The sequence below is a fragment of the Pseudomonas sp. TUM25319 genome, from assembly GCF_056388475.1.
In genome coordinates this window covers 6450001-6506578 of record NZ_CM150751.1, presented here as the reverse complement: position 1 = coordinate 6506578, position 56578 = coordinate 6450001, and the positions used below count along the sequence as shown (strand labels likewise).

Annotated in this window: 49 protein-coding genes and 1 pseudogene (1 of these 50 cut by a window edge); 23 read left to right on the top strand and 27 right to left on the bottom strand. The window is 63.0% G+C overall.

Annotation, left to right across the window (positions count from 1 at the left end; translation table 11 throughout):
• From AC05QJ_RS29540 to rpsU, 4 genes are all read right to left on the bottom strand, one after another.
• Positions 1–3612 carry the 5' portion of a bifunctional diguanylate cyclase/phosphodiesterase gene (locus AC05QJ_RS29540; protein WP_476744697.1) on the bottom strand. It extends 132 nt beyond the left edge of the window, so only the first 3612 of its 3744 coding nucleotides appear in the window; the start codon lies at positions 3610–3612; the stop codon falls past the left edge of the window.
• A gap of 138 nt (positions 3613–3750) precedes the next feature.
• Positions 3751–5601, bottom strand: a complete 1851-nt coding sequence (rpoD, locus tag AC05QJ_RS29535; RefSeq protein WP_476744696.1) for an RNA polymerase sigma factor RpoD — start codon at positions 5599–5601, stop codon at positions 3751–3753.
• A 67-nt stretch (positions 5602–5668) separates the two neighbouring features.
• Positions 5669–7654, bottom strand: a complete 1986-nt coding sequence (gene dnaG, locus AC05QJ_RS29530) for a DNA primase (RefSeq protein ID WP_476744695.1) — start codon at positions 7652–7654, stop codon at positions 5669–5671.
• 328 nt (positions 7655–7982) lie between these two features.
• Positions 7983–8198, bottom strand: coding sequence for a 30S ribosomal protein S21 (rpsU, locus tag AC05QJ_RS29525; RefSeq protein ID WP_002551877.1), 216 nt, complete (start codon positions 8196–8198; stop codon positions 7983–7985).
• Between the two features lie 201 nt (positions 8199–8399).
• On the opposite strand from rpsU, the gene tsaD reads away from it, so the two are divergent.
• Complete coding sequence (gene tsaD / locus AC05QJ_RS29520) at positions 8400–9425, top strand: tRNA (adenosine(37)-N6)-threonylcarbamoyltransferase complex transferase subunit TsaD (RefSeq protein WP_476744694.1); 1026 nt, start codon at positions 8400–8402, stop codon at positions 9423–9425.
• 26 nt (positions 9426–9451) lie between these two features.
• Here the strand turns inward: tsaD and plsY are convergent, their stop codons facing one another.
• Complete coding sequence (gene plsY, locus AC05QJ_RS29515; protein WP_476744693.1) at positions 9452–10021, bottom strand: glycerol-3-phosphate 1-O-acyltransferase PlsY; 570 nt, start codon at positions 10019–10021, stop codon at positions 9452–9454.
• A gap of 75 nt (positions 10022–10096) precedes the next feature.
• On the opposite strand from plsY, the gene folB reads away from it, so the two are divergent.
• Both folB and folK read left to right on the top strand, forming a co-directional pair.
• The gene (gene folB, locus AC05QJ_RS29510; protein WP_476744692.1) at positions 10097–10450 is read left to right on the top strand and encodes a dihydroneopterin aldolase; all 354 of its coding nucleotides are present in this window, start codon (positions 10097–10099) and stop codon (positions 10448–10450) included.
• Positions 10441–10956 (top strand): 2-amino-4-hydroxy-6-hydroxymethyldihydropteridine diphosphokinase, encoded by a 516-nt coding sequence (folK, locus tag AC05QJ_RS29505; RefSeq protein WP_476744691.1) that lies wholly within the window; start codon positions 10441–10443, stop codon positions 10954–10956. The genes folB and folK overlap by 10 nt, the downstream gene beginning before the upstream one ends.
• Positions 10957–11061: 105 nt before the next feature.
• Here the strand turns inward: folK and AC05QJ_RS29500 are convergent, their stop codons facing one another.
• The 11 genes from AC05QJ_RS29500 to AC05QJ_RS29450 form a co-directional block, all read right to left on the bottom strand.
• Positions 11062–12291, bottom strand: coding sequence for a multifunctional CCA addition/repair protein (locus AC05QJ_RS29500; RefSeq protein WP_476744690.1), 1230 nt, complete (start codon positions 12289–12291; stop codon positions 11062–11064).
• 60 nt (positions 12292–12351) lie between these two features.
• On the bottom strand, positions 12352–13914 hold the full coding sequence (locus tag AC05QJ_RS29495; RefSeq protein ID WP_476744689.1) for a SpoVR family protein: 1563 nt from the start codon (positions 13912–13914) through the stop codon (positions 12352–12354).
• Complete coding sequence (locus tag AC05QJ_RS29490; protein ID WP_476744688.1) at positions 13911–15182, bottom strand: YeaH/YhbH family protein; 1272 nt, start codon at positions 15180–15182, stop codon at positions 13911–13913. The genes AC05QJ_RS29495 and AC05QJ_RS29490 overlap by 4 nt, the downstream gene beginning before the upstream one ends.
• Before the next feature lie 136 nt (positions 15183–15318).
• Positions 15319–17241, bottom strand: coding sequence for a PrkA family serine protein kinase (locus AC05QJ_RS29485; protein WP_316920362.1), 1923 nt, complete (start codon positions 17239–17241; stop codon positions 15319–15321).
• A gap of 282 nt (positions 17242–17523) precedes the next feature.
• Positions 17524–17853, bottom strand: coding sequence for a thiosulfate sulfurtransferase GlpE (glpE, locus tag AC05QJ_RS29480; protein WP_476744687.1), 330 nt, complete (start codon positions 17851–17853; stop codon positions 17524–17526).
• 33 nt (positions 17854–17886) lie between these two features.
• Positions 17887–18735 carry a symmetrical bis(5'-nucleosyl)-tetraphosphatase gene (locus AC05QJ_RS29475; protein WP_476744686.1) on the bottom strand — a complete coding sequence of 283 codons (849 nt, stop codon included), beginning with the start codon at positions 18733–18735 and terminating at the stop codon, positions 17887–17889.
• Positions 18735–19115, bottom strand: a complete 381-nt coding sequence (apaG, locus tag AC05QJ_RS29470; protein ID WP_476744685.1) for a Co2+/Mg2+ efflux protein ApaG — start codon at positions 19113–19115, stop codon at positions 18735–18737. Before apaG ends, AC05QJ_RS29475 begins: the two co-directional genes overlap by 1 nt.
• Before the next feature lie 94 nt (positions 19116–19209).
• The gene (gene rsmA / locus AC05QJ_RS29465; RefSeq protein ID WP_476744684.1) at positions 19210–20016 is read right to left on the bottom strand and encodes a 16S rRNA (adenine(1518)-N(6)/adenine(1519)-N(6))-dimethyltransferase RsmA; all 807 of its coding nucleotides are present in this window, start codon (positions 20014–20016) and stop codon (positions 19210–19212) included.
• Complete coding sequence (gene pdxA, locus AC05QJ_RS29460; protein ID WP_476744683.1) at positions 20013–21002, bottom strand: 4-hydroxythreonine-4-phosphate dehydrogenase PdxA; 990 nt, start codon at positions 21000–21002, stop codon at positions 20013–20015. The genes rsmA and pdxA overlap by 4 nt, the downstream gene beginning before the upstream one ends.
• On the bottom strand, positions 20999–22315 hold the full coding sequence (gene surA, locus AC05QJ_RS29455; protein ID WP_476744682.1) for a peptidylprolyl isomerase SurA: 1317 nt from the start codon (positions 22313–22315) through the stop codon (positions 20999–21001). Before surA ends, pdxA begins: the two co-directional genes overlap by 4 nt.
• A complete protein-coding gene (locus AC05QJ_RS29450) occupies positions 22296–25145 on the bottom strand; it encodes an LPS-assembly protein LptD (RefSeq protein ID WP_476744681.1) in 2850 nt (949 codons plus the stop codon). Before AC05QJ_RS29450 ends, surA begins: the two co-directional genes overlap by 20 nt.
• Before the next feature lie 130 nt (positions 25146–25275).
• Between AC05QJ_RS29450 and AC05QJ_RS29445 the strand changes: the two genes are divergently transcribed.
• The 3 genes from AC05QJ_RS29445 to AC05QJ_RS29435 are packed head-to-tail and all read left to right on the top strand — an operon-like array spanning position 25276 to position 27732.
• Entirely contained in the window at positions 25276–26301 is a 1026-nt protein-coding gene (locus tag AC05QJ_RS29445) for an aminoglycoside phosphotransferase family protein (RefSeq protein ID WP_476744680.1), read from the top strand.
• On the top strand, positions 26298–26969 hold the full coding sequence (gene murU, locus AC05QJ_RS29440; protein ID WP_476744679.1) for an N-acetylmuramate alpha-1-phosphate uridylyltransferase MurU: 672 nt from the start codon (positions 26298–26300) through the stop codon (positions 26967–26969). The genes AC05QJ_RS29445 and murU overlap by 4 nt, the downstream gene beginning before the upstream one ends.
• Before the next feature lies 1 nt (position 26970).
• The gene (locus AC05QJ_RS29435; RefSeq protein WP_476748032.1) at positions 26971–27732 is read left to right on the top strand and encodes a DnaJ domain-containing protein; all 762 of its coding nucleotides are present in this window, start codon (positions 26971–26973) and stop codon (positions 27730–27732) included.
• On the opposite strand, the gene AC05QJ_RS29430 is transcribed toward AC05QJ_RS29435, so the two are convergent.
• Entirely contained in the window at positions 27729–28727 is a 999-nt protein-coding gene (locus tag AC05QJ_RS29430) for an alpha/beta hydrolase family protein (RefSeq protein ID WP_476744678.1), read from the bottom strand. The two genes, AC05QJ_RS29435 and AC05QJ_RS29430, sit on opposite strands and share 4 nt — an antisense overlap.
• Positions 28728–28822: 95 nt before the next feature.
• Between AC05QJ_RS29430 and AC05QJ_RS29425 the strand changes: the two genes are divergently transcribed.
• The 9 genes and pseudogenes from AC05QJ_RS29425 to trpE all read left to right on the top strand — a co-directional run bounded on the left by AC05QJ_RS29425 (position 28823) and on the right by trpE (position 39652).
• Positions 28823–31207, top strand: coding sequence for a PAS domain-containing sensor histidine kinase (locus tag AC05QJ_RS29425; protein ID WP_476744677.1), 2385 nt, complete (start codon positions 28823–28825; stop codon positions 31205–31207).
• A gap of 15 nt (positions 31208–31222) precedes the next feature.
• Positions 31223–31852 (top strand): response regulator, encoded by a 630-nt coding sequence (locus AC05QJ_RS29420; RefSeq protein ID WP_476744676.1) that lies wholly within the window; start codon positions 31223–31225, stop codon positions 31850–31852.
• A gap of 214 nt (positions 31853–32066) precedes the next feature.
• Positions 32067–33191 (top strand): ABC transporter ATP-binding protein, encoded by a 1125-nt coding sequence (locus tag AC05QJ_RS29415; RefSeq protein ID WP_476744675.1) that lies wholly within the window; start codon positions 32067–32069, stop codon positions 33189–33191.
• 40 nt (positions 33192–33231) lie between these two features.
• Positions 33232–34266 (top strand): ABC transporter substrate-binding protein, encoded by a 1035-nt coding sequence (locus tag AC05QJ_RS29410; protein ID WP_476744674.1) that lies wholly within the window; start codon positions 33232–33234, stop codon positions 34264–34266.
• 66 nt (positions 34267–34332) lie between these two features.
• Positions 34333–35580 carry an ABC transporter permease gene (locus tag AC05QJ_RS29405; protein ID WP_476744673.1) on the top strand — a complete coding sequence of 416 codons (1248 nt, stop codon included), beginning with the start codon at positions 34333–34335 and terminating at the stop codon, positions 35578–35580.
• 11 nt (positions 35581–35591) lie between these two features.
• Positions 35592–36419, top strand: coding sequence for an ABC transporter permease (locus AC05QJ_RS29400; RefSeq protein WP_476744672.1), 828 nt, complete (start codon positions 35592–35594; stop codon positions 36417–36419).
• Between the two features lie 194 nt (positions 36420–36613).
• The gene (gene rpe / locus AC05QJ_RS29395; protein WP_476744671.1) at positions 36614–37288 is read left to right on the top strand and encodes a ribulose-phosphate 3-epimerase; all 675 of its coding nucleotides are present in this window, start codon (positions 36614–36616) and stop codon (positions 37286–37288) included.
• Positions 37285–38101 (top strand): annotated as a pseudogene (locus tag AC05QJ_RS29390) (phosphoglycolate phosphatase). The gene rpe and the pseudogene AC05QJ_RS29390 overlap by 4 nt, the downstream one beginning before the upstream one ends.
• A gap of 72 nt (positions 38102–38173) precedes the next feature.
• Positions 38174–39652, top strand: coding sequence for an anthranilate synthase component I (gene trpE, locus AC05QJ_RS29385; RefSeq protein ID WP_476744670.1), 1479 nt, complete (start codon positions 38174–38176; stop codon positions 39650–39652).
• Between the two features lie 83 nt (positions 39653–39735).
• Here the strand turns inward: trpE and estP are convergent, their stop codons facing one another.
• Positions 39736–41643 carry an esterase EstP gene (gene estP / locus AC05QJ_RS29380; protein ID WP_476744669.1) on the bottom strand — a complete coding sequence of 636 codons (1908 nt, stop codon included), beginning with the start codon at positions 41641–41643 and terminating at the stop codon, positions 39736–39738.
• Positions 41644–41997: 354 nt separating this feature from the next.
• Between estP and AC05QJ_RS29375 the strand changes: the two genes are divergently transcribed.
• The 4 genes from AC05QJ_RS29375 to AC05QJ_RS29360 are packed head-to-tail and all read left to right on the top strand — an operon-like array spanning position 41998 to position 45204.
• Complete coding sequence (locus AC05QJ_RS29375) at positions 41998–42591, top strand: aminodeoxychorismate/anthranilate synthase component II (RefSeq protein ID WP_476744668.1); 594 nt, start codon at positions 41998–42000, stop codon at positions 42589–42591.
• A gap of 9 nt (positions 42592–42600) precedes the next feature.
• Positions 42601–43650 (top strand): anthranilate phosphoribosyltransferase, encoded by a 1050-nt coding sequence (gene trpD / locus AC05QJ_RS29370; protein WP_476744667.1) that lies wholly within the window; start codon positions 42601–42603, stop codon positions 43648–43650.
• Positions 43647–44450 (top strand): indole-3-glycerol phosphate synthase TrpC, encoded by an 804-nt coding sequence (trpC, locus tag AC05QJ_RS29365; protein ID WP_476744666.1) that lies wholly within the window; start codon positions 43647–43649, stop codon positions 44448–44450. Before trpD ends, trpC begins: the two co-directional genes overlap by 4 nt.
• 49 nt (positions 44451–44499) lie before the next feature.
• Positions 44500–45204, top strand: a complete 705-nt coding sequence (locus AC05QJ_RS29360) for a lipoate--protein ligase family protein (protein WP_476744665.1) — start codon at positions 44500–44502, stop codon at positions 45202–45204.
• Here AC05QJ_RS29360 and crp read toward each other — a convergent pair.
• Positions 45201–45845: a cAMP-activated global transcriptional regulator CRP gene (crp, locus tag AC05QJ_RS29355; RefSeq protein WP_476744664.1), complete on the bottom strand. Its 645-nt coding sequence runs from the start codon at positions 45843–45845 to the stop codon at positions 45201–45203. The genes AC05QJ_RS29360 and crp overlap by 4 nt on opposite strands.
• Before the next feature lie 190 nt (positions 45846–46035).
• Here crp and AC05QJ_RS29350 point away from each other — a divergent pair, with 190 nt between their 5' ends.
• A complete protein-coding gene (locus AC05QJ_RS29350; RefSeq protein ID WP_262131203.1) occupies positions 46036–46458 on the top strand; it encodes an OsmC family protein in 423 nt (140 codons plus the stop codon).
• A 40-nt stretch (positions 46459–46498) separates the two neighbouring features.
• Here AC05QJ_RS29350 and AC05QJ_RS29345 read toward each other — a convergent pair whose 3' ends face one another.
• From AC05QJ_RS29345 to hemJ, 6 genes are all read right to left on the bottom strand, one after another.
• Positions 46499–47539 carry a DUF2157 domain-containing protein gene (locus AC05QJ_RS29345; RefSeq protein ID WP_476744663.1) on the bottom strand — a complete coding sequence of 347 codons (1041 nt, stop codon included), beginning with the start codon at positions 47537–47539 and terminating at the stop codon, positions 46499–46501.
• Positions 47540–47545: 6 nt separating this feature from the next.
• The gene (coq7, locus tag AC05QJ_RS29340; RefSeq protein WP_476744662.1) at positions 47546–48193 is read right to left on the bottom strand and encodes a 2-polyprenyl-3-methyl-6-methoxy-1,4-benzoquinone monooxygenase; all 648 of its coding nucleotides are present in this window, start codon (positions 48191–48193) and stop codon (positions 47546–47548) included.
• Between the two features lie 65 nt (positions 48194–48258).
• Positions 48259–48597 carry a histidine triad nucleotide-binding protein gene (locus tag AC05QJ_RS29335; RefSeq protein ID WP_476744661.1) on the bottom strand — a complete coding sequence of 113 codons (339 nt, stop codon included), beginning with the start codon at positions 48595–48597 and terminating at the stop codon, positions 48259–48261.
• 73 nt (positions 48598–48670) lie between these two features.
• Positions 48671–49444: an SDR family NAD(P)-dependent oxidoreductase gene (locus AC05QJ_RS29330; RefSeq protein ID WP_476744660.1), complete on the bottom strand. Its 774-nt coding sequence runs from the start codon at positions 49442–49444 to the stop codon at positions 48671–48673.
• 60 nt (positions 49445–49504) lie between these two features.
• Positions 49505–50461: an NAD(P)H-dependent flavin oxidoreductase gene (locus AC05QJ_RS29325; RefSeq protein ID WP_476744659.1), complete on the bottom strand. Its 957-nt coding sequence runs from the start codon at positions 50459–50461 to the stop codon at positions 49505–49507.
• A 30-nt stretch (positions 50462–50491) separates the two neighbouring features.
• Positions 50492–50917, bottom strand: a complete 426-nt coding sequence (hemJ, locus tag AC05QJ_RS29320) for a protoporphyrinogen oxidase HemJ (RefSeq protein WP_476744658.1) — start codon at positions 50915–50917, stop codon at positions 50492–50494.
• Positions 50918–51057: 140 nt separating this feature from the next.
• Here hemJ and argC point away from each other — a divergent pair, with 140 nt between their 5' ends.
• Positions 51058–52092: an N-acetyl-gamma-glutamyl-phosphate reductase gene (gene argC, locus AC05QJ_RS29315; protein ID WP_476744657.1), complete on the top strand. Its 1035-nt coding sequence runs from the start codon at positions 51058–51060 to the stop codon at positions 52090–52092.
• Positions 52093–52234: 142 nt separating this feature from the next.
• On the top strand, positions 52235–52585 hold the full coding sequence (gene erpA, locus AC05QJ_RS29310) for an iron-sulfur cluster insertion protein ErpA (RefSeq protein ID WP_476744656.1): 351 nt from the start codon (positions 52235–52237) through the stop codon (positions 52583–52585).
• Positions 52586–52643: 58 nt separating this feature from the next.
• On the opposite strand, the gene AC05QJ_RS29305 is transcribed toward erpA, so the two are convergent.
• Together AC05QJ_RS29305 and AC05QJ_RS29300 are read right to left on the bottom strand one after the other, a co-directional pair.
• The gene (locus AC05QJ_RS29305) at positions 52644–53735 is read right to left on the bottom strand and encodes an anhydro-N-acetylmuramic acid kinase (RefSeq protein ID WP_476744655.1); all 1092 of its coding nucleotides are present in this window, start codon (positions 53733–53735) and stop codon (positions 52644–52646) included.
• Positions 53736–53738: 3 nt separating this feature from the next.
• Positions 53739–55166 (bottom strand): OapA family protein, encoded by a 1428-nt coding sequence (locus tag AC05QJ_RS29300; RefSeq protein WP_476744654.1) that lies wholly within the window; start codon positions 55164–55166, stop codon positions 53739–53741.
• Positions 55167–55376: 210 nt separating this feature from the next.
• Here AC05QJ_RS29300 and tyrS point away from each other — a divergent pair, with 210 nt between their 5' ends.
• Entirely contained in the window at positions 55377–56576 is a 1200-nt protein-coding gene (gene tyrS, locus AC05QJ_RS29295; protein WP_476744653.1) for a tyrosine--tRNA ligase, read from the top strand.
• The last annotated feature ends 2 nt before the right edge of the window (positions 56577–56578 follow it).

Genomic DNA, 56578 nt, shown 5'->3' with positions numbered 1-56578 from the left:
GGCGAGGAATTGTTGCTGGGCCGGGGTCTCCACGCCCTCGGCGATGATGGTCAGTTGCATGCTGCGGCCCAGGGCGATGATGGCACGGGCGATGGCGGCGTCGTGGGGATCGTCGGGCAGGCCGCGGATGAAGGATTGGTCGATCTTGAGGATGTCCAGCGGCAAACGCTTGAGGTAGCTCAGGGACGAGTAGCCGGTGCCAAAGTCGTCGATGGCCAGTTGCACGCCCAGGCGCTTGAGCTGGTGCAGGATGGCCAGGCCTTCTTCGGCCTGGCTCATGATGAAGTTCTCGGTGATCTCCAGTTGCAGGTCGCCCGCCTTGAGCTGGTAGGTCTTGAGCAACTGTTCGATGCGCCGTACCAGCCCCGGCTGGCGCAGTTGGGCGCCGGCAAGGTTGACCGACAGTGGTCCGAAAGCCTGGTAATGACGTTTCCATTCCTGCATTTGCTTGCAGGCGCGCTCCAGCACCCAGTCGCCGAGGGGAAGGATCATGCCGTTCTCTTCCGCGAGCGGGATGAAGCGCTCGGGCGGTACGTCGCCGAAGGTCGGGTGGCTCCAGCGGATCAGGGCTTCGGCGCCGACCAGGGTGTGGGTCTTGAGGCTCAGCTTGGGCTGGAAATACAGGCTCAGTTCATCGCGTTCGATTGCCCGGCGCAGTTCCTGTTCAAGGGCGATGCGCTCGCTGGCCTGGGCGGTGAGGTCACGGGTGTAGGCTTCGACGCGGTTGCGGCCCTTGGCTTTGGAGCGGTACATCGCGGCGTCGGCATTGCGGATCAGCGAGGCGACATCGGTACCGTCCTGTGGATAAAGGCTGATGCCGATGCTGGCGCTGGAGAAGAACTCGTGATCGCCGGCCTGGAACGGCGCGCTGAAGCAGGCCAGCACTTTGTGCGCGATGTGCTCGGCATCGCTGGCCTGGTGCAGACCCGGCAGGAGAATGATGAATTCGTCGCCTCCCAGTCGGGCCACGGTGTCGATGTCTCGCACCTGTTCCTTGAGGCGATGGGCGATGGCCTTGAGCAGCAGGTCGCCGACCGGATGGCCGAGGCTGTCGTTGATGTGCTTGAAGCGGTCCAGGTCGAGGAACAGCACGGCGCCCTGGCGGCTGGATGCCTGCGGGCAATGCAGCGCGGCCTGCAGGCGGTTTTCGAACAGGGTGCGGTTGGGCAGGCCGGTCAGCGGGTCATGATGGGCCTGGTAGTCGAGCTTGGCCTGGGCGTGCTTGAGGCTGGAGATGTCGGCGAACACCGCGACGAAGTGTGTGGTGCCCAGTTCCGGATTGCGCACGGCGCTGATGGTCAGCCAGCCGGGATAGAGTTCGCCGTTCTTGCGCCGGTTGAGGATCTCGCCCTGCCAGTGGCCTTCGGCGCTCAACTGATGCCACATGGCGGCGTAGAAGGCGCTGTCGTGCTGGCCGGAGGCGAGCAGGCGCGGTGTCTGGCCAAGTACTTCGGCTTCGCCGTAACCGGTGATTTCAGTAAAGGCACGGTTGACCGCGCTGATGCGTTGTTCGGTATCGGTGATCAGTACGCCTTCGGCCGTGTTCTCGAAGACGGTCGCCGCCAATTGCAGTTTTTCCTGCATCTGGTGGCGGTCGGTGATGTCGCGGGCGATGGTCAGCATGCAGTCGATGCCGCCAATGGGCAGCGGTCGGGACGACAGTTCGCAGAGGCGGATCTGGCCATCGGCGCGGCGCAGGTTGCAGGTGAAGTCGCGAACGAAACCGTCCCGTTGCAGCAGCTCCACCATTTGCCGGCGTTCGTTGAGATCGACCCAGATGCCCAGGTCGATGGCGGTATGGTCCAGGGACGAGTGCATGTCGAAGCCGGTCAGGCGGCAGAAACCCTCGTTGACCTCCAGCAGCAAGCCATCGCTCTGACGCGACAGCAGCATGCCGTCGGGCGAGGCGTGGAAGGCCTTGGCGAATTTTTCTTCGGAAATCTGCAGTTGCTGCTGGGTTTCCTTGAGCTGGCTGATGTCGCGCACCGCCACGACCAGCGCAGGCGTGCTCTCCAGGTCGAAAGACTCCGCCGAAATCAGTCCTGTGAACAACTGGCCGTTGCTGCGGCGGAAGGTCATTTCCAGGTTGCGCACGCTGCCCCGTTGCAGGCGCTCCAGCAGACCGGGGCCGATGCCGTCGATTCCCCAGATGTTCAGTTCGGTGGCGGTGCGGCCGATCACCTCGGACGGGCTGAGGCCGATCTGTTCCTCGAAGGTCTCGTTCACTTCCATCAGGCAACCGTCGCTGAGGCGGGCGATGACCAGGATGTCCGGGCATTGATGGAACACCGAGGCGAACTTCTGTTCCGACAGACGCAGTGCCTGTTCGGTGTGCTTGGCTTCGCTGATGTCGATCATGATGCCGCGCATCACCGGCCTGTGGCCGTGCTCGATCAGGCTGACGATGTCGCGGATCCAGATGGTCCGGCCATCGGCGCGAATCACTCGGTAGTCCAGGCTGTGATCGCGGCCGGCGGCGGTTTCGGCGTCGCAGTAGGCCTGGGCCCAGAGCGCGTCCTCGGGGTGCAGGATGGTGCGCCAGAAACCGGGAATCAGCCACTGGCTCAGGGGATAGCCCAGCAGGTCTTCGGCATGGGGCGAAACATAGTTGTAGGTGAAATCGTTGGCATCGGCTTCCCAGGCGATGGCCGACAGGCTTTCTACCAGGCCGCGGTAGTGGTATTCGCTGCTGCGCAATTCCTGCTCAAGCGCGATACGCCGGGAAATCTCCGAACTGAGCCGGCGATTGACGCGGATGACTGCGCCCAGGATCGCCGCCATGAACAACAGGCCTGGCAGGCCGTAGATCAGCAGGTCCTGCCAGAAGTCGCGGTGGTCCATCACATTGCCGACCCAGCGCTGCTGGATGGCGCTGACTTCTTCCGGCGCGATGTCGGCGATGGCTTTGTCGAGGATGCCCACCAGGATCTTCTCGTCCTGTGGCACGCCCATGGCCAACTGGTAGCGGTATGGCGTTTCGCCGCTGACGTAGAGACCCTCCAGTTTCAGCTCACGCAGGCTCCAGACGCTGGAGGCGAGATCACCGACCACGGCGTCCACCTCGTCGGTGGCCAGTGCCTGCAGCGCCGAACTGACGTTGGGCATGGCGACGAGGTTGAGGTCGGGGTGGTGGCTGCGCAGCAGTTCGTGGGGGGCGTAATCGGCGACCACGGCGATCTTCAGGCCGTACAGGTCCTTGATCCCTCTGGGCTGCGCTCCGCCCTCGTGGGACAGGATGACGATGGGGAAATCGAGATAGGGGCGGGTGAACGACAGATAGGCCTGGCGCTCCGGCGTGGACATCACGCCGGGCAGCAGGTCGAGTTGATGCTGGCGGGCCTGTTCCAGCACTTGCGACCACGCCAGGGGCTCGCCCAGGACGAACTCGATTCCCAGGCGCTCCTGAATGGCATGGATGTAATCGGCGGCCAGTCCCTGGTAACGGCCTTCCTGGTCACGGTATTCGAACGGCAACCACGAAGCATCAACGCCCAGGCGCAGAGTGTGATGCGCGCTGAGCCATGCCTGTTCCTCATCGGTCAGGGTCAAGGCGCCGGCCGTAGCACTCCAGGGCAACAGGAGCGACAGCAGGAGGGCCGGCATTCTCGGCATATCGGCCTCGTCGATCTGATGGATAGATTCGAGTGTAGACGGGCATTTTGCCTACAGGGCCGCGTTCGACAGCAGGTTTTGCCGGGACTGGAAAAGAAAAACCCCGGCATGTGCCGGGGTTCGTCTTGATTGCCTGTCTTACTCGTCGAGGAACGAGCGCAGATGCTCGCTTCGCGTCGGGTGACGCAGCTTGCGCAGCGCCTTGGCTTCGATCTGACGGATCCGCTCGCGGGTCACGTCGAACTGCTTGCCGACTTCTTCGAGGGTGTGATCGGTGTTCATGTCGATACCGAAACGCATGCGCAGCACCTTGGCTTCGCGTGCGGTCAGGCCCGAGAGCACGTCACGGGTAGCTTCCTTGAGGCTTTCGACGGTAGCGACATCGATTGGCGACTGCATGGTCGAGTCTTCGATGAAGTCACCCAGATGCGAATCTTCGTCGTCGCCGATCGGCGTTTCCATAGAGATCGGCTCTTTGGCGATCTTCAGAACCTTGCGGATCTTGTCCTCAGGCATCTCCATGCGTTCGCCCAGCTCTTCCGGCGTCGGTTCGCGACCCATTTCCTGCAGCATCTGCCGGGAAATACGGTTGAGCTTGTTGATCGTCTCGATCATGTGCACCGGGATACGGATGGTGCGGGCCTGGTCGGCGATCGAGCGAGTGATCGCCTGACGGATCCACCAGGTGGCATAGGTCGAGAACTTGTAGCCGCGACGGTATTCGAACTTGTCCACCGCCTTCATCAGGCCGATGTTGCCTTCTTGGATCAGGTCGAGGAATTGCAGGCCGCGGTTGGTGTACTTCTTGGCGATCGAGATCACCAGACGCAGGTTGGCCTCGACCATTTCTTTCTTGGCACGACGAGCCTTGGCTTCACCGATCGACATGCGACGGTTGATGTCCTTGATCTCGGCGATGGTCAGGCCGGTTTCGGTCTCGAGGTCTACCAGTTTCTGCTGGCAGCGCACGATGTCTGCGTCAAGGCGACCCAGGGCTTCGGCCCACTTGGTGCTGCGCTTGGCGAGGTCGCCGCTCCAGGTCAGGTCGACTTCGTTGCTCGGGAACAGACGCAGGAAGTCGGCGCGAGGCATGCGGGCGTCACGGACGCACAGTTGCATGATGGCGCGTTCCTGGGCGCGCAGGCGATCCAGGGCGCCGCGAACGCGCTCGACCAGGACTTCGAACTGCTTGGGAACCAGCTTGATCGGCATGAACAGCTCGGCCAGGGCCAGCAGCTCGGCTACGCCTTGCTTGCTGTCGCGACCATGCTTCTTGAGGATCTTGGACGTGGCTTCCAGTTGTTCGGCGACGGCGCCGAAACGCTGGCGAGCGACTTCCGGATCGGGACCGCTTTCGGCCTCTTCCTCTTCCTCGGCGTTTTCGTCCTTTTCCTCGTCTTCGTCGTCGCTCTCGACGGCGGCGGCAGACTTGGTATCGACGGGCGGCGGCATTTCGGTCGGCGCCGCGATGCTGTCGTCCGGATCGATGTAGCCGCTCAGGACGTCGGACAGGCGACCGCCTTCGACGGTGACGCGGTCGTATTCTCCGAGGATGTATTCGACGGTACCGGGGAAGTGGGCGATGGCGCTCATCACTTCACGGATGCCTTCCTCGATCCGCTTGGCGATTTCGATCTCGCCTTCGCGGGTCAGGAGCTCGACGGTACCCATTTCGCGCATGTACATGCGCACCGGGTCGGTGGTGCGACCGATGTCGGTTTCCACGGCCGCCAGCGCAGCCGCGGCTTCTTCGGCCGCGGCTTCGTCGGTGTCGGCTTCGGCCAACAAAAGGGCATCCGCATCCGGAGCACTCTCGAATACGTTGATCCCCATGTCGTTGATCATGCGGATGATGTCTTCCACCTGTTCCGGATCTGAAATATCCTCTGGCAGGTGGTCGTTGACCTCCGCGTAAGTCAGGTAGCCCTGCTCACGACCGCGGGTGATCAACTCTTTGATGCGAGACTGCTGTTGCGCTTTTCCGGACATAACACCCTATCCACTGAAGGTCTTGGCGGGCAAAAAACAAGCCGAGGATTATACCCGAGCATGGACCTCACGCGCCAGTTGAGGTCGGGGTTTGTGCGGGAACATTGCGATTGAGAAGGTCACGCAACTGGTTTTTTTCCTCTGCGCTCAATTCGCTTTGACGTGCTTTTCGCAGCAGATGTTCCAGGCTGCGCTCGCGTTGGCGAGCGGACAAGCTAGTTATAGTGTCGAAAAACTGTTGTTCAAGGTTGTCGGCGTCAATCAGCCATTCCTTTTCCGCCAGCGCCCGCAGTAGACGACCTTGCTCGGTACCATGCCAGCGGGCGATCAACTGTAATGAGCGTAGCTCAGGATTCTTCTGCAGGGCTTCGAGCAGCGCCACCAGCAGTTGCGCGTAAAGATGCTCTTCAGCGGCGAAGTGGCTGGTTTCCTCGACTTTCCTGGCCAGTTGCGGGTGATGCAACAACGTACGCAAGGCCGTGATGGTCGGCGGCTCGACCGAGGTCGGTACCCGCGGTGGATGGAATTCCTGGCGCTTGCCGTTGCGATCCCACGACTTGCCTTTCTTGTCCCAGGGTTTGTCTTCCCACTTCTTTTTCTGCTGCTGCCCGCCGGGGTTGGGCGTCCATTGCTGCTGCGGCTGGAAATGTTCCGGCTGGTGAAAGTCGCTGTAGTCCGGGGTGTAGTCGGGAATGCCGTCGTAGTCGATGCCAGGATCGTAGGCGGGCGGCGAGGACTCTCGCGGCGCGCTCTGGGCCAGTTGTTCGACCTGCTGGTTGTCGAGCCCGGTGATTTCCTTCAGGCGGTTGCGCATCAGGGCGCGCAGGTTGGCCCCGGGTACCTTGTCGATCAGCGGCGCGGCGAGGGTGGCCATATGGGCCTTGCCTTCCAGCGAGCGCGGGTCTGCTTCTTCGGTCAGTTGCTGGAAGAAATAATCGGCCAGTGGCTGGGCGTGCTGGTTGATCCGGGCGCGGAAGGCATCGGTGCCTTCGGCACGGACCAGGCTGTCCGGGTCTTCGCCTTCGGGCAGGAACAGGAAGCGCGCCTTGCGGCCATCCTGCAGGCTCGACAGGGTGGCTTCCAGTGCGCGCCAGGCCGCGTTGCGGCCGGCCTGGTCGCCGTCGAAGCAGAACAGCACGCTGGGCACGACCCGGAACAGACGCTTGAGGTGCTCTTCGCTGGTCGCCGTGCCCAGGGTCGCCACCGCGTTGCGCAGGCCCTGCTGGGCCAGGGCGATGACGTCCATGTAGCCTTCGACGACGATGATTTCGTCGAGGTTGCGGTTGAACTTGCGCGCCTCGTACAGCCCGTACAGTTCCTGGCCCTTGTGGAACACAGGCGTTTCCGGAGAGTTGAGGTACTTGGGCTTGTCGTCGCCCAGCACGCGCCCGCCAAAGGCGATCACCCGGCCGCGGCTGTCGCGGATCGGGAACATCACCCGGTCGCGGAAGCGGTCGTAGCGCTTGCCGCTCTCGGCGTTCTCGATGAGCAGTCCGGCGTCGATCATGGCCTTCTGCTGCAGGGTGTCGCTGCCCAGGTGCTTGAACAGGTTGTCCCAGCCGGGCGGGGCGAAGCCGAGACCGAAGTCGCGGGCGATCTCCCCGGACAGGCCGCGCCCCTTGAGGTAATCCACCGCAGCCTTGCGGGTCGGATGGCTTTTCAGGGCCTGGCGGTAGAACTCGGCGGCGGCCGTAAGCAGCGGATAGAGCGGCGAGTCGGTGGGCTGGCGCGGCTTGTGCCCGCGACCGCTTTCCTCCCGAGGGACCTCCATGCCTGCGGCTTTGGCCAGTTCCTCGACGGCCTGGGGAAAGTCCAGGTTGTCGTGGTCCATGATGAAGCCGAGGGCATTGCCGCCGGCGCCGCAGCCGAAGCAGTAATAGAACTGCTTGTCGGGGCTGACGCTGAAGGAGGGCGTCTTTTCCTTGTGGAAGGGGCAGCAGGCAGTGAGGTTCTTGCCGGCCTTTTTCAGCTGGACGCGGGAGCTCACCACATCGACGATGTCGGTGCGGTTGAGAAGGTCGTCAATGAAGCTTTGGGGAATCAGCCCGGCCATGGCTCTCTCGTCATCAGGCGATAACAAAGTCTATCGCTAATGCTGCGGGAACGGCGGTGCATTCGAACGGGGTGTCGAATGGCATGACGCAAAAAACGGAATTGGAAGAGTGTGCTCGTCTGCAGCCGGTAAGGGCTCGTCAGGGTGACGTGCACGGCTGGCGTTGTGGGCCAGTTCTGACGATTTAGGCAGGTTGCCCGCACTGTAAAACAGCCTGGGCCTCTCTGGCGTCGCGACGAAAGTCGCTGACCGGAGAAAACAGCAGCTTCAGGTGCCAACAGCCCGGCTCGAGGCCGGGCTAGGCAGAAGCTTGCGACAGACGTCTGTATTAGTACAGACGAACGGCGCGGCGCTGTTCGCGCTGAACTTTCTTGGCGTGACGCTTAACAGCAGCAGCTGCCTTGCGCTTACGCTCGGAAGTTGGCTTCTCGTAAAATTCGCGGCTACGAACTTCAGCCAGTACACCGGCTTTTTCGCAGGAGCGCTTGAAACGACGCAGAGCTACGTCGAAGGGTTCGTTCTCTTTAACTTTGACGGCTGGCATCCAGAGCTACCTTCATTCATTACCGGGGTCAACGAACTCGTGGCAGAAATGTGCGCTGGAGTACGTCGGTTTTTAAGGGTTGCGGATGTTAACCCTTAGCCAGCCGGAATGCAAAGCCTCTGATCGAAAACCGCTGGTCGGCATCGGGAGCGGGGACTATCATGCGCGCCTTCGAATTCAGCCTCGACAAGGCAAACACCCATGCTAGTACTGGGATTGGAAACATCCTGCGATGAAACCGGCGTCGCGCTCTACGACAGCGAGCGTGGCCTGTTGGCCGACGCGCTATTCAGCCAGATCGACCTGCACCGCGTCTACGGCGGCGTAGTGCCTGAACTGGCCTCCCGCGATCACGTCAAGCGCATGCTGCCGCTGATCCGCCAGGTGCTGGACGAGGCTGGCTGTGCTGCCAGCGAAATCGACGCCATCGCCTACACCGCCGGTCCCGGCCTGGTGGGCGCGCTGCTGGTCGGAGCGTCCTGCGCTCAGGCCCTGGCCTTCGCCTGGGGCATCCCGGCCCTGGGTGTACACCATATGGAAGGTCACCTGCTGGCGCCGATGCTTGAAGAGCAGCCTCCGGAGTTTCCGTTCGTCGCCTTGTTGGTGTCCGGTGGCCATACGCAACTGGTGCGGGTCGACGGTATCGGTCGCTACGAACTGCTCGGCGAGTCGCTGGACGATGCGGCGGGCGAGGCGTTCGACAAGACCGCCAAGCTGATCGGCCTGAAGTACCCCGGCGGCCCTGAAATCGCCCGTCTGGCGACCCAGGGCGTACCGGGCCGCTTCACTTTCCCGCGGCCGATGACCGATCGCCCGGGCCTGGACTTCAGCTTCAGTGGCCTGAAAACCTTCGCCCTCAACACCTGGCAGCAGTGCAAAAGTGCTGGGGACGACGGCGAGCAGACTCGTTGCGACATCTCGCTGGCCTTCCAGCAGGCCGTGGTGGAGACTCTCACCATCAAGTGCCGACGGGCGCTCAAGCAGACGGGGCTCAAGCGCCTGGTGATCGCCGGTGGCGTGAGCGCCAACAAGGCACTGCGCGCGTCGCTCGAAGAAATGACCGCCGGTCTCAAGGGCAATGTCTACTACGCGCGCCCGCAGTTCTGTACCGACAACGGCGCGATGATCGCCTATGCCGGTTGCCAGCGCCTGAAGGCCGGCCAGCACGAAAGCCTGGCGATCAGCGTGCAGGCACGCTGGCCGATGGAGCAGTTGCAGGCGATCTGAAACTGAGCGCTGCTCGGGTTCAGGGTTCAGAAGTGTCGTTCACGGCCGGCGAACAGGTCGCGCAGATTGCCACGATGCCGCCAGACGATCAGTAGCGTCAGCAGGCTCATCGGCAGCAGGGCTTCCGGCTCGCGCCAGGCCAGCAGTGGCAGGGTCAGGGGCGTTGCGATCAGCGCGGCCAGCGAGCTGGTGCGAGTGAGGTAGAAGGTCAGCAGCCAACTGCCGATGGCCAGCAGGGCGGCCGGCAGATAGAGGCCGAGCAGCATGCCCGCGGCGGTGGCGACGCCCTTGCCGCCCCTGAAGCGGAAGTAGAGCGGGAACAGGTGGCCAATGACCGCCCAGAGCCCGATCCAGGCTTGCTGCTGCTGGTCCAGACCAGCAGCATGGGCCAGCAAGACCGGCAACAACCCCTTGCACAGGTCGCCCAGCAGGGTCAGGATCGCCAGCTTGCGCCCTGCCAGGCGCAACATATTGGTGGCACCGGCATTGCCTGAGCCGCTCATGCGCGGATCGGGGCTGCCGTTCAGGCGGCTGAGGACGATGGCGAAGGACAGCGAGCCGAGCAGGTAGGCGAACAACGCCAGAAACCAAAACATGCTAACTATTCCGGGGCGAGGACGTCCCGATTCTAACGGCGCAAGGCGCCCTTGTCGTGCTGTGGAGAGAAGTGCTTGGACAGAGTGTTCATCGAGGGGCTGGAAGTCGATACCGTGATCGGTGCCTATGACTGGGAGCGCGGCATCCGCCAGTGCCTGCGGCTGGACCTGCGATTCGCCTGGGACAACCGCCTGGCGGCGGCGGATGACGACCTGACCCTCGCCCTGGACTATGCCAGTGTTTCGTCGCGAATCCAGGCGTTCGCCGAGCAGGCGCAGTTCCAGTTGGTCGAGACCTTCGCCGAGCGTCTGGCGGCGGTTCTGATGGACGAATTCGGCATTCCCTGGCTGCACCTCAAGCTGACCAAGCCCGGCGCCGTACCTGCGGCCTCGGGCGTTGGTGTGGAGATCGAGCGCGGATGCCTCTGATACCGGTTTATCTTGGGCTCGGCAGCAATGTCGAGCGCGAGCGGCACCTGAACGCCGGGCTCGACGCTCTGGCTGGCTTTCTTCAGCAGATGCAATGCTCGGCCGTGTTCGAAAGCCAGGCCGTCGGCATCAAGAGCGGCCCGTTCTTCAATCTGGTCGTGACCGGCCTGACCGATCTGCCGTTGATCGAGCTGGATCGCCGGCTCAAGTTCATCGAGGCGGACAACGGTCGCTATGCCCCGGATCGCAAGGGCTTGCCGCTGGATATCGACGTGCTGATGTACGGCGACCTGCATGGCAACTTCGACGGGCTGATCCTGCCCCGTGCGGAAATCCTCAAGAACGCCTTCGTGCTCTGGCCGTTGTCGCTGATCGCGCCTGAGTTGATACACCCGGGCGTGGGCAAGAGCATGGCGCAGTTGTGGAAGGACGCACGGATCGATCAGGTGCTGGCGCCGGTTCCCTTTCTCTGGCATGACCGGCAGTTGACGCCTCAAGGGCTCTGATCGTCGCGTGCGCTTTGCTGCGACAGGGTATTCGGGGGTTTCTGATGCGGATGATAAGGCTTGTCATTCGAGGACAGGAACGGCACTTGCCCGTTCCTGCAGGCTTCAACTGGCAGCACTTTCCTTGTAGTCCTTGAGCGCATTCAGGCGAGCTTTCTTCAGTGCTTCACCCAGTGCCTGTCCGGCGTAGCCCTGTTCCACCAGTGGTTGCACCGCCACGTTCCTGGCTGCTTCGGCGGCTCCGCGCAGGTACCCGGCCTGTGGATAAGCACGATCCTCCAGTCCAAGCCGGCCTCGCGCATCCATCTCGCAGGCCATGACGAACTCCTCGAAACGCTGGGGGCGCCGATACACGTCGAACCGCTGCAGCAGTTCCAGCAGCGTGGACGGTTTCAGCTCCAGTGCCCGGTGACCGTGGGTGTGGAACTCGCCGACCAGCAACGCCAGTTCCTGACAGTCCCGAGGCGCCTTGAAACGCTGGTTGACCGCTTCGATCAGTTTCAGGCCGCGGTGCTCGTGGGCTATATGCCTTGGCCACTGCGATTCCGGCGTGGTGCCTTTGCCCAGGTCGTGCAGCAGACAGGCCCAGCGTACCGTGAGTGGCTGCTGGTGCCGTGCGGCCTGTTCCAGTACGGAGAGGGTGTGGGCGCCGGTGTCGATTTCCGGATGATGGGCGGGGGGCTGCGGGACGCCGAAGAGGGCATCGACTTCCGGCATCAGTTGCTCGAGGGCACCACAGTCCCGGAGCACTTGGATGAACACCTGTGGGGCGTCTTCCATCAGCGCTCTGGAAATCTCTTTCCAGCTGCGTTCGGCGGTGAGCGCTTTCAGCTCACCGGACTCGCTCAGTTGGCGCATCAGCGCCAGGGTGTCGGGGGCAACCTGAAAACCCAGGCCGGCAAAGCGCGCGGCAAAGCGGGCAACTCTCAGCACGCGCAAGGGATCTTCGGCGAACGCCGGGGAAACATGGCGCAGCAGGCGGGCGTCGAGGTCATTCTTGCCGTGGTAGGGATCGGTCAGGTTGCCTTCGCTGTCCTCGGCCATGGCGTTGATGGTGAGATCGCGGCGGATCAGGTCCTGTTCGAGGGTCACGTCGGGGCTGGCGTGGAAGGTGAAACCGCCGTAGCCAACACCGCTTTTACGCTCGGTGCGGGCCAGGGCGTATTCCTCGCCGGTCTTCGGGTGCAGGAACACCGGGAAATCACTGCCCACTGGACGAAAGCCCTCGGCCTGCATCTGTTCGACCGTGGCACCGACCACCACCCAGTCATTGTCGGTGACCGGCCTGCCGAGCAGGCGGTCGCGCACGGCGCCGCCGACTTTGTAGATCTGCATGAAAAACCTCCGTAGATGCCCCACAGGATAACCTGTGTGACATCACGGAGGCGGGTTGGATTACAGGTGAACGACCGCGAGATCGAGGCGGCCGTGGTCGCCATCGCCGTGTTCACCCCGTGGCGGGACGTGGTGGGTTTTCATGATCTGGTCGCCCTGCAGGGTTTCCAGGTGGATGTCGAAGCCCCACAGGCGGTGCAGGTGCTTGAGCACTTCCTCGGTGGACTCACCCAGGGGTTTGCGGTCGTGCTGCTGGTGGCGAAGGGTGAGGGAGCGGTCGCCGCGGCGGTCGATGCTCCAGATCTGCACGTTGGGCTCGCGGTTGCCGAGGTTGTACTGCGCCGCGAGGGTTTCGCGGATGGTCCGGTAGCCGCTTTCGTCGTGGATGGCCGGGACCAGCAGGTCATCGCGCTGATCGTCATCAAGGATGCTGAACAGCTTGAGGTCGCGCATGACCTTGGGCGAGAGGTACTGCAGGATGAAGCTCTCGTCCTTGAAGCTGCTCATGGCGAACTTGATGGCGGACAGCCAGTCGCTACCGGCAATTTCCGGGAACCAGCGACGGTCTTCTTCGGTCGGGTGCTCGCACATGCGGCGGATGTCGGTGTACATGGCGAACCCGAGGGCGTAGGGGTTGATGCCGTTGTAGTAGGGGCTGTCGAAGCCGGGCTGGAACACCACGCTGGTGTGGGACTGCAGGAATTCCAGCATGAAGCCGTCAGTGACCAGGCCTTCGTCGTACAGGTCGTTCATCAGGGTGTAGTGCCAGAACGTGGCCCAGCCTTCGTTCATCACCTGGGTCTGGCGCTGCGGATAGAAGTACTGGGCGATCTTGCGCACGATCCGCACGATCTCGCGTTGCCACGGCTCCAGCAGCGGGGCGTGCTTCTCGATGAAGTAGAGGATGTTTTCCTGGGGTTCGGCCGGGAAGCGCGCGGTGTCTTTCTCGCTGGCCTTGTCGGCGCTTTTCGGGATGGTCCGCCACAGGTCGTTGATCTGCCGCTGCATATGCTCTTCGCGGTCTTTCTGCCGGCGCCGCTCCTCCTCGGCGGATATCGGGTAAGGGCGTTTGTAGCGGTCGACGCCGTAGTTCATCAGGGCATGGCAGGAGTCGAGCAGGTCTTCAACCGCGTCGATGCCGTGGCGTTCCTCGCACTGGGTGATGTACTGCTTGGCGAACACCAGATAGTCGATGATCGAGCTGGCGTCGGTCCAGGTGCGGAACAGGTAGTTGCCCTTGAAGAAACTGTTGTGGCCATAGCAGGCGTGGGCCACCACCAGCGCCTGCATGCAGATGGTGTTCTCCTCCATCAGGTAGGCGATGCAGGGGTCGGAGTTGATGACGATCTCGTAGGCCAGGCCCATCTGGCCGCGGCTGTAGGACTTTTCAGTGCTGAGGAAGTGCTTGCCGTAGGACCAGTGGTGATAACCCAGCGGCATCCCCACCGAGGCATAGGCATCCATCATCTGCTCGGCAGTGATCACTTCGATCTGGTTGGGGTAGGTATCCAGGGCGTAGCGCTCGGCCAGACGGCTGATTTCGCGGTCATAGGCCTGAATGAGCTCGAACGTCCACTCGGATCCGGTGGAAATGGGATGGCGTTTCTGCTCTCTGGCGGTCATGTCACTAACCTGCGCTGGAAGAGTTCACGGAAGACCGGATAGATATCGCCGGCCGACACCAACTGTTGTTGCGCGAATGTGTCGGCGAAGGCTTCGCCGATACGCTCGTATTCGTACCACAGGGCCTGGTGTTCGCGGGGGGTGATCTCAACGTAAGTGTAGTACTGCACGAACGGCATGATCTGCTTGCTGAGAATCTCGCGGCAGATGGGCGAGTCGTCGTTCCAGTTGTCGCCATCCGAGGCCTGGGCGGCGTAGATGTTCCATTCGTTGGCCGGATAGCGTTCGGCCATGATTTCCTGCATCAGTTTCAGAGCGCTGGAGACGATGGTGCCGCCAGTCTCGCGGGAATAGAAAAACTCCTCTTCGTCCACTTCGCGGGCGCTGGTGTGGTGGCGAATGAACACCACTTCGATGCGGTCGTAGTTTCGCTTCAGGAACAGGTACAGCAGGATGAAGAAGCGTTTGGCGATGTCCTTGGTGGCCTGGGTCATGGAGCCGGAAACGTCCATCAGGCAGAACATCACCGCCTTGGAGCTGGGGTTGGGATGCTTCACCAGCAGGTTGTACTTGAGGTCGAAGGTGTCGAGGAAAGGAATGCGGTTGATGCGCGCGCTCAGGCGTTCGATTTCCTGCTCGATTGCCTGGATATCGCCGAAGTTGTCTGGCTCTTCCCGTTTCAGCCGGGCCAGTTCCTCTCGCGCCTCGCGCAGTAGCGCGCGACTGCTGCCGGAAAGAGCGATGCGGCGGGCATGGGCCGAACGCAGGGTGCGGATGATGTTGATCCGCGACGGGTTGCCTTCGTTGCTGATCCCGGCGCGTACGGTCTTGAAGGTGTCGGTGCCGGTCAGGTGACGCTTGACCAGGTTGGGCAGTTCGAGGTCTTCGAACATGAATTCGAGGAATTCTTCCTGGGTGATCTGGAAGACGAACTCGTCCATGCCTTCGCCGGAGTTGCCGGCCTTGCCGCGGCCGCCGCCGCCTCCGCCACCCTGTGGGCGCGGGATGTGCTCGCCGGCGGTGAATTCCTTGTTGCCTGGGTGAACAACGGTCTGCTTGCCGCCACGACCGTGGTGCAGCACCGGCTCGTCGATATCGCGTCCGGGGATGCTGATCTGCTCGCCATGTTCCATATCGGTGATGGAACGGCGGCTTACGGCTTCCTCGACGGCTTTCTTGATGTGGTCACGGTAGCGCCGCAGGAAGCGCTGGCGGTTGACCGTGCTCTTGTTCTTGCCGTTCAGGCGTCGGTCGATTACGTAGCTCATGGGCCCCTCCGGTAATACAGCTGCAAGCTTCAAGCTACGAGCTGCAAGTAAAAGCGTTCGCCAGTGTCGCCGGTCGTGCGGCGTGCCGGAGCACACCGCCGACGGCTTGTGACTTGTGGCTTATGGCTTGTCGCTTTTACTGAGATTTCCTGACCCGCAGGTACCATTCGGAGAGCAGGCGGACCTGTTTGTCCGTGTAGCCACGCTCCACCATCCGCGTAACGAAGTCGTTGTGTTTCTGTTGGTCCTCTTTGCTGGCTTTGGCGTTGAAGCTGATGACTGGCAGCAGGTCTTCGGTGTTGGAGAACATTTTCTTCTCGATGACCACCCGCAGTTTCTCGTAACTGAGCCAGGTCGGATTCTTGCCGTTGTTGTTGGCACGGGCACGCAACACGAAGTTGACGATCTCGTTGCGGAAGTCCTTCGGATTGCTGATGCCGGCCGGTTTCTCGATTTTCTCCAGTTCCTCGTTGAGGGCGATGCGGTTGAGGATCTCGCCGGTTTCCGGATCGCGGTATTCCTGGTCCTGAATCCAGAAGTCCGCATACAGCACGTAGCGGTCGAAGATGTTCTGGCCGTATTCGCTGTAGGACTCCAGGTAGGCGGTCTGGATTTCCTTGCCGATGAACTCGATGTAGCGCGGTGCCAGGTATTCCTTCAGGTAGCGCAGGTAGCGTTCACGGACTTCGGCCGGGAACTGTTCCTGCTCGATCTGTTGTTCCAGCACGTACAGCAGGTGCACCGGGTTGGCGGCCACTTCGTGCGGATCGAAGTTGAACACCTTGGACAGGATCTTGAAGGCGAAGCGGGTCGACAGGCCGTTCATGCCCTCGTCCACGCCGGCGGCGTCGCGGTATTCCTGGATCGACTTGGCCTTGGGATCGGTGTCTTTCAGGTTTTCACCGTCATACACCCGCATTTTCGAGTAGATGTTCGAGTTTTCCGGCTCTTTCAGCCGCGACAGCACGGTGAACTGGGCCAGCATCTTGAGGGTGTCGGGCGCGCAGTGGGCCTTGGCCAGCGAGCTGTTGAACAGAAGCTTGTCGTAGATCTTGATCTCGTCGCTGACGCGCAGGCAGTACGGCACTTTGACGATGTAGATCCGGTCGATGAACGCTTCGTTGTTCTTGTTGTTGCGGAAGCTGTGCCATTCCGATTCGTTGGAGTGGGCCAGCAGGATGCCGGAGTAGGGAATCGCGCCCAGGCCTTCGGTACTGTTGTAGTTGCCTTCCTGGGTCGCGGTCAGCAGCGGGTGCAGGACCTTGATCGGAGCCTTGAACATCTCGACGAATTCCATCAGGCCCTGGTTGGCCCGGCACAGTGCGCCCGAGTAGCTGTAGGCGTCTGCGTCGTTCTGCGGGAATTCCTCGAGCTTGCGGATATCCACCTTGCCCACGAGGGCGGAGATGTCCTGGTTGTTTTCATCGCCCGGTTCGGTCTTGGCCACCGCGATCTGATTGAGGATCGACGGGTACAGCTTGACCACCTTGAACTGGCTGATGTCGCCACCGAACTCGGCCAGGCGTTTGGTCGCCCAGGGCGACATGATGGTATTGAGGTAGCGGCGTGGAATGCCGAAATCCTCTTCGAGGATGGCGCCATCCTCGGCGGCATTGAACAGCCCGAGCGGCGACTCGAACACCGGCGAGCCCTTGATGGCGTAGAAGGGCACCTTCTCCATCAGTTGCTTGAGTTTTTCCGCCAGGGACGATTTACCGCCACCCACCGGGCCGAGCAGATACAGTATCTGTTTCTTCTCTTCCAGGCCCTGAGCCGCGTGGCGGAAGTAGGAGACGATCTGGTCGATGCATTCTTCCATGCCATGGAAGTCCGCGAAGGCCGGATAGCGCCGGATCACCTTGTTGGAGAAGATCCGCGACAACCTCGAGTTGTTGGAGGTGTCGACCAGTTCCGGCTCGCCGATGGCCATGAGCAGGCGCTCGGCCGCCGAGGCGTAGGCACTGCGGTCGTTCTTGCAGAGCTCCAGGTACTCCTGTAACGAGAGCTCTTCCTGGCGGGTGGACTCGAAGCGTTGTTGGAAGTGGCTAAAAATACTCATGACGTCACCTCGCTCGATACGTGGAGCCGACGCCGGATCAGTCAGCTGATGCTGGCATGCAATCGCGATGAACGATTGCTGTATACCCCCCAGAACACCCTGAAAACGCTACCGATGACCCGCACGCCGGTGTACCGGCTCTCCCCTTTTTTGGATGGCCTGGGCTTAAGGATAGTTCGTTCTCGGGGAGGTCAAGGGCGGATGACCGATTAGTTCGCCATGACCGTTCGTCTGGTCAGGCGCGAGCCCACGCGGGACGCGGGCTGCGGGGAGGGAAAAAAATTATTCGGCGGTTCCCTGGGCGATTTCGGCGGGGTAAGTACCGCGCCACAGCTCGAAGCCGCCGTCCAGGCTATAGACGTCCGAGAAGCCCTGGCCGGTCAGGTAGGCTGCGGCGCTCTGGCTGGAATTGCCGTGGTAGCAGACCACCACGGTCGGGGCGTCGAGGTCGGCACCGCGGATGAAGTCGGCGACCGAATGGTTGTCCAGGTGGCGGGAGCCGGCGATGTGGCCAGCGGCGTAGGTTTGCGGGTCGCGAATGTCGACCACGACGGCACCTTGCTCGCGCAGTGCCTGAGCCTGATCCGGAGAGATGCGTTTGAATTCGCTCATATGGGAAATTTCCTTCAGCAGTGACGGGCCATTCTAGCTGTTTGTGGGCGCTTGCGCGGGGCTGCCGTCGGCCTTGCAGTCGCAACGGTGCAGCTCGCCGCTGTCAACGTTCATCAGCGTCATGGCGCCGCCCCACACGCAGCCGGTGTCCAGGGCGAACACGCCGGGCGCGTTGCAGCGACCTTCCAGGGCCGCCCAGTGGCCGAAGATGATCTTCACATGACGTGAACGGCGGTCCTTGTGTGCGAACCAGGGCTTGTAGCCGGGCAGGGCGGTGTCGGCACCTTCCTTGCCCTTGAGGTCGAGCTTGCCCTCGGCGGTGCAGAAGCGCATGCGGGTGAAGTAGTTGGTGATGACCCGCAGGCGGGTGACGCCGGTCAGGTCCTTGTTCCACTTGGCCGGTTCGTTGCCGTACATGCCGTCCAGATAGGGCTTGAGGCGGGTGTCGTCGCGCAGCACCTCCTCGACCTCGGCCGCCAGGGCCAGCGCTTTGCCCAGGGTCCACTGTGGAGGGATGCCGGCGTGGACCAGTACGGTGCCACGGGGCTCGTCGAAATGCAGCAGCTTCTGCCGGCGCAGCCAGTCCATCAGGTCGGGAGCGTCGGGAGCGTCGAGGATTTCCCGCAGGGTGTCGCTTTTCTTCAGTCGCTCGACGTTGTGCCAGGCCGCCAGCAGGTGCAGGTCGTGGTTGCCCAAAACGCACACCAGCGAGTCGCGCATGCCATACAGGAAGCGAAGGGTTTCCAGGGACTGGGGGCCACGGTTGACCAGGTCGCCCACCAGCCAGAGCCGGTCAGTGGCCGGGTTGAAGTGGACCCGTTCCAGCAGGCACTTGAGCGGTTCGAGGCAGCCCTGCAGGTCGCCGACGGCGTATGTCGCCATCAGTGCAGGGCTCCGGGGACAGCCAGGCGGAAAGGGGCGATGACAGCGTCGAAGCGGACACCGTCTTCGGCGAACATCTGATAGCTGCCCTGCATGGTGCCGACCTTGCAGGAGATCACCGCACCGCTGCTGTAGGTGTAGCTCTGGCCAGGTGCCAGCAGTGGCTGTTGCCCAACCACGCCCTCGCCACGGATCTCTTCTTCCTTCCCGTTGCCATGGGTAATGATCCAGTGGCGGGATATCAGCTTGGCGGTACGGGTTCCGTTGTTGGTCACCGTGATGGTATAGGCGAACGCGTACCGCTCGTTACCGGTGTCGGACTGTTCGGGGAGAAAGCGGGTCTCGACGCTGACGTCGATCTGGTAGCGCGGTTCGGACATGCAGGGAGCCTTCAAGACAAACGAGTGTTGCGGTGGAGTCAGTCTAGGCCATCGGTAGGGGCGCCGGCCAGCCTTGGTGGGCTGGCCTCAGGTGTCACCCGGCCGGGGATTGATCGGCCAGCTTGTCCGCCAGGCGAACGAAAGCGGCCAGGTCGAGCTGTTCGGGACGCAGGCTGCCATCCACGCCGGCCGCTTCGATGGCTTCACTGCTGAGCAGGGCCTTCAGGGTGTTGCGCAAGGTTTTGCGCCGCTGGTTGAAGGCTTCGCGGACGATGCGTTCGAGCAGGCGATGGTCCTTGGCCGGGTGTGGCAATACGTCGTGAGGAACCAGGCGGACAATCGCCGAATCGACCTTGGGCGGCGGATTGAACGCGCCGGGCCCGACATTGAACAGGTGTTCCACGCGGCAGTGGTACTGCACCATGATCGACAGTCGTCCCCAGTCACCGCCGCCGGGACCAGCGGCCAGCCGCTCGACCACCTCTTTCTGCAGCATGAAATGCATGTCACGGATCAGTTCGGCGTTGTCCAGCAGATGGAAAATCAGCGGGGTGGAGATGTTGTAGGGCAGGTTGCCAACCACGCGCAGCGACCGTGGTGCCGCGCCCAGGCTGGTGAAGTCGAACTTGAGTGCATCGCCCTGATGCAGGCGGAAGTTGCTGCGATCGGCGAACTGACGGTTGAGGATCGGCACCAGGTCCTTGTCCAGCTCGACCACGTCCAGTTGCGCGCCGCTGCCCAGTACGCCCTCGGTCAGGGCGCCCTGGCCGGGGCCGATCTCGAGGATATGTTCGCCGGCCTTGGCGTTGATCGCGCGCAGGATGCGGTCGATCACGCCTGCGTCGTGCAGGAAGTTCTGACCGAAGCGCTTGCGCGCCCGGTGTTGGTATTGCTCGGTCATAGTCGGGTCTCGGCCATCTGGTAGGCGGTTTCCAGGGCGACCTGCAGACTGCCGGTGTCGACCTTGCCGGTGCCGGCGAGGTCCAGGGCGGTGCCGTGATCCACAGAGGTGCGGATGATCGGCAGGCCCAGGGTGACATTCAGCGCGGCGCCGAAGCCTTTGAACTTCAGCACGGGCAGGCCCTGGTCGTGGTACATCGCCAGCACCGCGTCGCAGTGCTCCAGATATTTGGGGGTAAACAGGGTGTCGGCTGGCAGTGGACCGCGCAGGTCCATGCCTTCGCCACGCAGGCGTTCCAGTGTGGGCTCGATGATGTCGATTTCTTCGCGGCCCAGGTGCCCGCCTTCGCCAGCGTGCGGATTGAGCCCGCAGACCAGGATGCGTGGCGCGGCGATACCGAATTTCTGTTGCAGGTCGGCATGCAGGATCCGCGTCACTCGCTCCAGGCGCTCGACGGTAATGGCATCGGCCACGTCGCGCAGAGGCAGGTGCGTAGTCACCAGGGCGACGCGCAGGCCGCGGGTGGCGAGCATCATCACCACCTGTGCGGTGTGGGTCAGTTCGGCGAGAAATTCGGTGTGTCCGGAGAAGGCAATGCCGCTTTCGTTGATCACGCCCTTGTGCACGGGAGCGGTGATCATGCCGGCGAATTGCCCGTCGAGGCAGCCCTTGCCCGCACGGGTCAGGGTTTCCAGTACGAAGGCGGCGTTGGCCTTGTCCAGTTGCCCGGCTACCACTGGCCTGGCCAATGGCGTATCCCAGACATAAAGGCTGCCGGCAGGGGCGGGCTGGTCGGGGAAGGTCTCGGGGCTGACGGCCAGCAGCTCGACCGCCACGCCCAGTTGCGTGGCCCGCTCGGCGAGCAGGTCACGGCTGGTAATGGCGATCAGGGGGTGAGGCTGGGCTTGCGAGGCGAGCAGCAGGCACAGGTCGGGACCTATGCCGGCCGGCTCGCCGGGCGTGAGGGCGAAGCGTTGAGGTTTCACTGCGCGGCCTGTTCGGCGCCAGGCAGCTTGATCTCGACGTAGGCTTCATCGCGGATCTGACGCAGCCAGGTTTGCAGCTCTTCGTCGTACTTGCGATTGCGCAGTACGGTCATGGCTTGTTGCTCGCGGGCCTGGGCGGTGCTGTCGGTGGCACGACGGCCAAGGACTTCCAGGACGTGCCAGCCGTACTGGGTCTGGAACGGCTTGGACACGACGCCTTGTTGAGCGTGGGCCATGACGTCGCGGAACTCCGGAACCAGCGCGTTCGGGTCGATCCAGTTGAGGTCGCCGCCGTTGAGCGCCGAACCCGGGTCTTCCGAGAAGCTTTTCGCCAGTTCGGCGAAGTCTTCGCCCGCCTGGATGCGATCATACAGGCGCTGGGCCAGAACCTTGGTCTCGGCTTCGCTGCGGATCTCGCTTGGCTTGATCAGGATGTGGCGCACATGGACTTCGTCACGCAGTTGGGTCTGGCCGCCGCGCTTTTCCTGCAGTTTGAGGATGATGAAGCCGCCTGGGGTGCGTACAGGTTCGGTGACATCGCCAACCGACATATTGCTGAGCATCTGGTCGAACGGAGGTGGCAACTGCGCCGCCTTGCGCCAGCCCATCTCGCCGCCTTCGAGCGCGGTTTCGCTCGCCGAACGGGCGATTGCCAGTTGGGCGAAGTCGGCGCCTTGCTTGAGTTGCTGGTAGATCTCGCCAGCCTGGCGGGCCGCGGCCTGGATAGCGGTGGAGCTGGCGCTTTCCGGGGTCGGGATCAGGATGTTGGCCAGGCGATATTCTTCCGAAAGCTGCATCTTGCCCAGGTCGGAAGCGAGGAAGTTCTTCACTTCCTGCTCGGAGACCTGGATGCGCTCGGCAACCCGGCGTTGGCGGACGCGGCTGATGACCATCTCGCGACGAACCTGCTCGCGGGCATCGTCGAACGACAGGCCGTCATGGGCCAGGGCTGCACGGAACTGCTCAAGGCTCATGTTGTTGCGCTGAGCGATGGTGCCGATGGCCTGGTTCAGCTCTTCGTCGGTGATGCGGATGCCGGAACGTTCGCCGATCTGCAGTTGCAGGTTTTCGACGATCAGGCGCTCCAGCACCTGTTGGTCGAGCACGCTGGTGGGAGGCACCGCCCCGCCACGCTTGGCGATGGTCTGCTGCACCTCGTGGACGCGCTGGTCCAGCTGGCTTTGCATGACCACGTCGTTGTCGACGATGGCGACGATCTTGTCCAGGGTCTGCACCGCGGCGTGCGCGGTGCTGCTCAGCAGTACGGCGCCCAGCATCAGCGGGCGCAGACAATCAATAAGCTTGGTCTTCACGTGTACGGTAACCTTGAATGCCTGTGTCGAGGAACGACTCGACCTTGTTGCCCACCACGCCACCGAGGCCTTTCAGCACGATCTGCAGGAAGACGCCGTGGTCGCCTTTTTCGTTTTGCGGAGTAGCCTGGCTGAAGTCTTCGTAATCCACCCAGTAGCGGCTGATCAGACGCAGTTTCCAACAGCAGTTGTCGTACTCGAAACCACCGAAGGCTTCCAGCGTGCGGTTGCGGTTGTAGTCGTGCTGCCAGCGTGCGATCGCGGTCCACTGCGGAACGATCGGCCACATGACCGAGAAGTCATGTTGTTGGATCTTGTAGTAGTCCTTGACGTAGTTCGGATCGCCTGGTGAACCATAGTCGCCGCCGCCCACTTGCCATTGGCCCGTGGTGCTGTTGTACGAAATGGTGTCGTTGCGATAGCGATAGCCGAGGTTGACGACTTTGTTGACGTTGTCTTCCGGCTGGTAATGGAACATCGCGCTACCCGAGCGAGTGCTGTGGGTTTTCGGATCCCAGTTGTAGTCGGAGTTGAAGCGCCAGTCGCGGTTGAAACGGAACTCGTATTCCAGCGCATAAGGCGACACATCGGACTGCGAGTCGGTGCGGGTGCGGTAGTCGATACCTGGCAACTGGACCTTGCGATCCTTGAAGTACAGGGCCTGGCCAACGCTCAAGCGCTGGCGCTCGAAACCGTTTTCCTCGATCCAGCGGTTGGTCACGCCCAGCGACAGCTTGTTCTCGTCACCGATGCGGTCGCCGCCGGCGAAGCGGTTGTCGCGGAACAGCGAGGCGTAGTTGAACGTCGACTCTCCGGTATCGAACAGGGGAATATCGGACTGGTCTTTATAAGGAACGTACAGGTAGTACAGGCGCGGCTCGAGGGTCTGGTTGTAGTTCTTGCCGAACCATTGGGTGGCGCGGTCGAAGTACAGCCCGCTGTCTACGCTGAATATCGGTACGTTACGGGTTTGAGTGCCCTTGAAGTCGCCCTGCAGGCGCAGTGTTTCTGCGTTCGAGCCTGCAACGTCGCTCTTGCCCTTGCCATCCAGGTCGAGGTCGTAGTGCGTCGTCACGTACTTCAGGGATGGCGTCAGGTAGCCGTAGTTGGTGGTCAGCGGCAGGCTGATTTTGGGCGCCGCAGTGAGGCGGGTGCCGTTCGCCCGGGCGATGCCGAAGATATTCTCGTCGAGGCGGCGGCCTCCGATCACATTATTCAGACTGTCGGTGACGACGCCGGCAGACGTGTCGGGGTTGCCGTCCTTGTCGAATACCAAGTCGTCCTTCAGGCTGCGCTCGAACCGCACGGCTTCCGTTTCATAGGAGAAATCGAAGCCGGCAGGGTGGTAAGGCAGCATGCCGTTGAAGGTCACCTGCGGAAGCTTGTCGTACGGCGTGATCTGCGAAATGGTGGCCAGCTCATACGCCTGAACGTTCAGGGCGGCAGCATAGGAGTCGCCGCGATACGTCAGTCGGCCCTGCTGGTTCAGGAAGTCGCGGCTTTCGACGCCAATCTGATCCGACTCCAGGTCCTGGAAGTAGAACGGGTCGCTGATGTCGGTGTAGTCGACTTCGGTCATCAGGCGCTCGTCGAGGCCGCCCTTGTGCTGCCAGTTGACCATCCAGCGCTGGTCTTTGTAGTCGGTCTGCAGCTTGCGCTCATCGTCCTGATCATTCAACCACGCACCACCGAACTGCCCTTCGCTCGACTTGGTCAGGTAGCGGAATTCGCCTTCCATCAACAAGCCGCGCTTGGCCATGTAGCGTGGATACAGCGTGGCGTCGTAGTTCGGCGCGAGGTTGAAGTAGTACGGCGTGACCAGCATGAAGCCGGTGTCGCTGCTGGTGCTGAAGGACGGTGGCAGGAAGCCGGACTGGCGACGGTCGTCGATCGGGAAGTAGATGTACGGGGTGTACATCACCGGAATGTCCTTGACCCGCAGGGTGACGTTGGTCGCCGTGCCGAAACCGGTGGCCGGGTTCAGGGTGATGTTGTTGCCCTTCAGCGTCCAGGCGTTGCTGTTCGGCTCACAGGTGGTATAGGTACCGTCCTTGAGGCGAATGATGGCGTTTTCAGAGCGCTTGGCGTAGAGAGCGTTGCCGCGGATGCGCGACTTGTGCATCACGTATTCGGCGTTGTCGACCTGGGCTTCGCCAGTGTCCAGCTGGATCTCGGCGCGGTCGCCGACGACCAGCGAACCGTTGTCGCGAATCTTCACGTTGCCGCTCAGTTCGCCGCGGTTCTCGGCCTGGTACAGGTTGGCCTCGTCGGCTTCGACCTGCATGCTGCCCTGACGCATGACCACGTCACCGGCGAGGGTGGCGATCTGCTGTTCCTGCTGGTAGCGCGAAACCTTGGCGCCAAGGAAGGTCGGCGACTCGTCCTTGGGCGTGGTGTCGTTCATGCCCGGACGCACGGGTTCGATATAGGCGCCGGAGCAGTACGGGCCGGTTTCGGCGAGTTGCGCGGCGGTCAGTTGCTCGCGAGGTACCCAGTCGAGGTGGCTGTAGTCGGCACTGCGCGACTTCAGGCCACGGCCCTTGCTGTCGGTGACCAGCGTAGTGCGGGCGCCTTTCTCTTCGGGCGCACCGGCCACGGCCTCTCCGGAAGCGTCGGGCGAGCTGGTCGCCGCGCCTTCGTGAACGGGACGAGGAGGCAACTGTGCGGCGTTGGCCTTGGGCTTGCAGTCCCAGCCGCCGGAAGCGGACACTTGGCAGTCGAACTGCTCGGCGGCCACCACGTACGACGTGGCCAGGGGTTGCAATGCCAGCAAACCGCCGGTGACCAGCAACGGGAATTTTTTACGAAACGCGGGGGATTTCAATGCCATCTTATTAGTCCGGGCTTCCTGCGTGCCATCTGCCCGCGTGTGGGGCCGCACGCCTCTCGATGGTCTGAAAAAGATGCTGGATAATAAAGCATGACCCGCTTGACGGCTAGGGCCGTCGGAGACCCTTGTAATGCCCGATCACGATGTACGCCTGCAACACCTCAACGTATGGCTCGATGAACAACTGGCAATCCTGTTCCAGACACAGGGTTGGGGTCCGGTTCCTGCAGGCAGCCTGACGGCCGCCAGCAGCGACGCCAGTTTCCGCCGCTATTTCCGCTGGCAGGGCGATGGCCGCAGTTTCATTGTCATGGATGCGCCGCCGCCTCAGGAAAACTGCCGCCCCTTCGTCGACATCGCTCGTCTGCTGGCGCGTGCCGGGGTCAACGTGCCGGTGATTCATGGCGAAGACCTAGAGCGCGGGTTCCTGTTGTTGAGCGACTTGGGCAACCAGACGTACCTGGATGTCATCGATGCCGGGAATGCCGACCAGTTGTTCAGCGACGCCATCGACGCATTGCTGGCATTCCAGCGACTGCCCATGGACGCGCCGCTGCCGAGTTATGACGTGGCCCTGTTGCGCCGCGAGCTGGAGCTTTTCCCCGAGTGGTACGTGGGGCGTGAGCTCAAGGCCAGCTTCGATGAACAGCAGGCCGCCGCGTGGCAGCGCGTCAGCAGCCTGCTGATCGATAGCGCCCTGGCCCAGCCGAAGGTGCTGGTGCACCGCGACTACATGCCGCGCAATCTGATGCGCAGCGAGCCGAACCCCGGTGTACTGGACTTCCAGGATGCGGTCTACGGCCCGGTGACCTATGACATCACCTGCCTGTTCAAGGACGCCTTCCTCAGTTGGCCGCAAGAGAAGGTCGCCGGCTGGTTGCGTGACTACTGGCAGCGCGCCCGGGACGAGGGCATTGCGGTGCAGGAAGACTTCGAGGACTTCCACCGCGCCAGCGACCTGATGGGCGTGCAGCGCCATCTCAAGGTCATCGGTATCTTCGCCCGTATCTGTCACCGTGATGGCAAGCCGCGCTATCTGACCGACGTGCCGCGTTTCTTTGCCTATATAGATGAAGTCATTTCCCGTCGGCCCGAGCTGGCTGAACTGGGCACCCTGATCGCCAGCCTGAAAGTGGCGGCGGAGGCCGGTCAATGAAGGCGATGATTCTCGCCGCCGGCAAGGGCGAGCGGATGCGTCCGCTGACCTTGCACACACCCAAGCCACTGGTTCCGGTGGCGGGTGTGCCGCTGATCGAATACCACTTGCGGGCACTGGCTGCCGCTGGCGTTACCGACGTGGTGATCAACCACGCCTGGCTTGGCCAGCAGATCGAGGACCATCTGGGCGACGGCTCGCGCTGGGGCTTGAGCATCCGCTTCTCGCCTGAAGGCGAGCCGCTGGAAACCGGCGGCGGAATCTTCAAGGCGCTGCCGCTGCTGGGGGAAGATCCTTTCCTGCTGGTCAACGGCGATATCTGGACCGACTACGACTTCTCCCGCTTGCGCCAGCCGCTGCGGGGCCGGGCACACCTGGTGCTGGTCGATAACCCCGGCCACCATGGTGCCGGTGATTTTCGCCTGGACGACGGGCAGGTCGAGGACGGCAATGGCGCTGGCGACACCCTGACCTACAGCGGCATCGCCGTGATCGACCCGGCATTGTTCGCCGGTTGCCAGGCGGGTGCGTTCAAACTGGCGCCGCTGTTGCGCCAGGCCATGGCCTGTGGCCAGGTCAGTGGCGAGCATTTCCGCGGGCACTGGGTCGATGTCGGCACCCTGGAACGCCTTGCCGAAGTCGAGCGCCTGCTCGCCGAGCGCCGCTGACATGTTGTGGCCGAGCACAGTGATTGGTGTCGGAGCCGGCTTCGCCCTTGCCAGCATCCCAGGTGCATTGCTGGGGGCGCTGCTGGGTCAGGCGATGGACCGCCGTTTGCAACTGCACACCTGGGGACAATTGCGGGAAAAGCTGGGCGGGCGCCCGGAGCTGCGGGACGCCGAGGTGCTGTTCGTGCTGCTGGGCCGTCTGGCGAAAAGCGGCGGTCGGGTTGTGGAAGGGCATATCCTCCAGGCCCGTCAGGAAATGCAGCGCCTGGAAATGGACGATGCCGCGCGAAAGCGCGCCATCACTGCCTTCAACCTCGGCAAAGCCGGACGTGAGCGGGTCGACGGACACCTGCGGCGCTTGAAGGAGCAGCCTCACGCGGCCGAAGGCATTCTGCGGGCTTGCTGCCGGATGGCCTGGGCCGATGGCCGGGCGGGACGCGAGGAAAAAGAGTTGCTGGTGGAATGGGGGCAGCAACTGGGGTGGTCAGCGGCCAAGGTGAAAGCCCTGGCCGCTGACTACGAGCCGCGCAAGGCGGCCCTGGAGGGGGCTGGCAGCTATACCGAGGCATTGCGCGTGCTCGGCGTGACGGACACCACCGAGCCGGTACAGATCAAGCAGGCCTATCGGCGGTTGCTCAGTCGCCATCACCCCGACAAGCTGCAAGGCAGTGGCGCCAGCCCGTCGAAAGTGCGTGAGGCGACCGAGCGTACCCGTGAGTTGCATCAGGCCTATGGGATCGTGCGCAAGCGCCGCGATTTCTAATTCGTCTCGCTCGGACTGAGCCACCCACGGATACGCCTGAACAACTGCTCCTGCTCTGCGGAGCGGTTGCCGGGCATCGCCGTCAGCGCGACCTGCCGGTAGTTGCTGTCTTTCAGGCGCTTGCTGGCCTGCAAGCGTTGCCGCGCCGCCTGGCGTGCCGGCTCCAGGTCGCTGTAATAGAAGTCGGCGGTCGGCACTTTCAGTGACGGTGTCAGGCTTTCCAGGCTGTGCTCGGCCCTGGCGGGCGTCTGCGCTGCCACCAGTACCAGTTTCTGTACCGCCGCCGGCTGGCGTTCGCTCAGGTAACGTGTGGCCCAGTAGGCGCCGCTGCCGTTGCCGAGCACCACGATGCTGCGCGCATTCTGCTGCTGGGCATAGGCCACGGCGGCATCGAGCCGGGCGAAGATGCGCTCGGCGTCGCTGTTGTCGCTGCCCGCGCCGCCAGCGGCGGCCTCGGGTGCATCAGGCGCTTCCGTTTCTGGCGCGGTGGCCTGGGCGATATTGGCGTTGGCATCGGCCGGGGTGTCCTTGCTCGGTGCGGTCTTGCCGGTTTCTGCTGCTTCCTTGGCGGGAGCGGGGCTTTCGGCGCGGGCGACCGGGCTGTCGGTAAGCAGATCGGGCAGCGCCAGGCTCAGGGTGCCCCACTCGACATCGGGGAATTTGCGCCGCAGCGGGCCGACTGTCTTAGGCCAGTCGGCGGTTTCCCCTGCGCCTGCGAGGATCACCACCACGCCGTGGGGCGAAGGGCTATTGGCCGGCTTCCATAGCGCCAGGAAGCTGTCGCTGCCGGCCTGCAGGGTCTGCTGTTCTTCCCTGGGCACCTGGCGCTCCAGGGCCAGGGCGTCTTCCTGGCTGCGCTCCACCAGTGGCTGACGCTGCGTGGCGGCGTTGTCTTTCCCGGCTTCTGGCGCTTTGCCATCCTCGGCATGCGCGCTACAGGGTAGTATCAAGGTCAGGCATAACGCCGGAAGCGTCGTGCGATAGAGTGAGAGCATTGATCGATCCAGGCCAGAATGATTACCGGCAGCCTAATGGTATTTTTCCGCGACGGCCATGTCGGGTCGCCGTCCTTCTATTGACGAGATTCAAGATGATTCGTTTGCGCCGTCTTTGGGTTATCGGCTGTTTTTGCTGGCCCTTGATCGTCTGGGCTGCGCCTCCGGCAGCCACGGTGCAACTGGAACCGGCGCAACAACAGTGGCTGGAGCAGCACCGCAGCCTGCGGGTCGGCATGGTGTTGCAGGCACCGTTTGCCCAGTTCGACCGGCGCTTGCAGCAGTTGTCCGGGGTCAATGTCGAGTTGATGAACATGCTCGCGCGCAACCTCGGTCTGGACCTGACCTGGCGCAACTTTGCCGACCAGGCCGAACTCGAGCGCGCCCTTGCGGGGGGCGAAGTGGATCTGGCTCCAGGCCTGACCCAGACGCCCGCCGGCCTGCGCCTTTGGCTGTTCAGCGACCCTTACATGCGCGTGCCGCAACTGATCGTCGGGCCGCGCAGCGGGGCGGTGGCGGTGGACCTGGAAAAAATCGGCGACGTCGAACGGGTCGCGGTGCGCATGCCCAGCGCGGTCGCCGATTACCTGCGTGCCACCTATTCCAACCTCAATCTGCAAGGCGTGCCCGGCGAGCGTCAGGCCCTGCAGTTGCTGGTCAGCGAACAGGCGCGCTATGCGGTGGTGGATGAGGCGCAACTGAGCCGGCTGTCCCGCGAGAGTGAGTTCAGCGAGCTGGCGGTGGTGGGCGACATTGGTTTTCCGCAACTGCTGCGAGTCGCTTCGCGGCGTGACTGGCCGCTGTTGGCCGATGTGCTTGAGCGCGGTCTGCAGGCGATCCCGCCCAAGGACCTGGAGCAGTTGCACAGCCGCTGGCTACAGCCCAAATACCCGCGCCTGAGCGAGTCTCCCGGTTTCTGGCAGAACCTGGCGTTGCTGTTCGCCGCCCTGTTTTTCAGTGGCGTGGCGATCATCATCTGGCAGCGCCGACAGCAGCATTTCCTCGAGCACAGCCTGTTGGCTGCGCGGGAAGATATCGCCCAGCGCCTGTCCCGCGAGGAGGCGCTGCGCCTGAGTCAGTTTTCCCTCGACCAGAGCACGGTCGGCATTCTCTGGGTGCACTGGGACAGCCATGTGCGCTATGCCAACCACGCCATCGAAACGATGCTGGGCTATGCACCGGGCGCCATGGCCGAGCGGCCGCTGATCGATTTCGACCCTGAATTGCACATGGACCGCTGGCTCGACCTGTGGAAGCGGGCACGGGCCAGCGACGAAAGTGCACAGCGCTTCGAAACCCGCTGGCGCCGGGCCGATGGCAGCCTGCTGCCGGTGGACATGTCGCTGAGTTTCCTGCGCTTTCGCGATGCCGAGTACCTGGTGGTATTCCTCACCGACGTGACCGAGCGCCGCCGCGCCGAAGCTGCCCAGCGCGAGAGCGAGGCGCGGCTCAAGGGCATCGCTGCCAACGTGCCGGGGCTGGTGTTCCGTCTGGAGCGTGATCCGGGTATCGACGAGCTGGAGTTTCCTTACATCAGCGAGGGCAGCGAGGCGCTGGTCGGTTATGCGCCGGCGGAAATCCAGCACCCGGAGATGGGCCTGCGCAATCTGGTGCACAGTGCCGACCGGACCGATTATCACCGGGTCCAGGACCATGCCTTGGCCACTGACAGCGACTGGTCCTGGCAGGGCCGTATCCTGACGCGCCAGGGCGAGCAACGCTGGGCCGACATCAAGGCCAGCGCCCGGACCCTCGGCGACGGGCGCGTGGTGTGGGACGGTATCGTCTGGGACATTACTCAGAGCAAGCAGGCCCAGCTGGAGCTGGCCAGTTCCCAGGAGCAACTGCGGGAACTGGCCGCGCACCTGGAAAGCGTGCGGGAGGAAGAAAAGGCCAGGATCGCCCGGGAGGTGCACGATGAGCTGGGGCAGATGCTGACGGTCTTGAAGCTGGAAACCTCGATGTGCGAACTTGCCTACGCCGATCTGGACCCCGGTCTGACCGAACGTCTGGGCAGCATGAAGCGATTGATCGCACAGTTGTTCCAGCTGGTTCGCGATGTGGCCACGGCCTTGCGCCCGCCGATCCTCGATGCCGGCATCGCGTCGGCCATCGAATGGCAGGCTCGCCGGTTCGAGGCGCGCACGCAGATCCCGTGCCTGGTGCAGGTGCCGGAAAACCTGCCGCCGCTGAGCGATGCCAAGGCCACCAGCCTGTTCCGGGTGCTGCAGGAGGCGCTGACCAACGTCATGCGCCACGCCCAGGCCCATACTGTGGAGATCAACCTGACCCTGGAAGGTCCGATGTTGTGCCTGAGCATCAGCGACGACGGGCTGGGTTTCGCCCAGGACGACAGCCGTCCCAGTTCCTTCGGGCTGGTCGGCATGCGCGAGCGGGTGCTGATGCTTGGCGGCGACATGCAGTTAGAAAGCGAGCCGGGCGAGGGCACCAGCCTGAGCGTGCGCATTCCTCTGGATTGAGACAGGAGTGAAACAGTGATTCGAGTATTGGTGGCCGAAGACCACACCATCGTGCGCGAGGGCATCAAGCAGCTCATCGGCCTGGCCAAAGATATGCAGGTGGTGGGCGAGGCGGGCAATGGCGAGCAGTTGCTCGATGCACTGCGCCACACCGAGTGCGAAGTGGTGCTGCTGGATATCTCCATGCCCGGCGTCAATGGCCTGGAGGCGATTCCACGGATCCGAGCACTCAACTCACCGCCAGCGATCCTGGTGCTGTCGATGCATGACGAGGCGCAGATGGCGGCACGGGCACTGAAGGTCGGCGCCGCCGGCTACGCCACCAAGGACAGCGACCCGGCGCTGCTGCTCACCGCGATCCGTCGGGTCGCTGGCGGCGGGCGCTACATCGATCCCGACCTGGCCGACCGCATGGTCTTCGAGGTGGGCCTGACCGACACCCGGCCTCTGCATTCGCTGCTGTCGGAGCGCGAGTTCTCGGTGTTCGAGCGTCTGGCCCAGGGCGCCAACGTCAACGACATTGCCCAGCAGCTGGCGTTGAGCAACAAGACTATCAGCACCCACAAGGCGCGGCTGATGCAGAAGCTCAATGTCACCTCGCTGGCGGAACTGGTGAAGTACGCGATGGAGCACAAGTTGCTCTGACTGTTCTGAAAGCGACACGCCGGAAAGGTGATGCCGCCTGGGCTTGCCAGCGATAGGCCACCAAGCCATACCTAAATCCGTCATCTTTGTAGGGCAATCCCTACAACCGACCTTCCAGCGCGCTGATATCAATCTCTCAGCGCCCCCGATTTGCGCCACCTCACGCCTTGATTACGCTTGGATCACAGCAGTCATCCAACAAAAAGGTGCGGGTATGAGTGAGGTCAATTCGAGCGCTGGAACCGGCGAAATCCTGGTCAGCTTCCGCGGTGTACAGAAGAGCTACGACGGCGAGTCGCTGATCGTCAAAGACCTCAACCTGGACATCCGCAAGGGTGAGTTCCTGACCCTGCTCGGCCCGTCCGGCTCGGGCAAGACCACCAGCCTGATGATGCTGGCCGGCTTCGAAACGCCGACCGCCGGCGAGATCCAGCTGGCCGGTCGCTCGATCAACAACGTGCCGCCGCACAGGCGCGACATCGGCATGGTGTTCCAGAACTACGCGCTGTTCCCGCACATGACCGTGGCCGAGAACCTGGCCTTCCCTTTGAGCGTGCGCAACCTGAGCAAGACTGACGTCAGCGAGCGGGTCAAGCGGGTGCTCAACATGGTCCAGCTCGATGCCTTCGCCCAGCGTTATCCGGGCCAGTTGTCCGGCGGCCAGCAGCAGCGTGTGGCCCTGGCCCGTGCCCTGGTGTTCGAGCCGCAACTGGTGCTGATGGACGAACCCCTCGGTGCGCTGGACAAGCAACTGCGTGAACACATGCAGATGGAGATCAAACACCTGCACCAGCGCCTGGGTGTGACCGTGGTCTACGTGACCCACGACCAGGGCGAAGCCCTGACCATGTCCGACCGCGTGGCGGTGTTCCACCAGGGCGAGATCCAGCAGATCGCCGACCCGCGCACCCTCTACGAAGAACCGAAAAACACCTTCGTCGCCAACTTCATCGGCGAGAACAACCGCATCAACGGCCGTCTGCTCAGCCGCGACGGCGACCGCTGCCTGGTGGCCCTGGCCCGTGGCGAGAAGGTCGAGGCGCTGGCGGTCAACGTCGGCGAGCCGGGCGAGCCGGTGACCCTGTCGGTCCGCCCCGAGCGCGTGCGCCTGAACGGCCACAGCGAAAGCTGCGTCAACCGCTTCTCCGGCCGGGTGGCCGAATTCATTTACCTGGGCGACCACGTGCGGGTCCGCCTGGAAGTCTGCGGCAAGGCCGATTTCTTCGTGAAGCAGCCGATCGCCGAACTCGACCCGGCCCTGGCCGTGGGCGACGTGGTACCACTGGGCTGGGCGGTCGAGCACGGACGTGCCCTCGATCCGATCCTGGAAGCCCAATGAGGTTTGCGATACCAACCCCTGCAACGTGGAGAAAATAAGAATGCTCAAGCACTTGAAGTTGACCGCACTGACCCTGGGACTGTTCGCTGCAACCCAGGCCATGGCGGCAAGCGATCTCACCGTGATTTCCTTCGGCGGCGCCAACAAGGCGGCGCAGGTCAAGGCGTTCTACGAGCCGTGGGAAAAGGCGGGTAACGGCAAGATCGTCGCGGGCGAATACAACGGTGAGATGGCCAAGGTCAAAGCCATGGTCGACACCAAGAGCGTGTCGTGGAACCTGGTAGAAGTGGAATCGCCGGAGCTGGCTCGCGGCTGTGACGAAGGCATGTTCGAAGAGCTGGATCCTGCGCTGTTCGGCAACGAATCCGACTTCGTCCCCGGCGCTATCCAGCCGTGTGGCGTAGGCTTCTTCGTCTGGTCCACGGTCATGGCCTACAACGCCGACAAGCTGAAGACCGCACCGACCAGCTGGAAAGACTTCTGGGACACCAAGAACTTCCCGGGCAAGCGTGGCCTGCGCAAGGGCGCCAAGTACACCCTGGAATTCGCCCTGATGGCCGACGGCGTCGCGCCGAAAGACGTCTACAAGGTGCTCGCCACCAAAGACGGCCAGGACCGCGCCTTCAAGAAACTCGACGAGCTGAAGCCGAACATCCAGTGGTGGGAAGCCGGCGCCCAGCCGCCGCAGTACCTGGCTTCCGGTGACGTGGTGATGAGCTCGGCCTACAACGGCCGGATCGCTGCGGTGCAGAAGGAAAGCAACCTGAAGGTGGTGTGGAACGGCGGCATCTACGACTTCGACGCCTGGGCCATCCCAAAGGGCGCGAAAAACGCCGAGGACGCCAAGAAGTTCATCGCCTACTCGGTCAAGCCCGAGCAGCAGAAGATCTACTCGGAAAACATCGCCTACGGCCCGGCCAATTCCAAGGCGGTCTCGCTGCTGTCCGACGAGATCAAGAAGGACATGCCGACCACCCCGGAAAACATCGCCAACCAGGTGCAGATCGACGTGGCGTTCTGGGCTGACAACAGCGAACAGCTGGAGCAACGCTTCAACGCCTGGGCGGCCAAGTAAGCCGTTCTGACGGAGCGCCGGCGTCCCCGTCGGCGCTCCTTGTTTCCAAGATTTCCGGAGTTCGCTATGGCCATCGCAGTGCCCCTCAAAGAAGGCGCAGGTCCCACCCTCAAGCAACGCCTTGCCCGTGCCGAGCGCGTCAACCGCTGGAAGGCGCAGGCGTTGATTGCGCCGCTGGCGCTGTTCCTGCTGCTGGTGTTTCTCGTGCCGATCGCCGCGCTGCTGTACAAGAGCGTCGGCAACCCTGAGGTCGTGGGCGGCTTGCCGCGTACCGTCGCCGCTGTGGCCGAGTGGGATGGCAAGAGCCTGCCGGGCGAGCCCGTGTACAAGGCGCTGAGCGAAGACCTCGCCGAATCGCGCAAGAACCAGACCCTGGGCGACCTGTCCAAGCGGCTCAACATGGAACTGGCCGGCTACCGCAGCCTGTTGGCGAAAACCGCCCGGGCGCTGCCGTTCAAGACCGAACCGGCCTCCTATAAAGATGCCATGCAGGAGCTGGATGAGCGCTGGGGCGACCCTGCCTACTGGCAGGCGATCCGCCGCAACACCAGCAGCGTGACCCCGTTCTACCTGCTGGCAGCCCTTGACCATCGCATCGACGACCTCGGCGAACTGGCCCAGGCCACCCCGGACCAGGCCATTTACCTGGACATCTTCACCCGTACCCTGTGGATGGGCTTCGTCATCACCGCCATCTGCCTGGTGCTGGCCTACCCGCTGGCGTACCTGCTGGCCAACCTGCCGACCCGGCAGAGCAACCTGCTGATGATTCTCGTGCTGCTGCCGTTCTGGACCTCGATCCTGGTGCGGGTGGCGGCGTGGATCGTGCTGCTGCAGTCGGGCGGCCTGATCAACAGTGCGCTGATGGCGCTGGGGATCATCGACAAGCCGCTGGAACTGGTGTTCAACCGCACCGGCGTGTACATCTCGATGGTGCACATCCTGCTGCCGTTCATGATCCTGCCGATCTACAGCGTGATGAAAGGCATCTCGCCGACGTACATGCGTGCCGCGATCTCCCTCGGCTGCCACCCGTTCACCAGCTTCTGGCGGGTGTACTTCCCGCAGACCTACGCTGGTGTCGGTGCCGGTTGCCTGCTGGTGTTCATCATGGCCATCGGTTACTACATCACCCCGGCGCTGCTGGGCAGCCCGAACGACCAGATGGTCAGCTACTTCGTGGCGTTCTACACCAACACCAGCATCAACTGGGGCATGGCGACCGCGCTGGGCGGCCTGCTGCTGCTGGCCACCGTGCTGCTGTACCTGATCTATAGCTGGCTGGTCGGCTCCAGCCGCCTGCGTCTGAGCTGAGGAGCGAAGTCATGCTGAGTCCGTACATGTCGCCCGTCGAGCGGGTCTGGTTCTACAGCTTGCGCATTCTCTGCGGGCTGATCCTGCTGTTCCTGGTGTTGCCGGTGCTGGTGATCATCCCGCTGTCGTTCAACTCCGGCAGCTTCCTGGTCTATCCGCTGCAGGGCTTCTCGCTGCAGTGGTACCACAACTTCTTCGCCTCCGATGAATGGATGCGCGCATTGAAGAACAGCATCATCGTCGCCCCGGCGGCTACGGTGCTGGCGATGGTCTTCGGCACCCTGGCGTCGATCGGCCTGACCCGCGGGGATTTCCCCGGCAAGTCGCTGATCATGGCCCTGGTGATTTCGCCCATGGTGGTGCCGGTGGTGATCATTGGTGTGGCCAGCTACCTGTTCTTCGCCCCGCTGGGGCTGGGTAACAGCTTCCTGTCGCTGATCCTGGTGCATGCGGTGCTGGGCGTGCCGTTCGTCATCATCACCGTGTCGGCGACCCTGCAGGGCTTCAATCACAACCTGGTGCGTGCTGCCGCCAGCCTGGGCGCCTCGCCGCTGACGGCATTCCGTCGGGTGACCCTGCCGCTGATCGCCCCGGGTGTGATTTCCGGTGCGCTGTTCGCCTTCGCCACCTCGTTCGACGAAGTGGTGGTGACCCTGTTCCTTGCCGGCCCTGAACAAGCCACGCTGCCACGGCAGATGTTCAGCGGTATCCGCGAGAACCTCAGCCCGACCATCGCCGCCGCCGCGACCCTGCTGATCGCTTTCTCGGTGGTGCTGCTGCTGACCCTGGAATGGCTGCGTGGGCGCAGCGAGAAACTGCGTACTCAGCAGCCTTCCTGACGGCAACTCGGGACCCTGTGGGAGCCGGCGTTGCCGGCGATGAGGCCAGACCAGGCAATGATGTTGTCAGTTCTGGCCCCATCGCTGGCAACGCCAGCTCTCACAGGGATTTCCATTCATCCATCAGTCGCCAGCCCCTGGCCTTTTGCCTGATGTACAATGCGCGCCACCGTGAATTTGCCCAAAGGTGCGCCATGCAGCCCTTCGCTATTGCTCCCTCGATCCTTTCCGCCGACTTTGCCCGCCTGGGCGAGGAAGTCGATAACGTGCTGGCCGCCGGCGCCGACATCGTTCACTTCGACGTGATGGACAACCACTACGTGCCCAACCTGACCATCGGCCCGATGGTCTGCTCGGCCCTGCGCAAGTACGGCGTGACCGCACCGATCGACGTGCACCTGATGGTCAGCCCGGTGGATCGCATCATCGGCGACTTCATCGAGGCCGGCGCCACCTACATCACCTTCCACCCGGAAGCCTCCCAGCACATCGACCGCTCCCTGCAACTGATCCGCGACGGCGGCTGCAAGGCCGGCTTGGTGTTCAACCCGGCCACCGGCCTGGATGCGCTGAAATACGTGATGGACAAGGTCGACATGGTCCTGCTGATGAGCGTCAACCCTGGCTTCGGCGGCCAGAAGTTCATCCCCGGCACCCTCGACAAATTGCGTGAAGCGCGAGCCCTGATCGACGCCAGCGGCCGTGACATCCGCCTGGAAATCGACGGCGGCGTGAACGTCAACAACATCCGCGAGATCGCCGCTGCTGGCGCCGACACCTTCGTCGCGGGCTCGGCCATCTTCAATACCCCGGACTACAAGCACGTCATCGACAAGATGCGCGCCGAACTGGCCCAGGCCCGCCCATGAGCGGCTTCGAGCAGCTGTTTCCCGGCAGCCTGCCCAGGCTGGTGATGTTCGACCTGGACGGAACCCTGATCGACTCGGTCCCGGACCTGGCGGCAGCGGTGGATCGCATGCTGCTCGAAATGGACCGTGCGCCGGCCGGTATCGAGGCGGTGCGCCAGTGGGTCGGCAATGGCGCACCGGTGCTGGTGCGTCGGGCCCTGGCTGGCGGGATCGACCACGCGGCGGTGAATGACGACGAGGCCGAGCGTGGCCTGGAAATCTTCATGCGTGCCTATGGCGAAAGCCACGACCTGACGGTGATCTACCCGGGGGTGAGCGACACCCTCAAGTGGTTGCGCCAGCAGAACGTGGAGATGGCCCTGATCACCAACAAGCCAGAGCGCTTCGTCGGTCCTTTGCTGGACCAGATGCAGATCGGTCGCTACTTCCGCTGGGTCATCGGTGGCGATACCTTGCCGCAGAAAAAGCCTGACCCTGCGGCGTTGCTGTTCGTCATGCAGATGGCCGGGGTGCCGGCCAGCGAAGCGCTGTTCGTCGGCGACTCGCGCAGCGATGTGCAGGCGGCGAAGGCGGCGGGGGTGCAGTGCGTCGGTCTGACCTATGGCTACAACCATGGCCGGCCGATCAGCGAGGAATTCCCGGCGCTGGTGATCGACGACTTGCGCGCCTTGCTCCCGGTTGCTTCGGTGCAGCCACTGAGCTAACGTTGAGCCCTTCAGTTCCCCACCCGGTAGAGATTCCATCGTGGTAGCACCTGGCAAACTCTGGATGAAAGTCATCAAGGCCCTGGCCCGTTGGCGTTGGCGCGCCTGACTTTCCTCCAGCCGGCACCGATCCGGCCCGTTTGCCATTTGACTCTTCTTGCCCTACTGCCACGAGGCAATCATGACCCGCGAAGAATTCCTGCGTTTGGCCGCTGACGGCTATAACCGCATTCCCCTGGCCTGCGAAACCCTGGCCGACTTCGACACGCCGCTGTCGATCTACCTGAAACTGGCCGACCAGCCTAACTCCTACCTGCTCGAGTCGGTGCAGGGCGGCGAGAAGTGGGGCCGTTACTCGATCATCGGCCTGCCATGCCGCACCGTACTGCGGGTGCATGACCACCAGGTGCGCATTACCCACGACGGCGTCGAGATCGAACGCCACGACGTGGACGACCCGCTGGCCTTCGTCGAAGCCTTCAAGGAACGCTACAAGGTGCCGACCATTGCCGGCCTGCCGCGCTTCAACGGCGGCTTGGTGGGGTACTTCGGCTACGACTGCGTGCGCTATGTCGAGAAGCGCCTGGGCAAATGCCCGAATCCGGATCCGCTGGGCGTGCCGGACATCCTGCTGATGGTGTCCGACGCCGTCGTGGTGTTCGACAACCTGGCCGGCAAGATGCACGCCATCGTCCTCGCCGATCCGGCCCAGGCCGATGCGTACGAGCAAGGCCAGGCCCGGTTGCAGGATCTGCTGGAGCAGTTGCGCCAGCCCATCACGCCGCGTCGCGGCCTGGACTTCAGCGGTCCGCAGGCCGCCGAGCCGGCGTTCCGCTCCAGCTTCACACAGGCTGACTACGAACGCGCCGTCGATACCATCAAGGAATACATCCTCGCGGGCGACTGCATGCAGGTGGTGCCGTCGCAGCGTATGTCCATCGACTTCAAGGCCGCGCCGATCGACCTGTACCGGGCGCTGCGCTGCTTCAACCCGACGCCGTACATGTACTTCTTCAACTTCGGCGACTTCCATGTCGTCGGCAGTTCGCCGGAAGTGCTGGTGCGGGTCGAAGACAACCTGGTCACCGTGCGTCCGATCGCCGGCACCCGCCCGCGGGGCGCGACCGAGGAAGCCGACCGGGCGCTGGAAGAAGACCTGCTGTCCGATGACAAGGAAATCGCCGAGCACCTGATGCTCATCGACCTGGGCCGCAACGACGCCGGTCGTGTGTCGGAAACCGGTTCGGTGAAGGTCACCGAGAAGATGGTGATCGAGCGTTACTCCAACGTGATGCACATCGTGTCCAACGTCACCGGCCAATTGAAGAGCGGCCTGACCGCGATGGACGCCCTGCGTGCCATCCTGCCGGCGGGCACCCTGTCGGGCGCGCCGAAGATCCGCGCGATGGAAATCATCGACGAGCTGGAGCCGGTCAAGCGCGGCGTCTACGGCGGTGCGGTGGGGTATTTCGCCTGGAACGGCAACATGGACACCGCGATCGCCATTCGTACCGCAGTGATCAAGGACGGCGAACTGCATGTGCAGGCCGGTGGCGGCATCGTTGCCGACTCGGTGCCGGCGCTGGAGTGGGAAGAAACCATCAACAAGCGTCGCGCCATGTTCCGCGCGGTGGCGCTGGCCGAGCAGACGCCTCGGTAGTAACTGCAGGCCCTATCGCTGGCAAGCCAGCGATAGGGCGTCAGCAACATCCTCATTCTGTTGCTGATCGCCTTTGTCCCGCTCTAGAACTCCAGGCTCAACGCCAGATTGACGCCTTGCTGCGTCAGCTCATCGCTTTTGCGCCAGTTGTAGCTGCCGCGCAGGGCCAGCCCCGGCGCCAGGCTCTGGCTTACCCCAAGACTCACCCGGTTCAGATTGCTCTGCGGCGTATAGCCGGTCAGGGTGAAGTCGTTGCCGGGCAGGCTGTTGAGGTGCATTGTCAGGTCCTGGCGGTCATCCTCGAACTCATGTTCATGAGCCACTTCGCCGAACAGTTGCGTCGCTGGCGCCACCCGGTATTTCCCCTGCAAGCCAAGGCCCAGTCGGCGTGAATCGCGTTTCTGGTCGTCGAAGGTCAGCGCCGTGGCGCGTGCGCCTTTCTCGCTGTAGCCATCCACCTCGACCCGTGCGTAATCTGCGCTGACGAACGGCGACAGTTGCCAGTCGCTGCCCGGTGTTGCCAGCTCGAAGCCGAGCCGGGCCGAGACGGCCAGCAGGTCACCCTCGGTATCGCCTTTTTCGCTGCGGTTGTTCGGGCCCAGGGCGAAGGTGCGTTCGAGGTCGTCGTAGTCCAGGCGCCCGCCCGTCAGCGCCGCATCGGCCCACCAGCGGCCCTGGTGAAATTGTGCGAAGGCGGTGGCGAGGTAGCTGTCGAGGCGGTAGTCGGAGTCCTGGGCGCCGGCTTCCAGTTTCTGCCGGTAGACGCCGCCGGCGATACCCAGGCGCCAGTTCTCGTCGACGCGGTAGCTGCCGCCCACGGTGAGGTTGTAGCCGCGACCATCGGCACTGACGGAACTGCGCTGGCTGTCGAAGTCCAGGTCCTGGCCGCCGGCGGCGACAATGGCCTGCCACTGCCCCACCGCTTGCCAGTCGCTCTGCCACTGGTTACGCAGTTCGTCCTGGTGGGCGCGCAGCGTGCCGTGGGCCATTTCCGGTAGCAGCGTCAGTTCCCATGGTGCGGAGAGGATCGAGTAACCGTAGTCGGCGATCATCCGCTGGCCGGCGATGGTCGGGTGCACCGAGTCGTTGAACAGCAGTTTGGTCGGGTCCGGGTTGGTGCCGCTGGCGCCATAGACCGGGTTCTGCGTGCAGCCGTTGCCGCTGTAGCAGGTGTTGATCAGGTTCTGGTCGCTGGCCAGCCCGAACTGCGCCGGGGCGGCGAGGGCTTCCTGGAACAGCAGCGGGATATTCAACGGGATGATCTCGGCGTCGATCTGTGCGAGCTGGCTGACCAGTGTCTGGTTGAACAGGGCGCTGAGTTGCGAGCTCGGTCCTTGCAATGGTGTGCCGTTGAGCGCGGGAGTGAGGCCAAGGTCGGGCAGCAGCCAGACCATGATGTAGCGGGCGCCGGCCTGTTGCAGGGCCTGGGCGCTGGCCGCCAGTTGAGTGGCCGATGTCGCGGCACTGGCGGGTGAGGTCACCAGCCCCTGGAGGAAGTCATTGCCGCCCCCGGTCAGGTAGTACAGCGCATTGGGATCGGCCAGGCGTCCGCCAGCGAGATAACCCGGCTTCTGGCGCAGCACCGTACCGGCGCCGGGGTTGCCGGGCGGGATCACCACCAGCGACTCGCCGGTGATGGACGCGAAGATCTGGTCGGTGCGGTAGCCCCCGGTCGCCCAGTTGTTGCCGTCGGGCACGCCGAGCGCGGCATTCACCGGCGAAGTGGAGGCATTCAGATCTCCGGGAGCGATGCCCAGGTAGCCGCCCAGGAGCATCGGCGACACCAGGGCAAAAGTGCCGTCGGCGTTACGGTTGGTATAGCGCTGGCTGTTGCCGGGCGGCCGGCTGGGATCGGGGAACTGGCCGGCGTCGGCGAGACTGTCGCCGAACACGATCAGGGTGGAGTAGGGCGAAGGTGAGGCGAGCGCGGTGGAGCAGGCGGCGGCCAGCAGGCACGCGGCGGATTGACGCAGATAACGGCGTTTTTTCATCGCAAGGGTCCTTCTTGTCATTGTTTTTTGGCATTGCGCCCGTTGAAGGTAGCAAATCCGTCGCTTCGTGCCCTGCCGATATTGCACGCGATGTGTCCGTAGGCTACTGTGCCGAAACGTATGAACGAGACTTTCCCCGTGTTGATCGTCAGCAAACTCTTGATGCGCGTTATCAAGGCCCACGCCCGTTGGCGTTGGCGCGCCTGACTTTATCTCCTGCCGGCCAGCGCCGGCCCGTTACGCTTTGCCTTTCCGAAATCGCTCCATCCGCCGCAGCAGCGGTCGCCATCGCTGTGCGCATGGCAGTTGGGGAAGGCAGTCATTCAAAGTCAGTATTCAAGAGGTTGAGCCCAGATGTTACTGATGATCGACAACTACGATTCCTTCACCTACAACGTCGTGCAGTACTTCGGCGAGTTGGGGGCAGAGGTCAAGGTCATTCGCAATGACGAGCTGACCATCGCCCAGATCGAAGCCCTGCAACCCGAGCGCATCGTCGTGTCTCCCGGTCCCTGCACGCCGACCGAAGCCGGTGTTTCCCTCGAAGCCATCCGCCATTTCGCCGGCAAGCTGCCGATCCTCGGCGTGTGCCTGGGTCACCAGTCCATCGGCCAGGCCTTCGGTGGTGATGTGGTACGCGCCCGCCAGGTGATGCATGGCAAGACCAGCCCGGTCGTCCATGAAGACAAAGGTGTATTCGCCGGCCTGAACAATCCGCTGACCGTGACCCGTTACCACTCGCTGGTGGTCAAGCGCGAAACCTTGCCCGACTGCCTGGAACTGACGGCGTGGACCGCGCTGGAAGACGGCTCGATCGATGAAATCATGGGCCTGCGTCACAAGACCCTGAACATCGAGGGCGTACAGTTCCATCCCGAGTCGATCCTCACCGAGCAGGGCCACGCGCTGTTCGCCAATTTCCTCAAGCAGACCGGCGGCCACCGCTAAGGATTGAACATGGATATCAAGAATGCGTTGAGCCGGATCGTCGGCCATCTGGACCTGTCCACCGAGGAAATGCGCGATGTAATGCGCCAGATCATGACCGGCCAGTGCAGCGAGGCGCAGATCGGCGCCTTCCTGATGGGCATGCGCATGAAGAGCGAGAGCATCGACGAAATCGTCGGCGCGGTCTCGGTCATGCGCGAGTTGGCAGACAAGGTCGAGCTGGAAAGCCTTGATGGCGTGGTCGACATCGTCGGTACCGGCGGTGATGGCGCCAATATTTTCAACGTATCCACCGCGTCGGCCTTTGTCGTTGCCGCTGCCGGCTGCACCGTGGCCAAGCACGGCAACCGTGCGGTGTCGGGCAAGAGTGGCAGCGCCGATCTGCTGGAGGCCGCCGGCATCTACCTGAACCTCACTCCGGTTCAGGTTGCCCGCTGCATCGACAGCGTGGGCATCGGCTTCATGTTTGCCCAGACCCACCACAGTGCAATGAAGCATGCCGCCGGCCCGCGTCGCGATCTGGGCCTGCGCACGATCTTCAATATGCTCGGCCCGCTTACGAATCCGGCTGGAGTCAACCACCAGGTGGTCGGCGTGTTCACCCAGGCGCTGTGCCGTCCGCTGGCCGAAGTGCTGCAGCGTCTCGGCAGCAAGCATGTGCTGGTGGTGCACTCGAAGGACGGACTGGACGAGTTCAGCCTGGCTGCGCCGACCTTTGTGGCCGAACTGAAGAATGGCGAGATCACCGAATATTGGGTCGAGCCTGAAGATCTGGGCATGAAGAGCCAGAGCCTGCATGGCCTGGCGGTCAGCGGTCCGGAAGAGTCGCTGGCGCTGATTCGCGATGCCATTGGCCGGCGCAAGACCGAAAATGGTCAGAAGGCTGCGGAAATGATCGTCCTCAACGCCGGCGCTGCGCTCTACGCCGCCGACCACGCCATGAGCCTCAAGCAGGGGGTTGAGCTAGCCCATGATGCGCTGCACACCGGCCTTGCCCGGGAGAAGATGGAAGAGCTGGGCGCGTTTACCGCGGTATTCAAGCAGGAGAATGAAGGATGAGTGTCCCGACGGTTCTGGAAAAAATCCTTGCCCGCAAGGTCGAGGAAGTCGCCGAGCGCAGCGCCCGGGTCAGTCTTGCCGAACTGGAGCGTCTGGCCGCCGCTGCCGATGCCCCGCGGGGTTTCGCCAATGCCCTGATCGAACAGGCCAGGCGCAAGCAGGCGGCGGTGATCGCCGAGATCAAGAAGGCATCGCCGAGCAAAGGCGTGATCCGCGAGAACTTCGTGCCTGCCGATATCGCCGTCAGCTACGAGAAAGGTGGGGCGACCTGCCTGTCGGTGCTCACCGATGTCGATTACTTCCAGGGCGCCGACGTCTATCTGCAGCAGGCCCGCGCCGCCGTGCAACTGCCGGTGATCCGCAAGGACTTCATGATCGATCCGTACCAGATCGTCGAAGCCCGTGCCCTGGGCGCCGACTGCGTGCTGCTGATCGTCTCCGCGCTGGATGACGTGCTGATGGCCGAGCTGGCCGCCACCGCCAAGAGCGCCGGCCTCGACGTACTGGTGGAAGTGCACGATGGCGACGAGCTGGACCGCGCGCTGAAGACCCTCGATACCCCGCTGGTCGGCGTCAACAACCGCAACCTGCACACCTTCGAAGTCAGCCTGGAAACCACGCTCGACCTGCTGCCACGCATTCCTCGTGATCGCCTGGCCATTACCGAGAGCGGCATTCTCAACCGGGCCGATGTCGAGTTGATGGAAATCAACGAGGTCTACTCGTTCCTGGTGGGCGAAGCGTTCATGCGGGCGGAGGATCCGGGTCTGGAACTGCAGCGGCTGTTCTTCCCCAATTGACTCTTCGAAAGCCGGCGTTTGCCGGCTTTTTCATTTCAGGATGAGTGTGATGAGCGAACAAGTGCTGGATGTCACCGTCGAAGCGGGGCTGCACGCCGAGCAGGATCTGCTGGCGGCGGTGTGCAAGGGTGAGCGCGATCATGGCGTGCTGTTCTGGCGCCCCACTGATCGGGCCTTGGTGATGCCGCGGCGCATGAGCCGGCTGGAGGGTTTCGAAGCCGCCTGTGGTGAGCTGGCGATTTCCGGCTGGCCGGTGCTGCTGCGCGAGACCGGTGGCGAGCCAGTACCGCAGTCGCCGGCGGTGATCAATATCGCGCTGGTCTATGTGGCACCGCGCAGCGAAGGTGACAACGGCCGGATCGAGAATGCCTACCTGCGTCTGTGCGATCCGCTGTGTGAGGTGCTCAGGGAGTGGGGCGGGGTGGCGTCGGTTGGCGAAATCGAGGGTGCGTTCTGTGACGGACGCTACAACGTCAATCTCAATGGCCGCAAGCTGGTGGGCACGGCGCAGCGCTGGCGCCAGGGGCTGGGCGGCAAGCGTCCGGTGGTGCTGGTGCACGGCGCCTTGCTGCTGGATAACGAGCGGGACTCGATGGTGGCGGCGGTCAACCGTTTCAACGAGTGCTGCGAGCTGGAGCAGCGCTGCCTGGCAGACAGCCATATCGCGCTGCACGAAGTGGTGCCCGAAGCGCCGCTGCTGGAGCAGCTGGCCCAGGCATACGCCCGGACCCTTGAGGCGATCCCTCGCGATTAACGGGTGCCGAAGACCACCATGGTCTTGCCCTTCACATGCACCAGGTTTCGTTCTTCAAGATCCTTGAGAACGCGACCGACCATCTCCCGCGAGCAACCGACGATGCGGCCGATTTCCTGACGGGTGATCTTGATCTGCATGCCGTCGGGATGGGTCATGGCGTCCGGCTGCTTGCACAGTTCCAGAAGGCAACGAGCAACCCGGCCAGTCACATCGAAGAACGCCAGGTCGCCGACCTTGCGCGTGGTGTTGCGCAGGCGCTGAGCCATCTGGCTGCCAAGGGCGTAGAGAATGTCCTGATCCTGCCGGGCCAGTTCGCGGAATTTCTCGTAGCTGATTTCCGCGACTTCGCATTCTGTCTTGGCCCGCACCCAGGCGCTGCGATGGTTTTCCTTGCCCACCGGTTCGAACAGCCCAAGCTCGCCAAAGAAATCGCCGCTGTTGAGGTAGGCGATGATCATTTCCCGGCCTTCGTCGTCTTCGATCAGGATGGTGACCGAGCCCTTGATGATGAACGAGAGGGTTTCAGCGGTGTCGCCAGCACTGAGGATGTTGGTCTTGGCTGGAAAGCGTCGACGCTGGCAATGCGCGAGCAACTTGTCGACGTTCTTGATCTTGGCTGGAAGTGCTGCGGCAACCATGGTTGAGCCCCGAAATACGCGATCCGTGAGTATTCTTATAGGAAGAATGACAGCATAACGCCATCAAATTGGCGCCAGTTTACCAGACACTTCCCTGTATCGGCATTTTTGATTGAACGCTTAATCCTTTTCGCTAGGCCCCGTAGGGACTAAGCTGGCAGCCATTTTTCTTGCGAGGGGAGACCGGGTAATGAAAGCGCGTATCCAGTGGGCCGGTGAGGCCATGTTCCTGGGTGAATCAGGTAGCGGTCACGTCGTGGTGATGGACGGTCCGCCCGATGCCGGCGGCCGCAACCTGGGCGTTCGCCCGATGGAAATGCTGCTGCTGGGCCTGGGTGGCTGCAGCAACTTCGATGTGGTCAGCATCCTGAAGAAATCCCGCCAGGCGGTGGAAAGCTGCGAAGCCTTCCTGGAAGCCGAGCGCGCCGATGAAGATCCGAAGGTCTTCACCAAGATTCATCTGCGTTTCGTGGTCAAGGGCCGTGGCCTGAAAGAGGCTCAGGTCAAGCGTGCGGTGGAGCTGTCTGCCGAGAAGTACTGCTCGGCCTCGATCATGCTGGGCCGTGCGGGCGTGGACATCACCCACAGCTACGAGATCGTCGAGCTCGGCTGAGCCTTGGCATTTTCCGCGGAGCCTTGCTCTGCGGAAACGCTCAGCGACGCAGGCCCGGCAACCACGCCATCAAGCCCGCCGGAATGGCGGCGCGGACTTTCGTACTCAAGCGCTCGCGATGCTTTTGATAAAGCAGGCCGAGGCCGATCACACCCAGACCGATCAGGCTCAGTACCACCGGGAACAGCAGCGATTCGGCAAACACCTCATACGACAGATAACCCAGGTACGCCGCGACACCCAGCGCGCCGAAGACCATGAACATCGGTCGGCGCAGCAGTACGGCGGTGAACATCAGGCCGAGGTTGATCAGGCAGTAGATCGCTTTGCCCAGCTCGCTGTCGCTGTTCATCGAGGTCAATCCGCCCCAGAACGCCAGCAGTCCGGCCAGATAGCCCCAGAAGGCATAGTCCTGGCGCGTGCGGCCATCGATCAGCAGGAACACCAGCAGCGTGCCCAGGCCGAACCATAGGGAGACCTGCTGGCGCTGCTCCCAACTGAACTGCTCGCCGTGGAACCATTCGCTGAGGTCCATGGACATGAACCACAGCGCCAGGGCGATCGGCATGACGATGAACGGGAAGGGGATCAGTCGCAGCATCAGCAAGCCGGCCACTACCGTTGCCAGCTCCATCAGCAGCCAGCCGCCTTGCACGTAGGTGTAGTAGTGATGGTAATTGGACTGGCTATCGTCCAGCGGCCAGAAGCCGGCGAGGCGTTCGAGGGCGAATACCGCCAGTGGCACGATACTCACGGCCACCGCTGCCAGCACGCCACCGGGAATGATCTGCCCGCGACGGTGCATGGCCAGGCCACCGAGGGTCAGCAGCAGGATGTAAAGCAGGGCGATGGTCAGTAGTGCGCCGTCGCCGATACGCATCCAGGCTTCGCTGAGCAGCCAGCCCATCGCGCCCATGATCAACAGTGCGCCGAGGTAGAAGGCGACGTGGGCCAGCTGGAAGCTGGCCTGTCGGGGAGGCTGGCGTTCGAGGAAGGCCAGCAGCGCCTGTTTCTGCGCAGCGTCGAGAACGCCGGCATCGACCGCGCGGGCCAGGTCACTGGCATCGAAGCGCCCGGTCATGGACGGTCAGATGCGGTAGGTGCTTTTGGTCATGACCTTGGCCATCAGGCTCATGCCGAACTTGACCGGGGCCGGGAAGCGGAAACCGCCGGCATCGAGGGCGGCGTCGGCGTGATGTTCCTCGTCGATGCGCATCTGCTCGAGAATCGCCCGGGACTTTTCGTCTTCCGGCGGGATCTGCTCGAGGTGTTCGTCCAGATGCTTGCACACCTGATGCTCGGTCGCGGCGACGAAGCCCAGGCTGACCTTGTCGCTGATCAACCCGGCAAAAGCGCCGATGCCGAAGGACATGCCGTAGAACAGCGGGTTGAGCACGCTCGGGTGGCTGCCCAACTGACGGATGCGCTGTTCGCACCAGGCCAGGTGGTCGATTTCCTCGTCGGCGGCTTGTTCCATCGCCTTGCGTACCTGCGGCAGCTTGGCGGTCAGGGCCTGGCCCTGGTACAGCGCCTGGGCACAGACTTCACCGGTGTGGTTGATGCGCATGAGGCCAGCAATGTGGCGGGTCTGCTTTTCGTCGAGCTCCGATTCTGGCTGGACGATCGCGGGAGAAGGACGGGTCGGTTGGCCGCTGAAGGGCAGCAAGGTGCGCATGGCGGTATCGGCCTGCAGCAACAAGCGGTCGAGCGGCGAGTATTGACGTTCGGTAGCCATCGGGCACCTCCGCAAGAATGTGCCCGACAGTTTAACCCAATCGATGTGACAGGGCTTGCGCTGGATCAGCCCGGTGGCCAGTGCATCTGACGCTGGCCGAGCACGTGCATGTGAATGTGGTAGACCGTCTGGCCGCCCAGTTCGTTGCAATTCATCACGACGCGGAAGCCGTCCTCGCAGCCCAGCTCCCTGGCCAGGCGCTGCGCGGTGAACAGGATGTGTCCGGCCAGGCCCTTGTCTTCCTCGGTGAGGTCGTTGAGGGTGCGGATCGGCTTTTTCGGGATTACCAGGAAATGCACCGGCGCCTGCGGGGCGATATCGTGGAACGCCAGGACCTGGTCGTCCTCGTAGATGATCTTGGCCGGGATTTCCCGGTTGATGATCTTGGTGAAAATAGTCTCCACAACGCTTGCTCCATGGTGGTGGTCGGCCCTGAGTGTACTCAGCCCGTGCGCCGCCGCCCAGTAGCGATTCGATTCAGCGAGGGCAGTAGGCGCGGTTGATCGCGCCGGCCAGCTTGCGGCTCATCCAGCGGGTCAGCAGGCGCGGGCTGAAGGCCAGCCAGCGGTTGCGCCGACCGGGGATGATGATGGCCTTGTTGCGGTCCAGGGCGCGGACGGTGTACAGCGCCACTTCTTCCGGGCTCAGGCTGCGCTTGCCGGAATCGAGCCGCGGGATGCGCCGGTTGGCGGAGCGCACCGGACCAGGGCAGAGCACCGAGACCTTGATGCCGGTCTGCTTCAGCTCTTCACGCAGACCTTCGGAGAAATGCAGGACATATGCCTTGCTGGCGGCATAGCTGCTCATCCAGGGGCCCGGTGCGAACGCGGCCAGGGAGGCAACGTTGAGGATCTGCCCGCCTCCCTGCACGGCCATGGCGTTGCCCAGGGCGTGGCACAGGCGGGTAAGGGCGAGGATATTCACTTCGATCAGGTCTTGCTCGTCACCCCACTCCTGGGCGAGGAAGTGGCCGTAGGAACGGATCCCGGCGCAGTTGACCAACAGGTCGATGCGCCGGTCGCTTTCTTCCAGTTCCAGCAGGAAACCCGAGAGTCGCAGCGGTTCGCCCAGGTCGCAGGCGCGGAACAACACCTCGACGCCAAAGCGTTGGGTCAGCTCGATCGCTACCGGCTCCAGCAGATCGCGCTGGCGTGCCACCAGGATCAGGTTGCGTCCACGGCGCGCCAATGCTTCGGCCAGTGCCAGGCCCAGACCGCTGGAGGCACCGGTGATCATGGCGTAACGGGACATGCAGTTCTCCAATGGCTGGGCGTTCGAAAGGGCGGTGTAGTCTACACAAAGGCCGCTTTGTCAGCGCGGCCAGTGCGCGCCCAGGCGAGAGGCGGAAGACAGCGCCTGGCGGTACTCCCGATCGAGGCGGGCGATCAGTTCATCGGTAGACAGTGGCTCGTCGATGCCGCCCACGCCTTGGCCGGCGGACCAGACGGTTTTCCAGGCCTTGGCTTCTTCGTGGATGGGCTTGAGCTGGATCTCGCCGCCCTTGGCCAGGTTGGCGAGGTCATAGCCAGCCTTTTCCAGGCTCTGGCGCATGAAGCTGGCGGGAACACCTGACACGACCGGAGTGTGGACGATGTCTGCGGCCTTGGCTTGCAGGAGCATGTCCTTGTATTCCGGTTGGGCGGCGCTTTCCCGACTGGCGATGAAGTGGGTGCCGAGATAGGCCAGATCGGCGCCGAGCAGTTGCGTCGCGAGCACTTCGTGGCCGCTGTTGATGCAGCCTGCCAGCAACAGGGTTTTGTCGAAGAACTGGCGGATTTCGCTGACCAGGGCGAACGGGCTCCAGGTGCCGGCATGTCCGCCGGCGCCCGCGGCCACCGCGATCAGGCCATCGACACCGGCCTGGGCGGCTTTCTCGGCGTGGCGGCGGGTGGTGACGTCATGGAACACCAGGCCGCCGTAGCTGTGCACGGCGTCCACCACTTCCTTCACTGCGCCCAGGCTGGTGATGACGACCGGCACCTTGTGCTCGACGCATACGGCAAGGTCGGCCTCCAGCCGGGGATTGCTCGGGTGGACGATCAGGTTCACGGCGTAGGGCGCGGGATTGTCCAGATCGGCGAGGCCAGCCTCGATTTCTTCCAGCCAGGCTCTGAAACCCGAGGTTTCGCGCTGGTTCAGGGCGGGGAAGCTGCCCATCACGCCATTGCGGCAACAGGCCAGGACCAGTTGCGGGTTCGAGATCAGAAACATCGGTGCTGCCACGACGGGCAGGCGCAGGCGGTGTTCGAGCGAAGCAGGCAATGACATGGCAGGTTCTCGCGTTGGAGGTAGCAACTGTCAGAACGGTTTGACGACCACCAGAATTACGATGCCCAGCAGCATCAGCACCGGCACTTCATTGAACCAGCGGAAGTAGGTGTGGCTGCGGGTGTTGTCGCCGCGGGCGAAGCGTTTCACGTTGGCGCCGCACATGTGATGGTAGCCGGTCAGCAGAATGACCAGGGTCAGCTTGGCGTGCATCCAGCCCTGGCTCAGCCAGCCGGGAGTGAGGACGAGCATCCAGATGCCGAAGACAAAGGCGGCGATCATCGCCGGGCCCATGATGAAGCGGTAGAGCTTGCGTTCCATGACCACGAAACGGTCGCGGCTGATGCTGTCCTCGCTCTGGGCGTGGTAGACGAACAGCCGTGGAAGATAGAACAGTCCGGCGAACCAGCAGACGATGCTGACGATGTGCAGCGCTTTGATCCATAGATACAGCATGTTTTTTATTCCTTCAGGACTCACGGTCGTCAGATAGTAGTGGTTCGATGCCGCGGCCGTCATCTCAACGGTTGTAGGCGTAATCGCAGGCCCCTATCATCGACGGTTTTCCAGTCGGTTCGTTGATAGGGGGCAGGTTTATGGTCAAGGTCGGTATCGTCGGCGGCACGGGTTACACCGGTGTCGAGTTGCTGCGTCTGCTGGCACAGCATCCTCAGGCTGAAGTCGCGGTCATCACTTCGCGCTCCGAGGCAGGCCTGGCCGTGGCCGACATGTACCCGAACCTGCGAGGCCACTACGACGGTCTGGCGTTCACGGTGCCGGACGTAAAAACCCTCGCTGCCTGCGACGTGGTGTTCTTCGCCACCCCGCACGGTGTTGCCCACGCCCTGGCGGGTGAACTGCTGGCTGCCGGTACCAAGGTGATCGACCTGTCCGCCGACTTCCGCTTGCAGGACGCCGATGAGTGGGCCAAGTGGTACGGCCAGCCTCATGGTGCGCCAGAGCTGCTGAAAGATGCTGTCTACGGTCTGCCGGAAGTCAACCGTGAGCAGATCCGCCAGGCGCGCCTGATCGCGGTCCCGGGTTGCTACCCGACCGCTACCCAACTGGGCTTCCTGCCGTTGCTGGAAGCGGGCATCGCCGATGCTTCGCGTCTGATCGCCGACTGCAAGTCCGGCGTGAGTGGCGCCGGTCGTGGTGCCAGTGTCGGTTCGCTGTTCTGCGAGGCCGGCGAAAGCATGAAGGCCTACGCGGTGAAAGGGCACCGTCACCTGCCGGAAATTCGCCAGGGCCTGCGCCGGGCGGCCGGTGGTGAGGTCGGCCTGACCTTCGTTCCGCACCTGACCCCGATGATTCGTGGCATCCACTCCACCCTGTACGCGACCGTTGCCGATACCTCCGTGGACCTGCAGGCACTGTTCGAGAAGCGCTATGCCGATGAGCCGTTCGTCGATGTGATGCCGGCCGGCAGCCATCCGGAAACCCGCAGTGTGCGGGGTGCCAACGTTTGCCGTATCGCTGTGCATCGTCCGCAGGGCGGTGATCTGGTCGTGGTCCTGTCGGTAATCGACAACCTGGTGAAGGGCGCTTCGGGCCAGGCGGTGCAGAACCTGAACATCCTCTTCGGCCTGGACGAGCGTCTGGGCCTGTCCCACGCCGGGCTGTTGCCGTAACGGCCACCGCGTCGGGCATCGGGCGGGGCTTATGCCTTCCGCTCGGTGCCTGATGCCGCTTCTATAGTTGACCAATTTTCTAGGGGAAGCGGATAATGCGCGCCATCACGCAATGGCGGCATAACGCCGGGAGATATTCAGCATGAGCGTCGAATCCTTCACCCCTACGGCCCTGCAGTTCACGCACAACGCCGCGCACAAGGTGAAGACCCTGGTAGACGAAGAGGGCAACGATCGCCTGAAGTTGCGAGTGTTCGTGACGGGCGGGGGCTGCTCCGGCTTCCAGTACGGCTTCACTTTCGATGAAGATGTCGCTGAAGACGACACCATTGTCGAGCGCGAGGGCGTGTCCCTGGTGGTCGACCCTATGAGCTTCCAGTACCTGGCAGGAGCCGAAGTGGATTACCAGGAAGGTCTGGAAGGTTCGCGTTTCGTTATCAAGAACCCGAACGCCACCACCACCTGTGGTTGCGGCTCCTCGTTCTCGATCTGATCTGCCGAAACAATGCAAAACGCCGCGCGTATGCGCGGCGTTTTGCTTTCAGGGCCTGTTACGCCGGGTAGATGGCGCCCAGCACGCGCAGGCCACGAGCGCCTGTGACGCTTGGGCGGTTGCCGGCAATGCCCTCAAGGCAGCAATGTGCAAGCCAGGCGAAGGCCATGGCCTCCACCCAGTCCGGATCCACACCAGCGTCTGCCGTACTGATAACCCGGGCGCCGGGCAGCAGGCTGGCCAGCCGCGCCATGAGCGTGCCGTTGTGCGCGCCGCCGCCGCAGACCAGCAGCACCTCGGTGTCCTGCCGGGCCTTCTTCAGTGAGTCCACGATGCTAAGGGCTGTCAGTTCCAGCAACGTCGCCTGGACATCTTCATCGGCATACTGCGGCTGGGTGCTCAGGTGATGTTTCAGCCAGGGCAGGTTGAACAGCTCGCGCCCGGTGCTCTTCGGGCCCGTGCCCGCAAAGAACGGATCGCTCAGCAGGCTGCCCAGCAGGCCGGGCAGAACCTTGCCGCTGGCAGCCCAGGCGCCGTTGGCGTCGTAGTCGCGTGCCTGTTTCTCGTTGATCCAGGCGTCGAGCAAGACATTGCCAGGGCCGCTGTCGAAACCGCTGACGGGTTTATCGCGCTCGATCAGGCTGAGGTTGCTGAACCCTCCCACGTTGAGCACCGCCAGATGTTCGCCCTGATGGCTGAACAGGGCTTCGTGGAAGGCGGGGACGAGTGGCGCGCCCTGGCCTCCGGCGGCAACGTCGCGGCGGCGGAAGTCGCCAACGACAGTGATTCCCGTCAGTTCTGCCAGCAGCGCGGGGTTGCCGATCTGCACGGTGAAACCGCGGGCGGGCTCGTGGCGGACGGTCTGGCCGTGGCTGCCGATGGCGCGGATGTCTTCAGGGCGCAGCTGCTGCGAATCGAGGAGCGTGCGAATACCCTCGGCAGCGAGCCGGACCCACTCGGCTTCGGCCAGTGCGGCCCGGGCGATTTCGTCGGGACCGCTGCTGCACAGGCCCAGCATGGCCTGGCGCAGCGATTCGGGCATCGGAATGTAGTGGGTGGCGAGCAGCGCGGTGCGCTGCCCTTGTTCGATCAAGGCGATATCCAGCCCGTCGAGGCTGGTGCCAGACATCACGCCAAGATAGAGCGCCATGGCTTAACGCTTGTTCGAGGCCAGCATGGTGGCCTTTTCCTGGTCCATGCGGGCGATCAGTGGTTGGCTGAGCTGCATGAAGCGCTGACGTTCGGCCTTTGCGATCGGGTCAGCCATCGGCAGCTTCTGGCCCAGTGGGTCGACGTGCACACCGTTGACCTGGAATTCATAGTGCAGGTGCGGTCCGGTAGACAGGCCGGTGGTGCCGATGTAGCCGATCACCTGGCCCTGCTTCACGGTGCCGCCGGTCTTCACGCCCTTGGCGAAACCCTGCATGTGACCGTAGAGGGTCTGGTAGGTGCTGCCGTGCTGGATGATCACGGTGTTGCCGTAGCCGCCGCGACGACCGGCCAGCAGGACCTTGCCGTCGCCGGCAGCCTTGATGGGTGTGCCGCGGGGGGCGGCGTAGTCGACGCCCTTGTGGGCGCGGATCTTGTTCAGAATCGGGTGCTTGCGACCGGCTGAGAAGCGCGAGCTGATGCGGGCAAAGTCAACCGGCGTACGGATGAACGCCTTGCGCATGCTGTTGCCGTCGGCGGTGTAGTAGCTGGTGGTGCCCTGCTTGTTGGTGTAGCGCACGGCGCTGTAGGTCTTGCCGCGGTTGGTGAAGCGCGCGGAAAGAATGTTGCCGTTGCCGACCACCTTGCCGTCGACGACCTTCTGCTCATAGATCACGTCGAATTCGTCGCCCTGGCGGATGTCCTGGGCGAAGTCGATGTCGTAGCCGAAGATATTGGCCATATCCATGGTCATGTTGTGTGACAGCCCCGCGCGCTGTGCCGATGCGGAAAGCGAGCTTTTGATCACGCCATGGACATAGGCCGAGCGTGTGACGGGTTTGGTCACTTCACGGTTGAACGCATAGCCGTTGGCGCTTTTGGTCAGGCGGATGGTTTCCAGGTCGCTGACTTTGCTGTGCAGGCTGGCCAGTTGGCCGTCCTTGTCCAGTTCGATCTGCAGCACCTGGCCGTGCTTGAGCTGGCTGAACTGCTTGGCCTGCTTGTTGCTGGCCAGCACTTCGTGCACCGCGTTGGCCGGCAGGCCGACTTTGGCGAACAGCGTGGAGAGCGTGTCGCCACGGGCCACGGTCACTTCGCGATGACTGGGTTCGTTGCTGGCGACCTCCTTGGCAGGCTCAGCGGCGGCAGGTGCCGGATCGGCCTTGGCGGCTTCCTCGGCGGGTTCTGCGGCATTGCCTATCTGGGCGAACGGCGAGGTGCTGTTCTCCTCTGCAACCACGGGCTGTGCGGATTGCTCCTTCAGCTGCTCGGCAGGGGTTTCCAGCTCAAGGTTCAGGGTGGTCCGTTTGGCTTCGACTTCGCTGGAAGGAAATACCAGCAAGGCCAGGCTGAGCAGGGCGGCGATGCCGCTCGCGGCCAACAGGTGGGTCTTCGGATAAAGCGGAGGCGCTTTAGGCGGTTCGTTGGTCATGGGTAAAAAGACTTTGATAAAGATGAAATGGAAAAGATGAATGACATGATGAAGATGAAATAACTGTATAAAATATAACCAAATCCCCTTCAAGGCAAGCGCGCAGACGTCATCCACCCGGCGGCAGGTCACATCTGTCCCGGAAACTTGTATTTGATGGCTGATCTTGTATGGTTGGGGCCCTTTGAATCTGAGCCTGCGGGTCTGTGTATGAAGTCGGTTGAAGAGCAGCTAGCGCTGATCAAGCGTGGTGCGGAAGAGGTACTGGTCGAGTCGGAGTTGGTCGAGAAGCTCAAGCGCGGTCAACCGCTGCGCATCAAGGCGGGTTTTGACCCGACGGCGCCGGACCTGCACCTGGGGCACACTGTCCTTATTAACAAGCTGCGCCAGTTCCAGGACCTGGGACACCAGGTGATTTTCCTGATCGGCGACTTCACCGGCATGATTGGCGATCCGAGCGGCAAGAGCGCTACCCGCCCGCCGCTGACCCGCGAGCAGGTGCTGGATAACGCCGAGACGTACAAGCAGCAGGTCTTCAAGATTCTCGACCCGGCCAAGACCGAGGTTGCCTTCAACTCCACCTGGATGGATAAGCTGACGCCGGCTGACTTCATCCGCCTGGCGTCGCAGTACACGGTGGCGCGGATGCTCGAGCGCGATGACTTTGACAAGCGCTATACCAGCAACCAGCCGATCGCTATTCACGAGTTCCTCTACCCGTTGGTGCAAGGCTACGACTCCGTGGCATTGAAGGCGGACGTCGAGCTGGGCGGTACCGACCAGAAGTTCAATCTGCTGATGGGGCGCGAGCTCCAGCGTAGCTATGGTCAGGAAGCGCAGAACATCGTGACCATGCCGCTGCTGGAAGGGCTGGATGGCGTGAAGAAGATGTCCAAGTCGTTGGGCAACTATGTCGGCATCCAGGAAGCGCCGGGGGTGATGTATAGCAAGCTGGTGTCCATCCCCGACACGCTGATGTGGCGCTACTTCGAGTTGCTGAGCTTCCGTTCGATGGAAGAGATCGACGGTTTCCGTGCCGATGTGGCGGCCGGGGCCAATCCGCGCGATATCAAGATCAAGCTGGCAGAGGAGATCGTTGCGCGCTTCCATGGTGAGGAGGCGGCGGCGAACGCTCACCGTGCTGCGGGGAACCGGATGAAGGATGGCGAGTTGCCTGAGGATCTGCCGGAGATTGAAGTGGTAGTGGCTGAGGAGATGCCTATCTCCGCGATTCTTAACAAGGCGGGGCTGGTGAAGAACTCGGCGGCTGCTCGGGATCTGCTGGCGGCTGGCAGCGTGAAGGTGGATGGCGAGGTGGTTGATCGCGGTTTCGTGTTTGCGCTGGGTGCGACTCATGTGTGCCAGGCGGGTAAGAAGGCATTCGCACGCATCACCCTGAAGGCTGAGTAATC

Coding starts and splice junctions, on each gene's coding strand:
- argC (WP_476744657.1), top strand. CDS start 51,058: ATGGTCAAGGTCGGTATCGTCGGCGGCACGGGTTACACCGGTGTCGAG.
- AC05QJ_RS29485 (WP_316920362.1), bottom strand. CDS start 17,241: ATGAGTATTTTTAGCCACTTCCAACAACGCTTCGAGTCCACCCGCCAG.
- AC05QJ_RS29445 (WP_476744680.1), top strand. CDS start 25,276: ATGCCCGATCACGATGTACGCCTGCAACACCTCAACGTATGGCTCGAT.
- AC05QJ_RS29360 (WP_476744665.1), top strand. CDS start 44,500: ATGAGCGAACAAGTGCTGGATGTCACCGTCGAAGCGGGGCTGCACGCC.
- apaG (WP_476744685.1), bottom strand. CDS start 19,115: ATGTCCGAACCGCGCTACCAGATCGACGTCAGCGTCGAGACCCGCTTT.
- AC05QJ_RS29305 (WP_476744655.1), bottom strand. CDS start 53,735: ATGGCGCTCTATCTTGGCGTGATGTCTGGCACCAGCCTCGACGGGCTG.
- AC05QJ_RS29430 (WP_476744678.1), bottom strand. CDS start 28,727: ATGCTCTCACTCTATCGCACGACGCTTCCGGCGTTATGCCTGACCTTG.
- erpA (WP_476744656.1), top strand. CDS start 52,235: ATGAGCGTCGAATCCTTCACCCCTACGGCCCTGCAGTTCACGCACAAC.
- rpoD (WP_476744696.1), bottom strand. CDS start 5,601: ATGTCCGGAAAAGCGCAACAGCAGTCTCGCATCAAAGAGTTGATCACC.
- murU (WP_476744679.1), top strand. CDS start 26,298: ATGAAGGCGATGATTCTCGCCGCCGGCAAGGGCGAGCGGATGCGTCCG.
- AC05QJ_RS29410 (WP_476744674.1), top strand. CDS start 33,232: ATGCTCAAGCACTTGAAGTTGACCGCACTGACCCTGGGACTGTTCGCT.
- trpD (WP_476744667.1), top strand. CDS start 42,601: ATGGATATCAAGAATGCGTTGAGCCGGATCGTCGGCCATCTGGACCTG.
- AC05QJ_RS29405 (WP_476744673.1), top strand. CDS start 34,333: ATGGCCATCGCAGTGCCCCTCAAAGAAGGCGCAGGTCCCACCCTCAAG.
- AC05QJ_RS29375 (WP_476744668.1), top strand. CDS start 41,998: ATGTTACTGATGATCGACAACTACGATTCCTTCACCTACAACGTCGTG.
- rpe (WP_476744671.1), top strand. CDS start 36,614: ATGCAGCCCTTCGCTATTGCTCCCTCGATCCTTTCCGCCGACTTTGCC.
- AC05QJ_RS29450 (WP_476744681.1), bottom strand. CDS start 25,145: ATGGCATTGAAATCCCCCGCGTTTCGTAAAAAATTCCCGTTGCTGGTC.
- hemJ (WP_476744658.1), bottom strand. CDS start 50,917: ATGCTGTATCTATGGATCAAAGCGCTGCACATCGTCAGCATCGTCTGC.
- folK (WP_476744691.1), top strand. CDS start 10,441: ATGCCTCTGATACCGGTTTATCTTGGGCTCGGCAGCAATGTCGAGCGC.
- AC05QJ_RS29300 (WP_476744654.1), bottom strand. CDS start 55,166: ATGACCAACGAACCGCCTAAAGCGCCTCCGCTTTATCCGAAGACCCAC.
- AC05QJ_RS29330 (WP_476744660.1), bottom strand. CDS start 49,444: ATGTCCCGTTACGCCATGATCACCGGTGCCTCCAGCGGTCTGGGCCTG.
- dnaG (WP_476744695.1), bottom strand. CDS start 7,654: ATGGCCGGGCTGATTCCCCAAAGCTTCATTGACGACCTTCTCAACCGC.
- glpE (WP_476744687.1), bottom strand. CDS start 17,853: ATGAGCGAATTCAAACGCATCTCTCCGGATCAGGCTCAGGCACTGCGC.
- rsmA (WP_476744684.1), bottom strand. CDS start 20,016: ATGACCGAGCAATACCAACACCGGGCGCGCAAGCGCTTCGGTCAGAAC.
- AC05QJ_RS29495 (WP_476744689.1), bottom strand. CDS start 13,914: ATGACCGCCAGAGAGCAGAAACGCCATCCCATTTCCACCGGATCCGAG.
- tyrS (WP_476744653.1), top strand. CDS start 55,377: ATGAAGTCGGTTGAAGAGCAGCTAGCGCTGATCAAGCGTGGTGCGGAA.
- AC05QJ_RS29500 (WP_476744690.1), bottom strand. CDS start 12,291: ATGCAGATCTACAAAGTCGGCGGCGCCGTGCGCGACCGCCTGCTCGGC.
- plsY (WP_476744693.1), bottom strand. CDS start 10,021: ATGTTTTGGTTTCTGGCGTTGTTCGCCTACCTGCTCGGCTCGCTGTCC.
- trpE (WP_476744670.1), top strand. CDS start 38,174: ATGACCCGCGAAGAATTCCTGCGTTTGGCCGCTGACGGCTATAACCGC.
- rpsU (WP_002551877.1), bottom strand. CDS start 8,198: ATGCCAGCCGTCAAAGTTAAAGAGAACGAACCCTTCGACGTAGCTCTG.
- AC05QJ_RS29400 (WP_476744672.1), top strand. CDS start 35,592: ATGCTGAGTCCGTACATGTCGCCCGTCGAGCGGGTCTGGTTCTACAGC.
- AC05QJ_RS29345 (WP_476744663.1), bottom strand. CDS start 47,539: ATGACCGGGCGCTTCGATGCCAGTGACCTGGCCCGCGCGGTCGATGCC.
- AC05QJ_RS29490 (WP_476744688.1), bottom strand. CDS start 15,182: ATGAGCTACGTAATCGACCGACGCCTGAACGGCAAGAACAAGAGCACG.
- estP (WP_476744669.1), bottom strand. CDS start 41,643: ATGAAAAAACGCCGTTATCTGCGTCAATCCGCCGCGTGCCTGCTGGCC.
- trpC (WP_476744666.1), top strand. CDS start 43,647: ATGAGTGTCCCGACGGTTCTGGAAAAAATCCTTGCCCGCAAGGTCGAG.
- AC05QJ_RS29425 (WP_476744677.1), top strand. CDS start 28,823: ATGATTCGTTTGCGCCGTCTTTGGGTTATCGGCTGTTTTTGCTGGCCC.
- AC05QJ_RS29325 (WP_476744659.1), bottom strand. CDS start 50,461: ATGTCATTGCCTGCTTCGCTCGAACACCGCCTGCGCCTGCCCGTCGTG.
- coq7 (WP_476744662.1), bottom strand. CDS start 48,193: ATGGCTACCGAACGTCAATACTCGCCGCTCGACCGCTTGTTGCTGCAG.
- AC05QJ_RS29475 (WP_476744686.1), bottom strand. CDS start 18,735: ATGGCGACATACGCCGTCGGCGACCTGCAGGGCTGCCTCGAACCGCTC.
- AC05QJ_RS29435 (WP_476748032.1), top strand. CDS start 26,971: ATGTTGTGGCCGAGCACAGTGATTGGTGTCGGAGCCGGCTTCGCCCTT.
- AC05QJ_RS29415 (WP_476744675.1), top strand. CDS start 32,067: ATGAGTGAGGTCAATTCGAGCGCTGGAACCGGCGAAATCCTGGTCAGC.
- AC05QJ_RS29350 (WP_262131203.1), top strand. CDS start 46,036: ATGAAAGCGCGTATCCAGTGGGCCGGTGAGGCCATGTTCCTGGGTGAA.
- tsaD (WP_476744694.1), top strand. CDS start 8,400: ATGCTAGTACTGGGATTGGAAACATCCTGCGATGAAACCGGCGTCGCG.
- crp (WP_476744664.1), bottom strand. CDS start 45,845: ATGGTTGCCGCAGCACTTCCAGCCAAGATCAAGAACGTCGACAAGTTG.